Annotated in this window: 47 protein-coding genes, 3 pseudogenes and 1 riboswitch (2 of these 51 running past the window's edge); of the genes and pseudogenes, 23 read left to right on the plus strand and 27 right to left on the minus strand. The window is 68.8% G+C overall.

Annotated elements, in window-relative coordinates; all coding sequences use genetic code 11:
- The 4 genes from ACH4EW_RS20165 to ACH4EW_RS20180 all read right to left on the minus strand — a co-directional run.
- Positions 1-326 carry the beginning of an energy-coupling factor transporter transmembrane protein EcfT gene (locus tag ACH4EW_RS20165; RefSeq protein ID WP_398258661.1) on the minus strand. Its footprint begins 829 nt before the window's first position, so only the first 326 of its 1155 coding nucleotides appear in the window; the start codon lies at positions 324-326; its stop codon lies off the left edge, out of view.
- On the minus strand, positions 323-1009 hold the full coding sequence (locus ACH4EW_RS20170; RefSeq protein WP_398258663.1) for an SCO2322 family protein: 687 nt from the start codon (positions 1007-1009) through the stop codon (positions 323-325). The genes ACH4EW_RS20165 and ACH4EW_RS20170 overlap by 4 nt, the downstream gene beginning before the upstream one ends.
- Positions 1006-2283: a prenyltransferase/squalene oxidase repeat-containing protein gene (locus ACH4EW_RS20175; RefSeq protein WP_398258665.1), complete on the minus strand. Its 1278-nt coding sequence runs from the start codon at positions 2281-2283 to the stop codon at positions 1006-1008. The genes ACH4EW_RS20170 and ACH4EW_RS20175 overlap by 4 nt, the downstream gene beginning before the upstream one ends.
- A 107-nt stretch (positions 2284-2390) precedes the next feature.
- A riboswitch (cobalamin riboswitch) is annotated at positions 2391-2530 on the minus strand.
- A 121-nt stretch (positions 2531-2651) separates the two neighbouring features.
- Positions 2652-3692 carry an MBL fold metallo-hydrolase gene (locus ACH4EW_RS20180; protein ID WP_398258667.1) on the minus strand — a complete coding sequence of 347 codons (1041 nt, stop codon included), beginning with the start codon at positions 3690-3692 and terminating at the stop codon, positions 2652-2654.
- Between the two features lie 210 nt (positions 3693-3902).
- Here ACH4EW_RS20180 and ACH4EW_RS20185 point away from each other — a divergent pair, with 210 nt between their 5' ends.
- Positions 3903-5366 (plus strand): aldehyde dehydrogenase, encoded by a 1464-nt coding sequence (locus ACH4EW_RS20185; RefSeq protein ID WP_398258669.1) that lies wholly within the window; start codon positions 3903-3905, stop codon positions 5364-5366.
- Positions 5366-5599 (plus strand): ferredoxin, encoded by a 234-nt coding sequence (locus ACH4EW_RS20190; RefSeq protein ID WP_398258671.1) that lies wholly within the window; start codon positions 5366-5368, stop codon positions 5597-5599. Before ACH4EW_RS20185 ends, ACH4EW_RS20190 begins: the two co-directional genes overlap by 1 nt.
- 192 nt (positions 5600-5791) lie before the next feature.
- On the opposite strand, the gene ACH4EW_RS20195 is transcribed toward ACH4EW_RS20190, so the two are convergent.
- A complete protein-coding gene (locus tag ACH4EW_RS20195; RefSeq protein ID WP_398258673.1) occupies positions 5792-8908 on the minus strand; it encodes a DNRLRE domain-containing protein in 3117 nt (1038 codons plus the stop codon).
- A 345-nt stretch (positions 8909-9253) separates the two neighbouring features.
- On the opposite strand from ACH4EW_RS20195, the gene ACH4EW_RS20200 reads away from it, so the two are divergent.
- On the plus strand, positions 9254-15565 hold the full coding sequence (locus ACH4EW_RS20200; RefSeq protein ID WP_398258675.1) for an RHS repeat domain-containing protein: 6312 nt from the start codon (positions 9254-9256) through the stop codon (positions 15563-15565).
- Positions 15566-15776: 211 nt separating this feature from the next.
- Positions 15777-16061, plus strand: a complete 285-nt coding sequence (locus ACH4EW_RS20205; RefSeq protein WP_398258884.1) for a PH domain-containing protein — start codon at positions 15777-15779, stop codon at positions 16059-16061.
- Here the strand turns inward: ACH4EW_RS20205 and ACH4EW_RS20210 are convergent.
- A complete protein-coding gene (locus tag ACH4EW_RS20210; RefSeq protein ID WP_398258677.1) occupies positions 15982-16410 on the minus strand; it encodes an MFS transporter in 429 nt (142 codons plus the stop codon). The genes ACH4EW_RS20205 and ACH4EW_RS20210 overlap by 80 nt on opposite strands.
- Before the next feature lie 547 nt (positions 16411-16957).
- On the opposite strand from ACH4EW_RS20210, the gene ACH4EW_RS20215 reads away from it, so the two are divergent.
- Both ACH4EW_RS20215 and ACH4EW_RS20220 read left to right on the plus strand, forming a co-directional pair.
- Positions 16958-17812 (plus strand): 3-hydroxybutyrate dehydrogenase, encoded by an 855-nt coding sequence (locus tag ACH4EW_RS20215; protein WP_398258679.1) that lies wholly within the window; start codon positions 16958-16960, stop codon positions 17810-17812.
- A gap of 30 nt (positions 17813-17842) precedes the next feature.
- Entirely contained in the window at positions 17843-19819 is a 1977-nt protein-coding gene (locus ACH4EW_RS20220) for a helix-turn-helix domain-containing protein (RefSeq protein ID WP_398258681.1), read from the plus strand.
- 278 nt (positions 19820-20097) lie between these two features.
- Here ACH4EW_RS20220 and ACH4EW_RS20225 read toward each other — a convergent pair whose 3' ends face one another.
- The 7 genes from ACH4EW_RS20225 to ACH4EW_RS20255 form a co-directional block, all read right to left on the minus strand.
- Complete coding sequence (locus tag ACH4EW_RS20225; RefSeq protein ID WP_398258683.1) at positions 20098-21006, minus strand: alpha/beta fold hydrolase; 909 nt, start codon at positions 21004-21006, stop codon at positions 20098-20100.
- Positions 21003-22157, minus strand: a complete 1155-nt coding sequence (locus ACH4EW_RS20230; RefSeq protein ID WP_398258685.1) for a branched-chain amino acid ABC transporter permease — start codon at positions 22155-22157, stop codon at positions 21003-21005. Before ACH4EW_RS20230 ends, ACH4EW_RS20225 begins: the two co-directional genes overlap by 4 nt.
- Positions 22154-23041: a branched-chain amino acid ABC transporter permease gene (locus ACH4EW_RS20235; protein ID WP_398258687.1), complete on the minus strand. Its 888-nt coding sequence runs from the start codon at positions 23039-23041 to the stop codon at positions 22154-22156. Before ACH4EW_RS20235 ends, ACH4EW_RS20230 begins: the two co-directional genes overlap by 4 nt.
- Positions 23041-23817: an ABC transporter ATP-binding protein gene (locus tag ACH4EW_RS20240; RefSeq protein WP_398258689.1), complete on the minus strand. Its 777-nt coding sequence runs from the start codon at positions 23815-23817 to the stop codon at positions 23041-23043. The genes ACH4EW_RS20235 and ACH4EW_RS20240 overlap by 1 nt, the downstream gene beginning before the upstream one ends.
- A complete protein-coding gene (locus ACH4EW_RS20245; RefSeq protein WP_398258691.1) occupies positions 23814-24605 on the minus strand; it encodes an ABC transporter ATP-binding protein in 792 nt (263 codons plus the stop codon). Before ACH4EW_RS20245 ends, ACH4EW_RS20240 begins: the two co-directional genes overlap by 4 nt.
- Positions 24606-24608: 3 nt before the next feature.
- Positions 24609-25844 carry a substrate-binding domain-containing protein gene (locus ACH4EW_RS20250; protein ID WP_398258693.1) on the minus strand — a complete coding sequence of 412 codons (1236 nt, stop codon included), beginning with the start codon at positions 25842-25844 and terminating at the stop codon, positions 24609-24611.
- Positions 25845-26093: 249 nt separating this feature from the next.
- Positions 26094-26717: a TetR family transcriptional regulator gene (locus ACH4EW_RS20255; protein WP_398258695.1), complete on the minus strand. Its 624-nt coding sequence runs from the start codon at positions 26715-26717 to the stop codon at positions 26094-26096.
- Between the two features lie 220 nt (positions 26718-26937).
- Here ACH4EW_RS20255 and ACH4EW_RS20260 point away from each other — a divergent pair, with 220 nt between their 5' ends.
- From ACH4EW_RS20260 to ACH4EW_RS20290, 7 genes and pseudogenes are all read left to right on the plus strand, one after another.
- Positions 26938-28269 (plus strand): glycosyltransferase family 4 protein, encoded by a 1332-nt coding sequence (locus ACH4EW_RS20260; RefSeq protein ID WP_398258697.1) that lies wholly within the window; start codon positions 26938-26940, stop codon positions 28267-28269.
- A gap of 61 nt (positions 28270-28330) precedes the next feature.
- Positions 28331-29098, plus strand: a complete 768-nt coding sequence (locus tag ACH4EW_RS20265; protein ID WP_398258699.1) for a class I SAM-dependent methyltransferase — start codon at positions 28331-28333, stop codon at positions 29096-29098.
- Positions 29095-30168, plus strand: a complete 1074-nt coding sequence (locus ACH4EW_RS20270) for a prenyltransferase (RefSeq protein WP_398258701.1) — start codon at positions 29095-29097, stop codon at positions 30166-30168. Before ACH4EW_RS20265 ends, ACH4EW_RS20270 begins: the two co-directional genes overlap by 4 nt.
- Before the next feature lie 299 nt (positions 30169-30467).
- Positions 30468-31019 carry a hypothetical protein gene (locus ACH4EW_RS20275; RefSeq protein ID WP_398258886.1) on the plus strand — a complete coding sequence of 184 codons (552 nt, stop codon included), beginning with the start codon at positions 30468-30470 and terminating at the stop codon, positions 31017-31019.
- A gap of 40 nt (positions 31020-31059) precedes the next feature.
- The gene (locus ACH4EW_RS20280; RefSeq protein WP_398258703.1) at positions 31060-31839 is read left to right on the plus strand and encodes a maleylpyruvate isomerase family mycothiol-dependent enzyme; all 780 of its coding nucleotides are present in this window, start codon (positions 31060-31062) and stop codon (positions 31837-31839) included.
- Between the two features lie 161 nt (positions 31840-32000).
- Positions 32001-32168 (plus strand): annotated as a pseudogene (locus ACH4EW_RS20285) (histidinol phosphatase); the annotation flags it as partial.
- Between the two features lie 55 nt (positions 32169-32223).
- The gene (locus ACH4EW_RS20290) at positions 32224-32799 is read left to right on the plus strand and encodes a VOC family protein (protein ID WP_398258705.1); all 576 of its coding nucleotides are present in this window, start codon (positions 32224-32226) and stop codon (positions 32797-32799) included.
- Here ACH4EW_RS20290 and ACH4EW_RS20295 read toward each other — a convergent pair.
- Entirely contained in the window at positions 32796-34013 is a 1218-nt protein-coding gene (locus ACH4EW_RS20295; protein ID WP_398258707.1) for a sensor histidine kinase, read from the minus strand. The genes ACH4EW_RS20290 and ACH4EW_RS20295 overlap by 4 nt on opposite strands.
- 17 nt (positions 34014-34030) lie before the next feature.
- Positions 34031-34693 (minus strand): response regulator transcription factor, encoded by a 663-nt coding sequence (locus tag ACH4EW_RS20300; RefSeq protein ID WP_398258709.1) that lies wholly within the window; start codon positions 34691-34693, stop codon positions 34031-34033.
- A gap of 189 nt (positions 34694-34882) precedes the next feature.
- Between ACH4EW_RS20300 and ACH4EW_RS20305 the strand changes: the two genes are divergently transcribed.
- Entirely contained in the window at positions 34883-36322 is a 1440-nt protein-coding gene (locus tag ACH4EW_RS20305) for an ABC transporter permease (RefSeq protein WP_398258711.1), read from the plus strand.
- 1 nt (position 36323) lies between these two features.
- Entirely contained in the window at positions 36324-37040 is a 717-nt protein-coding gene (locus tag ACH4EW_RS20310; RefSeq protein WP_398258713.1) for an ABC transporter ATP-binding protein, read from the plus strand.
- A 113-nt stretch (positions 37041-37153) separates the two neighbouring features.
- Here ACH4EW_RS20310 and ACH4EW_RS20315 read toward each other — a convergent pair whose 3' ends face one another.
- The 7 genes from ACH4EW_RS20315 to ACH4EW_RS20345 all read right to left on the minus strand — a co-directional run bounded on the left by ACH4EW_RS20315 (position 37154) and on the right by ACH4EW_RS20345 (position 44769).
- Positions 37154-38161 carry an LLM class F420-dependent oxidoreductase gene (locus ACH4EW_RS20315; RefSeq protein WP_398258888.1) on the minus strand — a complete coding sequence of 336 codons (1008 nt, stop codon included), beginning with the start codon at positions 38159-38161 and terminating at the stop codon, positions 37154-37156.
- A 121-nt stretch (positions 38162-38282) separates the two neighbouring features.
- Positions 38283-39095 carry a hypothetical protein gene (locus ACH4EW_RS20320; RefSeq protein WP_398258715.1) on the minus strand — a complete coding sequence of 271 codons (813 nt, stop codon included), beginning with the start codon at positions 39093-39095 and terminating at the stop codon, positions 38283-38285.
- 191 nt (positions 39096-39286) lie between these two features.
- Entirely contained in the window at positions 39287-40276 is a 990-nt protein-coding gene (locus ACH4EW_RS20325; RefSeq protein ID WP_398258717.1) for an N-acetylmuramoyl-L-alanine amidase, read from the minus strand.
- A 27-nt stretch (positions 40277-40303) separates the two neighbouring features.
- The gene (locus tag ACH4EW_RS20330) at positions 40304-40891 is read right to left on the minus strand and encodes a class I SAM-dependent methyltransferase (protein ID WP_398258890.1); all 588 of its coding nucleotides are present in this window, start codon (positions 40889-40891) and stop codon (positions 40304-40306) included.
- 214 nt (positions 40892-41105) lie between these two features.
- Positions 41106-42434 carry a M20/M25/M40 family metallo-hydrolase gene (locus ACH4EW_RS20335; RefSeq protein WP_398258719.1) on the minus strand — a complete coding sequence of 443 codons (1329 nt, stop codon included), beginning with the start codon at positions 42432-42434 and terminating at the stop codon, positions 41106-41108.
- A complete protein-coding gene (locus ACH4EW_RS20340; protein ID WP_398258721.1) occupies positions 42431-43816 on the minus strand; it encodes a cytosine permease in 1386 nt (461 codons plus the stop codon). The genes ACH4EW_RS20335 and ACH4EW_RS20340 overlap by 4 nt, the downstream gene beginning before the upstream one ends.
- Positions 43816-44769: a DUF1177 domain-containing protein gene (locus ACH4EW_RS20345; RefSeq protein ID WP_398258723.1), complete on the minus strand. Its 954-nt coding sequence runs from the start codon at positions 44767-44769 to the stop codon at positions 43816-43818. Before ACH4EW_RS20345 ends, ACH4EW_RS20340 begins: the two co-directional genes overlap by 1 nt.
- Positions 44770-44918: 149 nt before the next feature.
- Between ACH4EW_RS20345 and ACH4EW_RS20350 the strand changes: the two genes are divergently transcribed.
- From ACH4EW_RS20350 to ACH4EW_RS20370, 5 genes are all read left to right on the plus strand, one after another.
- Positions 44919-45746 (plus strand): IclR family transcriptional regulator, encoded by an 828-nt coding sequence (locus ACH4EW_RS20350; RefSeq protein WP_398258725.1) that lies wholly within the window; start codon positions 44919-44921, stop codon positions 45744-45746.
- 79 nt (positions 45747-45825) lie between these two features.
- Entirely contained in the window at positions 45826-46554 is a 729-nt protein-coding gene (pepE, locus tag ACH4EW_RS20355) for a dipeptidase PepE (RefSeq protein WP_398258727.1), read from the plus strand.
- 177 nt (positions 46555-46731) lie between these two features.
- A complete protein-coding gene (locus ACH4EW_RS20360) occupies positions 46732-48912 on the plus strand; it encodes an acyl-CoA dehydrogenase (protein ID WP_398258729.1) in 2181 nt (726 codons plus the stop codon).
- Between the two features lie 12 nt (positions 48913-48924).
- Positions 48925-50121, plus strand: coding sequence for a lipid-transfer protein (locus ACH4EW_RS20365; protein ID WP_398258731.1), 1197 nt, complete (start codon positions 48925-48927; stop codon positions 50119-50121).
- 142 nt (positions 50122-50263) lie between these two features.
- Positions 50264-51685 carry an MFS transporter gene (locus ACH4EW_RS20370; protein WP_398258733.1) on the plus strand — a complete coding sequence of 474 codons (1422 nt, stop codon included), beginning with the start codon at positions 50264-50266 and terminating at the stop codon, positions 51683-51685.
- Between the two features lie 305 nt (positions 51686-51990).
- Here the strand turns inward: ACH4EW_RS20370 and ACH4EW_RS20375 are convergent, their stop codons facing one another.
- Entirely contained in the window at positions 51991-52608 is a 618-nt protein-coding gene (locus ACH4EW_RS20375) for a GNAT family N-acetyltransferase (RefSeq protein ID WP_398258892.1), read from the minus strand.
- Between the two features lie 137 nt (positions 52609-52745).
- Between ACH4EW_RS20375 and ACH4EW_RS20380 the strand changes: the two are divergent.
- Positions 52746-53129, plus strand: a pseudogene (locus tag ACH4EW_RS20380) (DinB family protein); the annotation flags it as partial.
- Positions 53130-53276: 147 nt separating this feature from the next.
- On the opposite strand, the gene ACH4EW_RS20385 reads toward ACH4EW_RS20380, so the two are convergent.
- The 4 genes and pseudogenes from ACH4EW_RS20385 to tnpA form a co-directional block, all read right to left on the minus strand.
- Positions 53277-53915: a hypothetical protein gene (locus ACH4EW_RS20385; protein WP_398258735.1), complete on the minus strand. Its 639-nt coding sequence runs from the start codon at positions 53913-53915 to the stop codon at positions 53277-53279.
- A 5-nt stretch (positions 53916-53920) separates the two neighbouring features.
- Entirely contained in the window at positions 53921-54361 is a 441-nt protein-coding gene (locus ACH4EW_RS20390; RefSeq protein ID WP_398258737.1) for a hypothetical protein, read from the minus strand.
- Positions 54362-54703: 342 nt separating this feature from the next.
- Positions 54704-55528 (minus strand): dienelactone hydrolase family protein, encoded by an 825-nt coding sequence (locus tag ACH4EW_RS20395; protein WP_398258739.1) that lies wholly within the window; start codon positions 55526-55528, stop codon positions 54704-54706.
- Positions 55529-55737: 209 nt separating this feature from the next.
- Positions 55738-56087, minus strand: a pseudogene (tnpA, locus tag ACH4EW_RS20400) (IS200/IS605 family transposase); the annotation flags it as partial.
- 77 nt (positions 56088-56164) lie between these two features.
- On the opposite strand from tnpA, the gene ACH4EW_RS20405 reads away from it, so the two are divergent.
- Positions 56165-57412, plus strand: a complete 1248-nt coding sequence (locus ACH4EW_RS20405; RefSeq protein ID WP_398258894.1) for an RNA-guided endonuclease InsQ/TnpB family protein — start codon at positions 56165-56167, stop codon at positions 57410-57412.
- Between the two features lie 38 nt (positions 57413-57450).
- On the plus strand, positions 57451-57671 hold the start of the coding sequence (locus ACH4EW_RS20410; protein WP_398258741.1) for a GlxA family transcriptional regulator. Its footprint extends 736 nt past the window's final position; the window shows 221 of its 957 coding nt (coding positions 1-221); the start codon lies at positions 57451-57453; its stop codon lies beyond the right edge, outside the window.

The following is a 57671-nucleotide window of genomic DNA, read 5'->3' on the forward strand; positions in this document are numbered from 1 at the left end:
AGCGTGAACACCGGATGCGTACCGGGGATCGGCGAACCGAGAAATACGGAGAAGACCAGCCGCACGGCGATGACGAACAGCCCGATCCTGATGAATGTCCCGTACGAGCGGGCCCACGGCGCATCCGTGCGGCGCGCCGCGACCACATAGCCCGCCACCCCCACGAGCAGCCCGAGCAGCAGCGGATTGGTGGTCCGGGACGCGGCGGTGGCGAGGCCGAGCGCCCACAGCCACCAGGCCCCGGCCGGCAGGGCGTTGCTCCGGGTCGCCTCGGGGGCGCGCAGCGGGCGGCGCAGCCGGACCGGGCTGCTGGTCGAGGCGGTCATCCGCGGCGGCGGCGGGCCTGCGCGACTGCGGCTATGCCGAGGAGGAGAACGGCGCCCACACCGACGAGCAGCCCGGCGGACGGACCGCCGCCGGAGTCGCCCGAACCGTCGGAGGCGTCCGAGGCGTCGGCGGCGGACCCGGCCGCGGACGCGGCAGGTGTCTCGTCTCCGTTGCCCGAGACCTGTTCGCCGCAGCCCGAATCCGGATAGCCGGATATGGCACAGAGCATCGCGTCGCTGCTGTAGCGCAGCGGCTTGGCCACCGCGGCGAGCGCCTCCGCGGCGCTCGCGTCCGGGGCGACGCGCGCGCACGCGGTGCGCAGCGCGGGCGGCGTCTCCCCGGCCGGGGCGTCCGCCGCCGTGCCCGGGTCGATGACCAGCGCGACCCGCTTGGTGCCGTCCTTGGCCGGGGTCTCCGCGCAGATCTTCGCGAAGTCGGGGGAGCGGCGCGGCTTCGCGGAGTCCTGGGAGTCCTCGCTCACCGAGAACCGGAAGCCCTGCACCGCGCCGTCGTCCGGCCGGATCAGGGACGGGCCCTGGGTGGCGTACGTCCAGCCGGTGCCGGAGCCCTCCCAGAACGACCAGTACCGGTACCCGGCCGCCTGGGCCGGTCCCGCGCACAGCACGGTCAGGACGGCGCCCAGGACCACCGGGAGAGCGGCGGCCCTTCCCGCCCGCCTCACGGCTGCTGGTTCTTCCGGCGGCCGCTGATCAGGAAGCCGGCGCCGGCACCGACGACGAGGCCGATGCCGACGTACCACCACACGCCGCCGATCACGTCGTCCCCGCTGTGGACCTCGTCCTTCTCCGTGGGCAGGTATCCGGTGTCGGCGGACGGGTCGGGCGTCGTGATGGCCGCGGGGGTGGGACCGGTCGCGTTCAGCTTGTCGATCAGGTTGACGCCGCCGAAGTCGCGGGCGTCGGCGCCGGTCGCATGCGCGGCCAGGACCAGCTGCGCGTAGGCGGCGGGACCGTTCTGCTCGGCCCAGGCTTTGGAGTTCTTCTTCAGCCAGGTCACGGCCTTGTCCGCCTTGTCCTGGTGGCCCGCGGCGGACAGCGCGACGACCGCGTCCGCGGTGTTGCCGACGTCGGGCTGCGGGGTGGAGTCGGTGGCGCCGGGCATCGGCGCCAGGTCGAGATGACCGCTGGTCGAGAGGGCGTCCGCGAGGAAGTGGGCGCCGTTCTGCGCGGCCTGCTCGGGCGTGAGGTCGGACCCCGGGTGGCAGCTGGGCGCATTGCCCGCTGCGGCGTTGTTCCCCACGGCCATGGCCTTGCCCATCGTGCCGAGCACGGCGGCCGCGGTGGCGTCCGCGTTGGCGGCGAGCTTCCCGGACTTGTCGGGCTGGTAGGCGAAGGCGCCGCCGTCCTTGCCGCCGCACGGGATCGCGAGCGCGAGCAGCGGGTCGTAGGGCGTCTTGCCTTCGGGGGTCGTGATGTCCGCGAGCCGCTGCCCCTGCCGGGCAAGGGCGCCGATCACCAGCGAGGTGGAGTTGGCGTCGCTGGGCGCGCCCGGGGTGTAGCCCCAGCCGCCGTCCTCGTTCTGCACGGACTTCAGCCAGCGGACCGAGTTGTTCACGGTGTCCCGGTGCCCGCCCACCTCGACGAACGCCTGGACGGCGGCGGCGGTGGCGTTGGTGTCCAGCACCGTCTTCTTGTCGCACGGCTTGGAGACGTCGGCCCGGTACGCGGCGTAGGCGCCGTTGGCGCACTGCTGGGCGATCAGCCAGTCCACCGACTCCTTGGCGGGCGTGACGCCCTCGACCCGCTGGGCGAGGAAGGCCAGCGACTGCCGCCAGACCCCGTCGTAGGTGGGGTCCTTCGTGCCGTACAGCCCGGACGGCAGCGCGGCGGACGGCGAGGGGGACGGGGACGGGGCCGCGACCGCGACCGGCGCAGCGGCCGCACAGAACACGGCGACGGTGGCGGCGAGCGTTGCTGCGCTGCGGCGTACGGTCATGGCGGGCGGGGCCTCTCCTGCGGGGGAGCCGGGCACAGGCACGCTTACGCACCAGGCTCCGGCTCCGTATACCTCGACGGTGCCGACCACCGGGGTTCCGGTGGTGCGAGCCGGTCACGACCGCGGACAGGGCATTCCGACTCACCGCCTTCGACGACGGTTCACGGCTGCGTGGTCAGTGCCGGATTCGCACCGGCTTCCCCCTGAACGGGCATGATGACGACTCGCCCACTCTACCGGGCCATATCCTGCCTCCCTTGGGCGGAGGACCGCCCGGGGCAGCGATATACGTCACTGGCCGGGCCGGGCGGGATCGGACGGCCTCCGGGCCGGGCGGGGCGCCGACGCCTGTCCTTGGGAGCCTCCCGTCAAACTGCGACGTACGTCACAGGCTTGCTCCCCGGCACGGCCTCCGCACGCCCGAGCTTCACCAGCCGCCGCAGATGCGCCTCGGCCTCGGAGACCGCGATGTTCCGTGAGCCGTGCGGGATCTGCTCCCACGGCCGGTTCCACTCCATCCGCTCGGCCAGTTCCCACGGCGTGAGCGGTGTGGCCAGCAGTCCGAGCAGTCCGGTCAGCCGCTCCTCGTGGTGGTCCAGGAGTTCCCGAACGCGCCCCGCGGCATCCGTGAACGCGTACTGATGGGCGGGCAGCACCTCCGCGACCCCGAGCCGGCCGATGCGCTCCAGCGAGTCGAGGTAGTCGCCCAGGGGGTCGGTGACCGCCGCGTCGTCCGGGTTCTCGTACAGCCCGATGTGCGGACTGATCCCCGGCAGCAGATGATCCCCGGAGAAGAGCCGGCCCCGACCGGGCAGATTCCCCGGATGTTTCTCCTCCAGATGCAGGCAGACATGGCCGGGCGTGTGCCCCGGCGTCCAGATGGCCCGCAGCTTGCGCCCTGCCAGATCGAGGAGTTCACCGGGAACGATCTCCCGGTCCGGAAGCGCCGACCGCAGTCCGGGCAGGGTACGCATCCGGCCTCCATCGGCCGCGGCGGCCCGCAACGGCGCGAGATGCTCCTCGGGCGCACCGACCGCCGTGAGCTTCGCCGCGAGGTACGTCAGCCAGGTGCCGGGTTCCGACTGCCGGGTGCGGCGCACGATCGCGGTGTCCGCCGCATGCATGGCGATCCAGGCCCCGGACGCCTCGCGTACCTGGCCGGAGAGGCCGTGGTGGTCCGGGTGGTGGTGGGTGATGACCACGCCATGGATGTCGGCGATGTCCGTTCCGACAGCGGTGAGCCCGGCGGTGAGCGTGTCCCACGCCTCCGGATCGTCCCAGCCGGTGTCGATCAGGACAGGACCGCGATCGGTGTCGAGGACGTGCACCAGGGTGTGGCCGAGCGGATTGTCCGGGATGGGGACCTTGATGCTGTGCACGCCCCCGCCGTGGTCGGTCATCTGCGTCATGGGCTCCCCATCTCTCTCCGCGGCCTGCGGCGGTGCTGCGCCACGCCCACTGTAACGAGAACTCGTTCCAGTAGTAGCCCAAGTCGACTATCGGCTTCGGTCGATGGGGTAGTGAGGGGTGATGTCCGATGCGTGGACTCCTAGAACTGGAACTGGTATCAATTTTGACGGGCAATCAGATAACGCGCCGGTTCGCGGGAGGCAGCAGCCATGACCGAGCTTGTCGAACACGGAAAACTGTTCATCGGCGGGGAGCTGGTCGATCCGCTGGGCCAGGACTTCATCGAAGTCGTCTCGCCCCACACCGAACAGGTCATCGGCCGGGTGCCGCACGCCTGCGAGGCGGACGTGGACCGGGCCGTCGCCGCCGCGCGGCGGGCGTTCGACGAAGGGCCCTGGCCGCGGATGACCGTGGACGAGCGGATCGCGGTAGTGACCAGGATCAAGGACGCGTTCGCCGTCCGGTACGAGGAGATCGCCCGGGTCATCAGCTCGGAGAACGGCACTCCGTACACGTCCAGCGTGATGGTGCAGGCGCTCGCCGCGATGATGGTGTGGGACGCGGCGATCACCGTCGCCCGCACCTTCCCGTACGAGGAACGGCGGGACGGGGCGCTCGGGCCCCTGCTGGTGCGCCGGGAACCGGCGGGAGTGGTCGCGGCCGTGGTGCCGTGGAACGTTCCGCAGTTCACCGCCGCCGCCAAGCTCGCGCCCGCACTGCTGGCCGGCTGCTCCGCGGTCCTCAAGGTGTCGCCCGAATCCCCGCTGGACGCCTACCTCCTGGCCGAGATCGCCGCCGAGGCCGGGTTGCCGGAAGGGGTGTTGTCGATCCTTCCGGCCGACCGCGAGGTCAGCGAGTACCTGGTCGGGCATCCCGGCGTCGACAAGGTGTCGTTCACCGGCTCGGTCGCCGCCGGGCGCCGCGTGATGGAGGTCGCCTCCCGCAACCTCACCCGCGTCACACTGGAACTCGGCGGGAAGTCCGCCGCCGTGATCCTCCCGGACGCCGACCTGGACACGGCCGTCGCGGGCATCGTGCCCTTCGCCTGGATGATCAACGGCCAGGCGTGCGTCGCCCAGACCCGCATCCTCGTCCCGCGCTCCCGCTACGACGAGACGGCCGAGGCGTTCGCCGCGGCAGCGGGCGCGCTGAAGGTCGGCGACCCGCTCGACCCCGCCACCGAACTCGGCCCCCTCGTCGCGCGGCGCCAGCAGCAGCGCTCGCTCGACTACATCCGGATCGGCCAGGACGAGGGCGCCAAGATCCTCACCGGCGGCGGCCGTCCGGCGTCCCAGGAACGCGGCTGGTACGTGGAGCCGACCCTCTTCGGTGACGTCGACAACTCCATGCGGATCGCCCGCGAGGAGATCTTCGGCCCCGTCATCTGCCTCCTTCCGTACGGCGACGAGGACGAGGCGGTACGCATCGCCAACGACTCCGACTACGGCCTCAGCGGCAGCGTCTGGACCGCCGACACCGAGCGCGGCATCGACATCGCCCGCCGCGTCAGGACGGGCACGTACAGCGTGAACACCTTCAGCCTCGACATGCTCGGGCCGTTCGGCGGCTACAAGAACTCCGGCCTGGGACGGGAGTTCGGGCCCGAGGGATACGGCGAGTACTTCGAGCACAAGATGATCCACCTGCCGGCCGGCTACCAGGGCGGTGCGTGATGGGGGACCGCTGGGCCGTGGAGGTCGACCGCGGGATCTGTATCGGTTCCGGGATGTGCGTCAACCACGCCCCGGACGGCTTCGCACTGGACTCCGCCCGCCAGTCCCGCCCGTCGGCCCCGGAGACCGACGCCAACGAGCAGGTCCTCGCCGCGGCCGAGGGGTGCCCGGTCGAGGCGATCACGATCACACTGGCCGGCTCGGGGGAGGCGGTGTTCCCGCCGGAGGAGTAGAGGTCCTGCGCTCCGGCCCATCATGAGATGGGCGGCCAACCCGGCGCAGGACCCGGGCCCCTCGGGCGATGCGGAGTGAACGGGACAGGGTCCCGCGCGGTCCGGTCCGGGCGCGCCGCATCCGCCTCCCACGTGAGTGGCCCGTACCGGAAGGAAACCGGTACGGGCCACCTCGTCCACGTACTCCTGGGATCAGCTCAGTGCCTGGAAGTTCTGCCATCCCGAAGTGCCCACGGCGACTCCGCTGCCCGAGATGTTCGGATAGAAGTAGAGCTGGGCGTCGCCTCCGGTGGCCCAGATGTCAGCCTTGGTGTCGCCGTCGGCATCGGGGACAGCCGTGATCAGCGGACGGTTGGCGCGGGTCCAGCTGGACCCGATGATGACAGACGCCGGGCCGAAGCCGAGCCCTTCGCCGGAGTTCCCCGTACCTTCATAGAGGCGCAGTTCGCCGTTGGTCTTGTGGCGTGCGATCAGGTCGACGCGGCCGTTTCCGGTGCGGTCTCCTGGTGCGACAAGGTCGTAGTCGGACCACGATCCGTCGCCGATCAGGACGGGTGCCCGGCTCTGGTCGAGGTAGAAGGACTCGGAGCCGAAGTAGAGCCAGAGCCGGTTGCCTTCCTTGACCAGCAGGTCCGGGTAGCCGGGTACGTCGATGGTTCCATCGCCGTCGGTGTCCAGAGGTCCGTCGACGTCTCCGATAGCGAGGATCTGATCGGCTGCCGCAAAGTGGTTGTTGGTGTCGTCGGCGACGGGGAGTTCCTGTGCGTCGATCTGGCAGGATTGGGACTGCCCGTCCGCTTGCTCGTCACGGCTTGTGCAGGCGAAGCCCAGCCCGTTGTTGGGAAACACGTGCAGCGTTTTGCCCCCATCACCCGGCATCGCAGCGATCAGGTCTTCATAGCCATCGCCCGTCCAGTCGCCGCGATGGGTGATGCCGGCCCCGCTGAAGTCGGTGTTTCCTGCCATAGCGCCTGTTCCCACGCGGCCGTTCCCCTGCCCTGGGTAGAGCCACAGTTCGCCGTTGGTGCGCTCACCGTAGAGGTCGGCGTTGCCGTCGCCGTTGAGGTCTCCGGGCTTGTCCGGCATAGCAGGGCTGTTGGCGTAGAAGAGATACTGCGTTCTGTCGGACCGGTTCTTGGCCGCGTCGAGACTGTTGACGTACACCCTTTGCGAGCCGGCCGAAGGAGGAGTCAGGGTGATCTTGCCGTCCTTCTTCCCGTCCCCGTCCAGGTCTGCCGTGGGTATGACGGTGCGGACGGTGGGGTCCCAGTCGGTCCAGTACTCGTATGACGTCACGTCGTTGACGCCGCCGTTGCCGATGATGAACGAGCCGGGCTTTCGTGCTTCTCCTGTCTGCTCCGGCCAGCCGTCCGAGCCATCGGGGAAGTCGGTCGACTTGATGGTCGGGGGAGTGCTCGGGCGGTTGGGGTCGAAGACGAACCGGCAACCGGGCTGACCGGCGGCCGGTGTCCATGAGGACTGAGAGGTGCTGTCCTCTACCCGGGCCTTCCAGGAGAAGTTGCCGTTGGCGGTGGCGAGGTACTTCTGCAGTGTCGCTTTCGGTACCTTGAGCGGCGCGACCTTGCCGGAGGTCATCGAGACCTGGGTGCTCACGATCAGGACGCCGTTGGGGTCATCGTTGGGGTGATGGCCCGTTGCCCAGAGGTCGAACCGGGCCTTCACCGTGCCGCCGTCGGGGTCGCTGACCTTGGCGTTGAGTGTCACGTCCGTGTTACCGATGGAGACGAACGGGGCCGAGGTCAGGCAGCCGCCCGAACTGGGACTTGTGTCCAGACTGGTCGGGGCGTTGGGCACGGTGTTGTATTCGGTGGACAGCACAGCCGATTTGGCGTCGAACTTCTTCCAGCTGTACACGTCCGCTTCGTCGGTCGCCTGGAGACCGAGTGTGATGTTGGGCCACTTCTTGCTTGCGGCCTCGGTCACTCCGGAGGTCACATCGAAGGCAAGATTTCCACCCGGGCAGGACGAGCTGTAACCCTTGGCGTCGGTCACATCGTCAAGCTTTCGCTTCCAGAACGAAGTGCTGTTCTGGCTGTTCCAGTCGGTGGATGCTGAAATGGAACCGGTCAGCCATATTTCCACCTTCTTCTTGGTGCACGACCACGACCAGGAGTTCTTGGCCCTGAACGTGGACTTGATGACCTGCTTCTTCGTGTTCCAAAGGTTGTTGGTGTCCATACGGAACATGGAGCGGGCCAGCCCGTTGGTCATGTTCTCGTATCCCACACGTGCGGTGGGCGTCGTGGTCCCGTCCCAGCCCGCTCCATTGAAGTATCCGGTGGTCGGTGTCTTCTTGTAGGCGATCGTCCAGGCCTCGCGCGCCCCGGTGACGGCCGGGTCGATGTACACGGGGTACTTCGTCTCTTCGCCCGTGAGTAGAGACTGGTCCGGCGAAAGCGTCATCTGATCGCCGGCGACTCGGATGGGTATGACCGATTCGCGGGCGCCGTGACCGGGCTCGAACTCGCCGTTCGACGCCGGCCCCCCGTCGGATGGTGCGGCTGAACGGGCTGTGGCCGGAGGCGTGGCCGTACTGCTGTCCCACATGCGTGGCGCGGGGGCGACGAACACTTTCTGGTCGGCGGGATTGACGGCGGTCAGGTTGCCGTCACCGTCGGTCGTGACGTTCAGCCCGTCGGCGGAGAATCTCAGGCCGATCGACCTGAGTTCCGGATTGGCGGCCGCTTCGGCGGACTTGACGACCAAGAGCTGACTGAAACCGGAATTGTTGGCCTTGAGCTTAAGGTCCACCCCGGGCAGCACGTCGGGATAATTCGCTGTGTCTTCGGAAACCGTGGGCTTCGGTAGCTCTGTGGGCCAGTCCAAGGAAAGGCTCCGGCCGTCGCGTACCACCTTCACCAATGGACCATTGCCGCCGCCCGAGAAACTCACACCGACGTCGGTGGCCTTCGTTGCAATTCGCCCATCCGGTTCGGACAAAAGGCCGGTGTCGATATCGACCAGCTTATGGCCCTGCCGGGTCCACTGGGGCGTGGCATAACTGTCCCGAGTGAAGGTTCCGGAGGGGTTCGCGAAGACCTGCGAGGTCTCGGTCCGCTGCGAGAGGACCTCTACGGGCTCCCCGGTATCGGCCGCTCGCGCGAGCGCCTTCTCTTCCGAGTCAACAGACTTCAGAGGTCGGTCGCTGCCGAGTGGACCTCTGCCCGGTGCTGCTGCGGCCGCCTCCGCATGTTGCGGAAGGGAAAGAGCAATCGCCAACGCAAGCACCATCGAAGCAGTTACGTTTTTTGTCTTTATTTGTCCAGATTTTTCCATGACATTTCTCATTACGAGAAGCCCCCTCCTGGTCTGATCGAGATGCACCTTAGGCCGTGTTGGAAGCGTGAGGAATGTGATTCAGGCGCTACGTCGCCAACACTCATCCGACCTGAGGGAAGATGGCCCAAATTGATTTATGCAAACCGTGAAATTTCACCCAAAATGGCAGCAAGGTTGCTCCATTTTGGATTTTGATTTCGGCTTGTAATTGAGAATGAACTGCCAGTTTTAAATGTGGAGAGTGTGAAGCCCCTGCTACCTTCCGTTCCTGACTGTGATCTTTCTGTCCACCGGTGGGGAGCTTGGGGCATGGTGTGGGGCGGGCGCGTCTGCGCTGGACGTACAGCACGGCGGGTGCAGTTGATCGCTGTGGCCCTGACTGCGTTTCTGTTCGCAGGTTTGCTCGCCGGCCCCGTCGTGGCCGCGGCGGAGCTGAATCTGCTGAAGCTCAAGAAACCGGATCCCGTCCCGACCTCGCTGGCAGAGAAGCGTTCATTCGCCAAGCCGGATCAGACGATCAAGCACTCCTGGAAACAGCCACAGGTGAGTTGGCCTCAGCCGGGCTCCGTCATATCCGCCGTCCCCGACCTGGGCTCCCGCAAAGCAGGCGCACTGCCCGTCCACATAGGCCGACCAGCAGACACTGACGGCGTGGGCCCAGTCGGTCGCGCCATGAACGGCAAGGGCCCCAAGTCCGCCCTTCGCGCGTCCGGCCCGGACCGAGTGCAAGTCCAGGTGCTCGACCGCACGACGACCGAGAAGCTCGGCGTCGAAGGGGTCCTGCTCGCTGTCCGCCCGACAGAAGGCGCTTCGGGCTCCGTGAACGTGAAGCTCGACTACTCCGGCTTCCGCCGTGCCTACGGCGGCGACTGGGCCTCTCGCCTGACCCTGCGCACGGTTCCGGCCTGTGCGCTCACGACTCCGGCCGCCAAGAGCTGCAAGGTTGGCGGCGGCGCACTGCCAACGACCAATGACGTCAAGGCGGGTTCCCTCACCACCGAAGTCCCTCTCCCCGCACCGGCTCCGTCGCTCGGGTCCGCTGACCAGAGCGACGCGCCGGTCCGCCAGACCTCGCGCCAAGCGTCGACCGTTGCCGAGGGAACCGTGCTGTTGGCTGCCACCGCCGCGGAATCGGGCCCTTCCGGGAACTTCAAGGCGACTTCCCTCGCCCCGTCCGCCTCATGGGCCGCCGGTGGCTCGAACGGCGCCTTCTCGTGGAACTATCCGATCGATGTGCCGGAGGTCCCGGGCGGGGCGGCTCCTGACCTGAAGCTCGGATACTCCTCGCAGTCGATCGACGGACGCACCGCCGCCACGAACAACCAGGCGAACGGCATCGGTGACGGCTGGTCGATGGAGCCGGGATACATCGAGCGCCAGTACATTTCGTGCGCCGATGACACCGCCAACAGCAACACCACCGCCAAAGTAGGTGACCTGTGCTGGAAGACGGACAACGCGGTCATCAACCTCGGCGGACAGACCAACACCCTGGTCAAGGACTCGACTTCGGGTGAGTGGCACCTGGAGAGCGACGACGGCACGAAGATTGTCAAGCTCAAGAACACCGCCCTCGCCAACGGCGACGACGACGGTGAGTACTGGCAGGTGACCACCCCGGACGGCACTCGCTACTACTTCGGCCAGAACAGGCCCGACGGCTGGGCCGCAGGCAAGGACGAGACCAACTCAACCTGGACCGTGCCCGTCTTCGGCAACCAGGCCAACGAGCCCTGTCATGCCGAGGCTTTCAAGGACTCCTGGTGTCAGCAGGCGTGGCGCTGGAACCTCGATGTGGTCATCGACACGCACGACGACGCGATGGTCTACTACTGGGACAAGGAGTCCAACTACTACGGCCGGAACGTGAACCCCACGACGGGCGCTTCCACCGCCACCCCGTACGACCGCGGCGGATACCTCAACCGCATCGAGTACGGGCTGCGTTCCAACACCATGTACTCGGCCAAGGCGGCGGCCAAGGTCGACTTCACCTACTCCGAGCGCTGCCTCAGCGACTGCGGCACGTTCGACAAGACGCATGCGAAGAACTGGCCGGACGTGCCGTTCGACCGTTATTGCGCTTCGGGTACGGAGTGCAAGGACCGCTACTCGCCGTCCTTCTGGAGCCGGAAGCGCCTGATGGCGATCGCCACATCGGCCCTGACCGGCGGCACGCACAAGCCGGTCGACACCTGGAAGCTGGACCACTCCTTCCCCGCCACCGGCGACGGCAGCGACCCGGCCCTGTGGCTGACCTCCATCACTCGCACCGGGCACACCGGAACCGGTGACGTCACCCTGCCGGCCGTGAACTTCAAGGGCCTCACCCTCCCCAACCGGGTCGAGGGCGCCACCACCGGTGGCAAGCCCGACCCCGTACCCCCGCTGTGGCGCTACCGCATCTACGGCATCGACACCGAGAGCGGCGGAACCCTCGGCATCACCTACTCACCGACGGACTGCAAAGCGGGCAGCGTGCCCACTCCGGAATCCAACACCCGGCGCTGCTACCCGGTGAAGTGGTCGCCGCCGGATGCTCCGGGTGCGGAGTACGAGCCGTACCTCGACTGGTTCCACTCCTATGTGGTCACACAGATCCTGGAGAACCCGAACACCAACGGCGCCGTCGCCAAGCAGACGGATTACTCGTACCTGGACGGCATGGCCTGGACCAAGTCCAAGGATGACGAGTTCACCAACGCCAAGCACCTCACCTACAGCGACCGCAAGGGTTACGGCCGCGTGCAGGTACGCACCGGAGCCGCACCCGACAAGCGCACCCTGCAGGAGTACCGCTACTTCCGCGGGATCGATGGCGCCTCGGTCAAGGACAATGAAGGCATCGCGGTCACCGACAAGGAGCCCTTCGCCGGCATGACCCGCGAACTGGCGGTGTACAACGGTGATGGCGGCAAGCTGGAGTCCACCACCAGTTACGAACCCTGGCTGTCCGCCGCCACCGCTATCGAGAAGCGGCCGGAGAACCTTCCTGACCGCAAGGCGTATGCCACCGGCGGCAAGAGCGAGCAGCACAGGACAGCCGTAGGAGCAGGCTGGCGGACTACCAGGACCGAGCGGACCTTCGACCCCATCGGCCAGGTCCTGACCGAGTCCGCTCTCGGCGACACCGCCAAGAGCGGCGACGAGGAATGCACCACCACCACCTACGCCCGCAACACAACCAAGAACATTCTCAACCTGGTCGCCGAGTCCAAGACCGTGGCCAAGGCGTGCGGCACAACCCCGGCCCTGCCCGCCGACCTGATATCGACGGAGCGTCATTACTACGACAACGCGACCAGCCTGACCGCCGAACCGGTCAAGGGAGACGTAACGCGGCTGGACGAGCAGGACGACAAGGGCACCGGCTACCTCACCACCGCCACCCACACCTACGACCAGCACGGTCGTGAGAAGACCTCGACCGACGCACTCCAGAAGACGACGAAGACCGACTACGTCCCGACCGCCGTCGAAGCTCCGACATCGGTCACGGTGACCAACCCGCTCGGCCACGGCACCACCACGACCTATGAGCCCGCACGCGGTGTGGCCATCGCCGAGGTCGACCCCAACAACAAGCGCACCGACGCCGTGTACGACGGCCTCGGACGAATGCTGAAGGTGTGGCAGCCCGGCTGGGCGAAGGCGGACCACCCGGACAAGCCGTCGGCCGAGTACGGCTACACCATCTCCAAGACAGCGGACAACGCCGTCACCAGCAAGACGCTGAAGCAGAACGGCGACTACCGCACCACCTATAGCCTGTACGACAGACTCCTGCGTGAACGGCAGACCCAGGCCCCGGCCACGGGCACCCAGAACCGCATCATGACCGAGACCATGTACGACACCCGTGGCTGGGCCTGGCAGAAGTACGCCCCCTACTACGCCGACGGTCTGCCCGAGGCCAAGCTGGCGACCGCCGCCGTCAATACCGTCCCCACTGCCACCCAGAACCTCTACGACGGAACCGGCCGGATCACCGACGCACTGTCCGTCAAGTTCGGCGACGAACAGTGGCGCACCAGCACGGTGTACGAAGGCGACCGCACCACGGTCATCCCGCCGAAGGGCGGCACGGCCACGACCACCGTGACCGACGCCCGCGGTCGTACCACCGAACTGCTCCAGTACACCGACGCCGCACGCACCGCCTCGCAGACCACCACCTACGGCTACGGCAAGTACGACGAGCCCACCACCGTCACCGACCCGGACGGCAACACCTGGCGCAATACCTTCGACAGCCGCGGCCAGAAGACGGTCGTCGACGACCCCGATGCCGGTGTCACGCACACCGATTACGACAAGCTCGGCAGGGCGACCGCGGTCACCGATGCCCTCAACACCACACTGACCACGGAGTACGACGAGCTCGGACGCAAGACGAAGGTCAAACAGGGCGACTCCGCGCTGGCCTCCTGGACCTACGACACCCTCGCCAAGGGCCGGCTGACCAGCAGCACCCGCTATGTCGACGGCGCCGCCCACACCGAGGCCACCGACGCATTCGACGACCGCTACCAGCCCACCTCCACCACCGTCACCATCCCGTCACAGGCCGGTGGTCTCGCGGGCACCTATACCTGGAACTACGGCTACAAGGCCGAGACCGGCGCCCTGCTCTGGACACTCAACCCGGCAGTCGGCAACGTTCCTTCGGAGCGGGTCATCACCAACTACAACAGTGACGACCAGGCGTTCCGGACCAGCGGGCAGATCGGCGCCCTGGTCGGCAACACCCTGTACGACGTGTTCAGCCGCCCAACCCGTCTGGAATACGGTGCAGCCCTGGGCAAGAAGGTCTACAAGTCCCTCGTCTACGACGAGCACACCGGCCGCCTGGTGCAACAGACCACCGACCGCGACCTGGCACCGCAACGCGTGGACGACAGCACCTACGCGTACGACCCGGCCGGGAACGTCACGGGAGTCACGACCGCCAGCGGCCAGGACACCCAGAAATCGGTGGACACCCAGTGCTTCACCACCGACCCTCTGGGCCGGCTCACCGAGGCGTGGACCGCGAAGGCCGGCTGTGATCACACAACCGGGCCGACCACCGACACCGTAGGCGGTCCCGACGCGTACTGGCAGAGCTACGGCTACGACAAGCTCGGGAACCGCACGAGCCAGACCGACCACGCCACCACCACTACCGGTACGGACGTCACCACCGACTACACCCACCCCGCTCCCGGCTCCAAGCGCCCCCACGCGGTCCAGCAGACCAAGGTCACCGGTGGCCCCGACAACGGCCGGACCACCAGCTTCGAGTACGACGACAACGGCAACACCACCAAGCGCACCACCGGCTCAAACGTCCAGGACCTGATCTGGGACACCGAAGGCCACCTCGCCACCTTCACCGAGGCCGGAAAGACCAGCAGCTACGTCTACGACGCCGACGGCAACCGACTCATCGCCAAGAACGCCGACGGCTCCAGCACCCTCACCCTGCCCCAAGGCAACGAACTCACCATCGCCGCCAACGGCGCCAAGACCGGCACGCGTTACTACACGCACAACGGCGAAACCGTAGCCGTCCGCACGGGTGCGACCACCTCGTACCTCATCAGTGACCATCAGGGCACGGCGATGACCGCCATCACGGTCGGAACTCTCGCCCTCACCCGCCGCAAGCAACTTCCCTTCGGTCAACTCCGCAGCACGCAGTCGACAGCCTTTGGCACCCGAGGCTTTGTCGGCGGCATCAACGACCCCACCGGTCTCACGCACCTCGGCGCCCGCGAATACGACCCCGTCCTCGGCCGTTTCCTCTCCGTCGACCCGGTCATCGACATCAACGACCCGGCGCAGATGAACGCCTACAGCTACGCCCACAACAACCCCCTCACCAAGTCCGACCCCGACGGCCTCCGCCCCGACGGCCCGGCCGGCGGCGCCTCATACAACGACGACGCCTGGGCGCGCGACCGCGGCATGAACGCCGGCTACACCTTGAAGGGCGGCAAATGGGTCTGGCACCAGACACCGAAGAAGGACCCGGAGTCTCAGTTCCTTTATGCTGCGTACCGCCAGAACACCAGCGGCTACCTGATCAATGACTACTACGCGAAGCAACGGGCGGACAAGGCGGCGCAGTATCGGGCGCAGGCCAAGCTTGCCGAGCAGCGACGTAAAGCTGAACAGCAGCGCAAACAGAACGGCATCTGGGGCAGCATCAAGAGCGGCCTCGGCAAGGCCTGGGATGCCAGCGGCGGCAAGGTGGTTAGTGCGGCCCACAACTTCATACAGGATCACAGCACGGCGTTGGGCTGGATCGGGGTTGGGCTAGGCGTAGTTGCAATGTTCAGCCCGGTGGGCTGGATAACCACAGGGGCGATGCTGGCCGGGTTTGCCGTGGCTGGGGCAACTACAGCAGATGCGTGCGCGTCGAAACAATGGGGTAGCTGTGCCGTTGGCGTGCTCAGCCTCGTCGGAGCAGGCGCCGCTGTTAGGTTGGGAAAGGCAGCTAAGGAGGCGGCGGAGCTGGCAAATTCTCCAGGGGTGCCCTTCAAGCAGCAAATTATACATGCAGCGATATCAGGTGCAGCTCGAGGTGCAGCTCGAATGAGTGATGGGGCCTCCATAAGCTTGACTGGGATTGCCACTATTGCCGGAGGCAGCTTGAATGAGCGTAGCCATCCCAGCCGATGACCTCGATTAAAATGCGCAGCTGGGTTTGGGTTAGGAGTCAGTCGTGACTGAAGTTTGGATTGCTCTGGATACTGCAGAGCGGCGCAAGAATTGGAGGGTATCTGGGTGTTTCACCGTCATTTGCACCGGGATGGTTGTTGCAGTGACGCTCTCCGAGGGGCCCGGCTCACTCTGGTGGGGAGTCGCGATTTCCTGTACGTGGCTTGTCTCGATGACCTACATAATCGGCCGGGGGTATGGCCGAGCGCTGCTCACTCCTGATGGAATCTTCTTCAAGGGCCCATTCCGGAGGAAGTCGATTCCGTGGGCGGAAATTACTGAAATTGAGAAGCGGCATCATACTGCACGAAGTAGTGAGTGGTGGGATCTGCGTCTCGTGCGTGCGAATGGACGAGACTTGGCAGTTCCGGGCGCATTCACGAGCAATCGATATGACCATAAATTCGAAGCGAAATTAGCCTTGCTGCGTGAGTACTGGCAGCGGGCCGCGAGGTGACGGGTTTCGTTCTGGCCTGAGCCTGGATCAAGACCAGATCAAGACCTGCGACTGTCGTTTTGCATCCAGCTATCAGCACCTGGCCGATCACGATGCTGGCACGCCTGCCGATTCGGTCAGCGATGACTCCCGCCGGTAACTCCGCAAGTCCGCTGACCAGGTAGAGCAGTGTCTGAAGGAGGGTCACTTGCCCGGCGGAGAAGCCTCGCTGCTGAAGGAAGAGGACGAATACGCCACGCTGGAACAGCGAGTTGGCGAGCACGGCGTATACGTAGAACGGGCGTGTGACGCTTCGTGCTGCATCGTCGACTGCAGCCGACCCGCCAAGGGCCTCTGTGGTGCCGGTCATGCTGCGGGCTCCCCCTGGTGACTCCGGTGATCATTGGTGTTGGGCCTCCGCCGTCGACCGGAACCTCCAGTCCGTACTTCGCGCAGGGCATTGGGCCGACCCTCCGGGAACCGTTGCCAGCGCCGCGGCCATCCTCGGTGGAGGTGCCAAGTGCTGGAACCGGTAGCGTGCATCTCCTGGAAACGGTTGCGCACATTTTGGAGCCAGCGTGGGCGTGAGGTCAGGGAAATTCCGGATCTCGTCACTTGGTTCCCGGGAGGACGGCCGTGGGCGGCGACTGCGTCCTGTGAGGGTACCGGCGCCTGGTCGGCTCGCACGCGAGTTCTGTGACCGCCTGGAATCAGGATTTCCGCCGTCCTGAAGCGGACGAAACGCTCAGCTTGGCGTTTAACCTCGCAGGTCGAGCTCGGCGTTGAGAAGCTGGACCCGGGCACACTGACGGCCCGGGACCGGCCCCGCACCATGTACGTCGCCACCATGCCGACGTACTACGGTGTGTGCACCGGCCCCGTGTGACGTGGGCTTCGGTCTCCTTACGGTGACGACCATGGAGACTCCTCAGAGCCCGGACCACGGGCCCGCCGCGCATTCTGCCCCGCCCACCGTCCCGCCCAACACTCCGCCGTCCGCCGCCGCGGACACGCCGCCGCCCGCAGACCGGCTCCTCGCCGGGCGCACCGCCCTGGTGACCGGTGCCGCGAGCGGTATCGGGCGGGCCTGTGCGCAGGCCCTGGCCGCCGCGGGCGCCCATGTTCATGTGGTGGACAAGGCCGCCGACGCCGCCAAGAGCCTGGCGGAGGAGATCGGCGGGACGGCGTGGGTGGTCGACCTCTCCGTCCCCGACGAGGTGGACACGCTGCCCGCCGACGTGGACGTCGTGGTCAACAACGCCGGGCTCCAGCATGTCGCCCCCGTGCACGAATTCCCGCCGGACCGATTCGCGCTGATCCAGCGCGTCATGGTGGAAGCGCCGTTCCGCATCTTGCGCCGGACCCTGCCGGGCATGTACGAACGCGGCTGGGGGCGCGTGGTCAACATCTCGTCCGTGCACGGCCTGCGGGCCAGCCCCTACAAGTCGGCCTATGTGATGGCGAAGCACGCACTGGAGGGACTCAGCAAGGTGGTCGCGCTCGAAGCGGCGGAGCACGGGGTGACGAGCAACTGTGTCAGCCCCGGGTACGTGCGCACCCCCCTGGTCGAGAACCAGATCGCGGCCCAGGCCCGTGCGCACGGCATCTCCGAGGAGGAGGTGGTGGGGCGGGTCATGCTGGAACGCAGCGCGATCAAGCGCCTGATCGAACCCGACGATGTCGCCGAGGCCGTGCTGTGGCTCTGTGGGCCGCGTACGGTGCACGTCACCGGCATCTCGCTCTCCATGGACGGCGGCTGGACCGCCAACTGACCCCCCGTCCCCTACGAACGATGGCCGCCCATGTCTGAACCGTCCGCCTCCGCCGCGCCCCATCTGCGGCGCCTGTTCGACCTGCTGGCCGACGACGCCCCCGCCGAGGCGCTGGGTGCCGTCTCCTCGCAGGCGCGGGCCGCCGGTGTGCCCACGGGCGATCTGGCGGAGGTGGAGCGGGCCACCGCCACCGCTCTGCGGATCAGGGGCGCCCTGCGGCAGCACCGGCGCCGCGAGCTCCAGCTCACCGCGCTCTTCGACACCGCGGGCGATCTGGCCGCGTCCCGCGACCTGGACGACGTGCTGAAGGCGATCGTGCGCAGGGCCAGGATGCTGCTCGGCACGGACACGGCGTATCTCACGCTTCCCGACGAGGAGGCGGGGGACACCTATATGCGGGTCACCGACGGGTCGGTGTCGGTGCTCTTCCAGCGACTGCGGCTGGAGCTCGGCCACGGGCTCGGCGGTCTGGTGGCGCAGACCGCGAGCCCGTACGCGACCCCCGACTACCGCACCGACGACCGCTTCCATCACACCCGCAACATCAACGCCGGGGTGCTGGACGAGGGGCTCGTCGCCATCCTGGGCGTGCCCCTGCTTCTCGGCTCCAGCCGCGGCGGTACGGGAAAGGTCATCGGCGTGCTCTTCGCAGCCGACCGTGCGCCCCGCGTCTTCAGCCCCGACGAGGTCGCCCTGCTGTGCTCGCTCGCCGCACACGCCGCCATCGCCATCGACACCGCCCGCGCGCTCGCCGACACCCGGTCCGCACTGGATGAACTGGCTGAGACGAACGCCGAGTTGGCCGAGGCCAATGCGGCCGTACGGGCCCACTCGGCGGCCATGCGGCGGGCCGAGGACTCCCATGACCGGCTGACCGATCTGGTCCTGCGCGGCCGTGACGTCCAGGATGTCGCCGCGGCGGTCGCGGGGCTGCTGGACTCCCCGCTCACCATTCATGACCCCGGCGGACGGCCCCTGGCGGCGGTCCGGCCCGACGGTGCGGGCTTCGCCGCCGACAGCATGGACGCCGGCTGGCTGGCCGAAACCGCCGAGGAGTCCCGTACCGGTGCCCGCGCCGTGCACCGCGACGGCCGGTGGATCTGCGCCGTCCTCGCCGGACAGGAAATCCTGGCCCATCTGGTTCTGCACCGGCGCCAACAGCTCGACGACTCCGACCGACGGCTGTTCGAGCGGGCCTCGGTGGTCACCGGACTGCTTCTGCTGCTGCGGCGCACGGTCGCCGAGACCGAGAACCGGATCCGCGGAGAGCTGATCACCGATCTGCTGACCGAAGCGGACCGCGACCCGGCCGGACTCGCCGAACGCGGCCGGCGCCTCGGTATCGACCTCGACCGCCCGCATCTGCTGCTGGTGGCCGAGGGCGGAGCCCGGGAGAGGCTGGCCCCTGCCGTGATGCGCTATCTGTTCGGCGGGGACATCCATGGGGTGAGCGCCGAACACGCGGGGAACGTGGTGCTGTTGATAGAAGCCGACGACCCCGCACAGGCCGCCGGTGACGCGGCACGCGCGGCGGCGGCCCAGCTCGGACAGCTGACCCAGGCCCCCGTCACCGTCGCCGCCACCGGGCCGGCACGCGGCGCCCGGGAGCTGGCCTCCGCATACGGGGAGGCCGCCCGCTGCCTGCGTGCCATGCGGGTCCTGGGGCGTACGGGGGAAGGCGCGTGCGTCGAGGAACTCGGTTTCCTCGGCGTGGTGTTGGGCAATGCCCAGGACGTCGACGGCTTCGTCACGGCGACGCTGGGACCGCTGCTGGAGTACGACGCACAGCGCGGCACGCATCTTGTGCGCACGCTCGGTGCCTATTTCGGGTCCGGGGGAAGTCTCATCCGCGCCAAGGACGAACTCCACGTGCACGTCAACACGGTGGTGCAGCGGCTGGACCGGGTTCAGGTGCTGCTGGGGCGGGACTGGAACGAGCCCGGGCGGGCGTTGGAGCTGCAACTTGCCTTGCGGCTGCATTTGTTGGCGGGCGGCCGGGAGCGGTAGGGGCCGTCCGGCCGCCCGGAGTGTGTTCTGGTGGCTCCGTCCTCAAGCGCCGGACGGGCTGATCAATGACCTCAAGCGCCGGACGGGCTGATCAATGACCTCAAGCGCCGGACGGCGTAGGGGCGCCTGAGAGCCTGTCGGGCGACCTCTGATCGGGCGCCCACGGCATGGCACGCACGCTTCCGGCGTTGCCGAAATGGCCTAGTAGCTCCGCTACAAGGCCATCCCGGCGCCTTGGAATCGCACGCACCATGCCGCGTTCGCTCTCCGATCGAAGGTCACCCGACAGGCTCTGATGCGCTCGGGGCTCCGGACATGGTCAGCAAGTGGTGTGCGATCTCCCTGCCGCCCGCGTCTCCCGTCAGCAGCGTGTAGTGGTTGACGTCCCGTACAGGCACCGGTGTCACCCCTGTGCCCTCGAGGCCGGCCGTTGCCAGACGGGTCTCGTCGTACAGGCCCTGCTCCTCGTTCATCAGGCCCCGCTGCGCCCACAGCAGCGTCGCCGGAGCCGGCAGCTTCCGTACCGCCGTCAGCACCTCCTCGTCGAAGAGGCCGATGCCGTCGGCGCGTACCGCCTCGATCCGGCAGGTGGAGTGCATGGCGGGTTCGTCCCCGGTCAGGTCGCGCTGGATGTACGCATCCACCTCGGCCGACCACGCACCCGCGAACGCCGGGTGTGCCTGCCAGAAGGAGCGGTAGGCGGCCCGGTCGGGGAAGGTCATCGACAGCCGGTCCATGGCCGGGCCGATCACGGCGGTCATCAGCTCGTCCGGGGCGAGATGGGTCGGGGCGGGGAAGCCGATGCCGCCGTCGACCAGCAGCAGCGGCCCGAACCGTTCCGGGTGGCGTACGGCGGCCAGCGCCGTCACGAACGCGCCCATCGAATGGCCGGCCAGCACTACCCGGTCCAGGCCCAGGGCCTCGGTCAGGGCGGCGATGTCATCAGCGTGTGCGGCGATCCCGTACGGCCCCGGCAGGGCCGAACTCCCGGCCCGGCCACGCAGATCCGGGGCGATCAGGGTGATGCGGCCGTCCAGCAGCCTCGCCACCGGGCCCCAGGACAGCGCGTTGGCCGTGATGCCGTGCAGGGCGACGACGACCGGTGCGTCCGGCTCGCGGGCCGGCCACCTCAGTACCGCCAACTCGCCCCCGGTCACGGGGACCTGAATCTCTTCGTACGGAATCACGGGCGTCCGTTCTCCTTCCGGGCCTTCTCGGCCGGGAGTGTTTCGGTGGTGGCGGGTCCGCGGCGCACCGCGGCCAGCCGGGACGGCAGCCGGGCCAGGCCGCCCGGCAGCAGGTGTACCACGGCCACGAACAGCACACCGAGCAGGAACAGCGGCTGGGAGAGCGGCACCCGCAGCACCGCGGGCAGATCGGCGACCGCGCCCGACCCGGCCAGATCGCCGAGCCGGTGATCGGCCCAGGTGTAGAGGATGCCGCCGACCATCGGACCCCAGCGGGTGCCCGATCCGCCGAGCACCACCATCACCAGCAGGGAGAGGGTGAAGTCGGAGGTGGTCGTCTGGGGGGTCGAGCCGCCGGTGAGCAGCAGGTGGACCAGGCCGCCCAGGGCGGCCAGCGCTCCCGCCAGGACGAAGGCCGTCAGCTTGAAGCCGTACGGCTTCAACCCCAGTACCTCCACCCGGCGTTCGTTCTCCTTGATGCCCTCCCAGACCCGTCCGGTGGGGGAGCGGACCGCCCAGTGGACGACGGCGAGGGTGAGGACCAGATAGGCCAGCGCCAGCCAGTAGAGGTTCGCTGTGTTCTCGATGCCCACGAGCGCGGACGGCAGCAGATCGGCGGGGGCGGCCCGGCCCTCCTCGCCGCCGGTGAAACCACCGGGGTTGCGGGAGACCAGGATCGAGCCCGCCTGGGCGAAGGCCAGCGTCACCATGGAGAAGCCGACGCCGGTGACCCGCAGGCTCACCGACCCCAGGACCAGCGCGAGCGCGATCCCGGAGCAGAGGCCGAGCAGCGCGGAAACGGAGAACGGGAGGCCCGCCTCCAGCAGGAACATGTTGGTGGCGTAGCTGCCCGCGGCGAAGTAGAGCGCATGCCCGAAGGAGAGCAGCCCGGTGCGGCCGAGCAGCAGGTCGTAACCGGTCGCCAGAGCGCCGAACAGCAGGCAGGTGGCGAGCAGTTGGAGACTTCCCGGGCTGCCGAGCGGGCCGTCCAGGAGTCCGGGCAGCGGCAGTGCGCTGTACGGGGCGACGAAGAGCAGCAGCAGTGCGGCGGCGGGCCACCAGCGGCGCAGCAGCCGGGCGGTGTTCCCGGGGGCCGGTGCGACCGTGTGTCTTTCGCCGGTGCGGTCGTGTGTCTCGGTGACGGTGCTCACGCGAGCCTCCCGGTCAGTCCGCGCGGCCGTACGAGCAGCAGCGCGGCGAGCAGGACGACGACGGCCAGGTCGCCGAGGCCTGCTGCGGTGTAGTAGTTGGCGAACTGCTGGACCAGGCCGATGACGACGGACGCCACGGCGGCTCCGGTCACCGAGCCCATGCCTCCGGTGACCACCACGACGAACGCGAAGATCAGCAGCGAGGTGCCCTGGCGGGGATCGACCGAGCCGAAGTACAGGCCGCCGAGCGCCCCGCCGAGAGCGGCGGCGCAGCCGCCGATCGCGAAGACGAGCGTGAATGCCTTCCGCACATCGATACCCAGGGCGGTGACCATCGCCCGGTCCTCGACCCCGGCCCGTACGACCAGACCGTGCCGGGTGCGGCCGAGGAAGAGCCGCAGTGCGACGAGGACCACGACCGCCGCCGCGACCAGTACCAGTCGGTTGACCGGTACCTGGGCGCCGAGCAGCCCGAAGGTGCCGGACAGCGCCTTCGGCCCCGGGAAGGTCAGGGCGTCCGAGCCCCAGATGCCTGACAGCAGCGCCGGGACGGCGAGCCCCACCCCGACGGTGGCGAGCACCTGCTCGCGCGGCCGGGTGTAGAGCGGGCGGACGATGGCGAGTTCCAGCAGTACGGCGGCCGCGGTGCCCACCGCCGTACCGAACAGGACCGCGAGGACGAAGCCCGCTCCCTCCGGGCCGGCGCCGGGCAGATTGCCGGACGCCGCCCACCAGGTGCCGTACGCGCCGATGGAGAGCAGCGCCCCGTGCGCGAAGTTGAGCACATCCATCAGGCCGAAGATCAGTGAGAGTCCTGATGCGATCAGGAAGTAGAGCGCTCCCAGACCGAGTCCGGTCATGGTGAGCAGAACGACGGTGGACATCAGGAATCCGCCTCCACGGCCGAAGAAGGTGCTGCCGAAGAAGAGTGCGGCGTGGCCGCCGTTGCCGGGCCGTGTCCCACGCCCAGCAGACGTCGTGCTGCCTCCGCATCGCCCAGCAGCTCGGCGGCCGGTCCCTGATGGGCGGTCCGGCCGTCGGCGAGCACCGCACAGTGCTCGGCCAGACGCCGCACGACGGCGAGGTTCTGCTCCACGAGCAGCACCGGCACCGCCTCGGCGGCCCGCTCCAGCACCTGGGCGACCTCGGTGACCACCTTGGGCGCCAGGCCCTTGGTGGGTTCGTCGGCGATGATCAGACGGTTGCCGTTGAGCAGGGTGCGTCCGATGGCCACCATCTGCTGCTGCCCACCGGACAGCGTCCCGGCCAACTGCTTCTCCCGGCGCTTCAGTTCGGGGAAGAGTTCATGGACGAGCGGGTACGCGGGCTCACCCGCGCCGCGCCGCTCGGCCAGACGCAGATTCTCCGCCACGGTCAGTCCGGCGAAGATGCCCCGGTCCTCGGGGGCGTAACCGATGCCCAGCCGCACCACGGTGTGGGTGGGCATCGACACGGTCTCCTCGCCGTCCAGCCGCACGCTGCCGGTGCGCGGGACGAGGCCGAGGACGCCGCGAACGGTCGTGGTCTTCCCGGCGCCGTTGCGGCCGAGGAGCGCGGTCACCCCGTGCCGGGCGACGTCCAGGTCGACGCCGTGCAGGATGTGCCGGCCGCCGATCAGGACCCGCAGATCCCGTACGGCGAGCAGGGTCTCTGTCGTCACAGTCCCTCCCCGAGGTAGGCCTGCTGAACGGTCGGGTCGGCGGTCACGGCCTCGGGGGTGTCCAGCGCCAGCAGCCTTCCGTGGTGCATCACGGCGAGCCGGTCGGCCAGGCCCAGCAGGACGTCCATGTGGTGCTCGACCATCAGGACGGTGCGGCCCTCGTCCCGGTGCAGGGTGCGGATCAGTTCGGTCAGCGCGGGGACCTCCTCCGCGCTCACCCCGGCCATCGGCTCGTCGAGCAGCATCAGCCGCGGCTCGCCCACCAGCAGCACCGCCAGCTCCAGCTTCCGCTTCTCGCCGTGCGACAGCTCGGACGCCATCGCCTGTGCCCGGTGGCCGAGGCCGGTGCGTTCCAGTACGCCGTTCACCTCGGCGGTGTACGGACGGGCGCGCCGCCACAGCCGGTGCGAGCCGCCGCCAGCCGCCTGAGCGGCCAGCCTGACGTGGTCGGCCACGCTCATCCCGGGCCAGAGGCTGGACGTCTGGAACGTGCGGCCGATGCCGCGCCTCGCCCGTGCGTGCGCCGGGCTGTCCGTCATGTCCGTACCGTCCAGCGCGATCGTGCCCGACGTGGCCATGGTCAGCCCGCTGATCAGGTTGAACAGTGAGGTCTTGCCGGCTCCGTTGGGGCCGATGAAGGCGAGGAACTCGCCCTCGTGGACGCTCAGCGTGACGTCTTCGACGATCGTCGCCCCGCCGACGCCCCAGCCGAGCCCGTCCAGTTGAAGCACCGGGGCGGCGGGCGGTGCCCCGCCCGGGCGCTCAGCGGTGGTGTCCGGTACAGCCATCGGTCAGCCCGCCGAGGGCTTGGCGGGCGGCGCCACCTTGTCCATCGGCGCGGTGCTCACCAGCTCCGGCCGGGCAGCGGCGCCCTTCCCCTTGAGCTTCGCGACGAACATCGGCTGCACCAGTGCGTGGTCCTCGGCACGGATCTGCTCCTTGCCCTTCACCCCGTCGAAGCTCCAGCCCTCCAGGGCCTTGACCATGGCGGCGGAATCGGTGGCGCCGCCCTCCTCGACGGCGCGCACGACCATCTGTGCCGCGGTGAAGCCGTCGGGGGTGAACAGGTCCGGGGTGCCGCCGGCCTTGGTGACCGAGTCGAGCATGGACTTCTCCACGGCGTTGCCGCCGCCCGCGCCGGGGAAGTAGTGCGCCAGGAACGACACCTTGGAGCCGGCGTCCCCGAAGATCGGGTACGAGGTCGTTCCGGCGAGGCCCGTGACGACCTTGCCCGCCCCCAGCACGCCCTGCTGGTCCAGTGCGGTCCACAGCGCCGGCGCGGTGGAGCCGGCCCAGGCGACGAAGACCAGATCGGGTCCGCCCGCCTTCACCTGCTGGGCGAACGGGGTCAGGTCAGTGGCGCTGGGCGGTGCCAGTACGGAGCCGACCTGCGCGCCCTTGGAGCCGAGGACTGCCTTCACGGCGGCGACATTGGCCTGGCCGAAGGTGGAGTCCTGGGCCAGCACCGTGACCTTCTTGCCCTTGGCCTCGCCGAGCATCGTCCCGGCCGTGAGGATGTCCTGGTAGGACTGGCGGCCTGAGCGGAAGGTGTACTCGTTGACGCCGGTCACGGCGTCGGTGGCGGCCGGGCCGCTGATGTACAGCACCTTGTTCTGGGCGGCGAGCGGCGCCATCTGGAGGGCCACCCCGGAATCGGTCGTGCCGGCCAGCACCTTGTAGCCCTTGCCGATCAGGTTCTTGGCCGCGGAGACCGCCTTGCCCGGGTCGCCCGCGTCGTCCTGCTCGGTGACCTCGATACGGTGCCCGGCGACCTTGCCGGTGCCCTTCGTCGCGTAGTCCAGGCCCGCCATGAACCCGTCGCGGTACTGCTTCCCGTAGTCCGCGAGCAGCCCCGTACGGGAGTAGACCAGGCCCACCTTCACGGTCTGGTCCTTCGCGTCCTCGCCGGCCTCGCCCGCCTTCCCGGCGGCGGTGCACCCGACCAGCAGGAGGCCGGCCGAGGCCAGCGTGACGACGGTGGAGAGGGATCTGTGGTGACGGGCGGTGCCTGTGGTTCTGCGACGCATGGTGAGCGGCTCCTCGGCGGATTCATGTGATGTCGCCGAACCGTATGAACACCGTGCCGCCGTCGACATGGTGCAGGGCGCCCCACCTGACGCGGTGCGCATGTGGGGGCCGCACATGTGCCGTGGCCGGGGGCCGGTCGTACTGCTCCCGGGGCGCGGCACGGCACCCACGGGTCAGCGCCGCAGGTGGTGAGGGGCGGGGCCGAAGATCCTCCGGACGGACCCGTCAGGACGCGTCCGGGGATGCCCTCACATCGACGGCTTGGACGCCTCTTGGGGGGCCGTCACGTCGATCAGCCGGCACACCGTTTCGATGTCGATCTTCACCTGGGCGATCGACGCCCGCCCCGACAGCCAGGTGATCAGCGCCGAGTGCCAGGTGTGCTCGATGACCCGGACCGCGGACAGCTGCTCCGGCGTCGGATGCTCCAGGCCCATCGCGTCCAGGATGATCGCGGTCGTGATCCGCGAGACGGTGTCCACCTCCGGGCTGACGCTGCGGTCCGCGAAGGTCAGCGCCCGCACCATCGCATCCGCCAGATGCGGTTCGCGCTGCAGTGCGCGGAACGCCCGCATCAGGGTGCCGGCGACCCGCTGCGCCGCGTCTTCGCCGGCCGGGGGGCGCTTGTGCAGCGTCTGGTGCATCTGCTGGAGCTGGTCCTGCATGGTGGCGACCAGCAGATGGATCTTGGACGGGAAGTAGCGGTACAGCGTGCCCAGGGCGACCTCGGCGGCCTCCGCGACCTCACGCATTTGCACCGCCTCGAATCCGCCCCTGCAGGCGAGCTGGGCGCTGGCGTGCAGGATGCGGCGGCGGCGGGCCTCCTGCCGCTCCGTCAGGGGCGGCGATCCCGGCTTCGCTTCCGCTGTCATGTGTCCCCATCCATGGCTTCTGTCCGGAGGCGCTCGGTCTCCCGGCGGCGCACAGCATGCCAGGGCGGCCGGTCGTGGCGCGAATCACCTGATCCGGCCGTTGCGCCGACGCTACCTGCCGGTAGATTCGTAGCTCATTGAACGATCCAGTCTGAAACTTGTTCTAGATTAGCGTGAGCGGTTACGCTCCGGCGAACACGCAGTGAGAAGGGGGCCGAATGTGACCGCTGAGGCCATAGAGACGGGCCCCCGCACGGGCAGCGACACGTCGGGCACCGCCGACGACCGTCCGTTGCGCATCGCACTCCTCACCTACAAGGGCAACCCGTTCTGCGGCGGCCAGGGCGTCTACGTACGCCACCTCGGCCGCGAGCTCGCCCGCCTCGGCCACAGCGTCGAAGTGATCGGCGCCCAGCCCTATCCGGTGCTCGACGACGGCGTCCCGCTCACCGAGCTGCCGAGCCTGGACCTCTACCGCCAGCCCGACCCGTTCCGCACGCCGAAGCGCGGCGAGTACCGGGACTGGATCGACGCCGCCGAGGTCGCCACCATGTGGACCGGCGGCTTCCCGGAACCGCTCACCTTCAGCCTGCGCGCCCGCCGCCATCTCGCCGCGCGCCGCGGCGAGTTCGATGTCATCCACGACAACCAGACCCTCGGGTACGGGCTGTTGGCAGACCTCGGCGCCCCGCTCGTCACCACGATCCATCACCCCATAACGGTCGACCGGCAGTTGGACCTGGATGCCGCCGAGACCCGTCGCCGGCGTGCCTCCGTCCGCCGCTGGTACGCCTTCACCCGCATGCAGAAGCGGGTCGCGCGCCGACTGCCCTCGGTGCTCACCGTCTCCGGCTCCTCCAAGCAGGAGATCGTCGACCATCTCGGGGTGCGCGGGGACCGTATCCACGTCGTGCACATCGGCGCCGACACCGAGCTGTGGTCGCCCGACCCGTCCATCGCCGAGGTCCCCGGCCGGATCGTCACCACCTCCAGCGCCGACGTCCCGCTGAAGGGCCTCGTCCACCTCGTCGAGGCGCTCGCCAAGCTCCGCACCGAGAACCCGCAGGCGCACCTCGTGGTCGTCGGCAAGCGGGCCGAGGACGGACCGGTCGCGCAGGCCATCGAGCGCCACGGACTCCAGGACGCCGTCGGATTCGTCAAGGGCATCAGCGACGCCGAACTCGTCGACCTGGTGCGCGGCGCCCAGGTCGCCTGCGTCCCCTCGCTGTACGAAGGCTTCTCGCTGCCCGCCGCCGAGGCCATGGCCACCGGCACGCCCCTCGTCGCCACCACCGGCGGCGCGATCCCCGAGGTCGCGGGCGCGGACGGCGAGACTTGCCTGGCCGTGCCGCCCGCCGACGCAGGGGCGCTGGCCGACGCGCTCGCCCGGCTGCTCGGCGACCCGGAACTGCGGGCCCGGATCGGCGCCGCGGGCCGCGCCCGGGTGCTCTCCCGCTTCACCTGGAAGCAGGCCGCCATCGGCACCGCCGCCCTCTACCGCGAAGCGATCGCCGCCCGCGCCGGCACCATGCGCCCCGGCGGCCGTCGTTGACACCGCCGCCCGTCCTCGTCGTCCTTGCCCACTGCCCCCTCGACCGCGAAAGCAGGCATTCGTGCTGACCGTGGACTTCACCCGCTTCCCGCTCGCCGCAGGTGACCGAGTGCTCGACCTGGGCTGCGGCGCCGGACGCCACGCCTTCGAGTGCTACCGGCGCGGCGCCCAGGTCGTGGCGCTCGACCGGAACGGCGAGGAGATCCGCGAGGTCGCGAAGTGGTTCGCCGCGATGAAGGAGGCCAAAGAGGCCCCCGAGGGTGCCACCGCCACCGCGATGGAGGGCGACGCGCTCAACCTGCCGTTCCCCGACGAGTCCTTCGACGTCGTGATCATCTCCGAGGTGATGGAGCACATCCCCGACGACAAGGGCGTGCTCGCCGAGATGGTCCGGGTCCTCAAGCCCGGTGGCCGGATCGCGATCACCGTGCCGCGCTACGGCCCGGAGAAGGTCTGCTGGACGCTCTCCGACGAGTACCACGAGGTCGAGGGCGGCCACATACGCATCTACAAGGCCGACGAACTGCTCGGCAAGATCCGCGACGCCGGCCTCAAGCCGTACGGCACCCATCACGCCCACGCCCTGCACTCGCCGTACTGGTGGCTGAAGTGCGCGTTCGGGGTGGGCCGCGACGGCAAGGACGCGGCGCTGCCGGTCCGCGCGTACCACAAGCTGCTGGTCTGGGACATCATGAAGAAGCCGGCCGTCACCCGGGTCGCCGAGCAACTGCTCAACCCGGTCGTGGGCAAGAGCTTCGTGGCGTACGCGACCAAGCCGCAGCTGCCCGTGGCCGCCGCTGCCGAGGACCTCTCCAAGGCCGAGGCGTGACCACTCCCGAGCAGACCGAACACCTCGTACTGCCCGGAGTCCTCACCGCCGAGCAGGCCGCCGAGACCGTAGCCGCCCTCCTCGCCGCGCAGTGCGAGGACGGCGCGCTGCCCTGGTTCCGCGGCCACCACCTCGACCCCTGGGACCACACCGAGGCCGCCATGGCCCTCGACGCGGCGGGCGAGCACGCCGCCGCGGAACGCGCGTACGACTGGCTGGCCAGGCATCAGAACGAGGACGGCTCCTGGTACGCCGCCTACCACGACGGAGACCCGGACCGGCCGACCGACCGCGGCCGGGAGACCAACTTCTGCGCGTACGTGGCCGTCGGCGTCTGGCACCATTACCTCGCCACCGGCGACGACGCGTTCGTCGACCGGATGTGGCCGACCGTCTACGCCGCCGTCGAATTCGTGCTCCGGCTCCAGCAGCCCGGCGGTCAGATCGGCTGGAAGCGCGAAGCCGACGGAACCCCCGTCGACGACGCGCTGCTGACCGGCTGCTCCTCCATCCACCAGGCGCTGCGCTGCGCACTCGCCATCGCCGAACGGCGCGAAGAGCCGCAGCCGGACTGGGAGTTGGCGACCGGCGCGCTGGCCCACGCGATCCGCAACCACCCGGAACGCTTCCTGGACAAGAGCCGCTACTCGATGGACTGGTACTACCCGGTCCTCGGCGGCGCGCTCACCGGAACGGCCGCCAAGGAGCGGATCGAGAAGGACTGGGACCGTTTCGTGGTCCCCGGCCTCGGGGTGCGCTGTGTGCTGCCCAATCCGTGGGTGACCGGTGGCGAGAGCTGTGAACTCGCCCTGACGCTCTGGGTGATGGGCGAGTCGGACCGGGCGCTGGAGATCCTCCAGTCCATCCAGCATCTGCGCGCCGACGGCGGCATGTACTGGACGGGGTACGTCTTCGAGGGCGACCGGGCGTTCTGGCCCCAGGAGCTCACCAACTGGACCGCCGGTTCGCTGCTGCTCGCAGTGGCCGCGCTCGGCGGCCACGAGGCGACCACTGCGGTCTTCAGCGGCGAACGGCTGCCGCACGGGCTGGAACCGGACTGCTGCGGCTGAGACCGACCGGCACATGGGGGGCGTCCAATTTCCCCGTGTGCCGGTCGGTCTCAGTCGGCCGTGCGCGCCGTCAGTCCCGGCCGCGCCGCCGGTCGATTCCTCGACGGTCGGCAGGGTGGAGCGGGCGGGGCAACTGCGCGGGTCGCCGTACGCCTGCGCCGTCGGGACCCGGATGGCGGCCCCGAGTGGCATACCGGCCGGGGTCGGATGAACCTTGCGGTGAGTGTCGGAAGCGTCGCTCATCGTAAAAATGGTCACGATGTGCCCGGCCAAGGAGGCCCGCTGTGCCCAGTTCCGCCGTGAACCGCCCCATACCGCCGCGCCGCCTGTTCGTCTCGCTGCTGCTGTCCTGTGCCGTGCTCGTGGGCGCCACCGCGTGCGGCGGCAATGACAGCGGGACCGCGAGCAGCTCCGCGTCCCCGAGTGCCACGTCCTCGGCCGAGGCGCAGAAGTTCGCCAAGACGCGGTTCGTCGCCAATGCGGGACTCGCGGCCGGTGCGACGTACCAGTGGATCGTGAAGCCGTACCGTGCGGGCAAGTTCAAGAAGGGCGCGGACGGGCGGACGTTCGCTCTGGTCAAGGCCGGACTCGCGGGCGGCTTCACCTACAACCGGCTGAAGGCCGCGGTGGCCAATGCCAAGGGCGACCCGCTGCTGTCGAAGGCGGTCGCGCCGCTGACGGCGGGCATCGAATCGCTCAAGGGGCTCGGCAGCAAGCTCCGCAAGGGTGAGGCGGGCGCGGGTGACGTCGGCGCCTTCGAGGGCGTGATCAACGGCATCAAGGACGCGGGCAGGAGCGCGGGCGCCGAGGTGAAGGACAAGGTGCCCACCACCGCGCAGCTCGGCGGATAATCATATGCAAGAGGGGGTGTGGCGCACTACGGTGCGCCGCATGAGCTCTTTACTCCCGCACGACCTCTACTGTGACGAAATCATCGGCCGTACCGACGCGTTGAGGGCGGCGATCAAGGGTGCCGACCTCGGCGTGACCGTCCCGACCTGCCCCGACTGGACTCTGCGCGACCTCGCCGTCCATGTGGGCCGCGCCCATCGCTGGGCGGGCGAGATCGTACGTACCCGGGCCACCGAAGCCGTCCCGCACGAACGGGTACCGGAGAACACGCCCGAGGGCGACGACCCCGCCGTGCTCGACGCCTGGCTGGCGGACGGCGCGGCGAAGACCGTCGAGACGCTGCGGGCGGCCGGCCCCGACCAGGAGGTGTGGTCCTGGGGGTGGGCGCGGAACACGGGCTTCTGGGCGCGTCGCATGGCGCACGAAACGATCGTCCACCAGGCCGACGCGGCGATCACCGCGAACACCGGCTACGAGGTGGCTCCGGAGCTGGCCGCCGACACCATCGAGGAGTGGCTGGAGATCGTCGCCTTCGTGCAGGCCGGGGGTGACAAGGAGGCCGCCGGGCTGCGTGGCGGCGGGCGCTCGATCCATCTGCACGCCACGGACGCGCCGGGTGCCGAGTGGCTGATCGAGTTCGGTGAGGACGGCTTCACCTGGCGGCGTGCCCACGAGAAGGCGACCGTGGCGCTGCGAGGCTCGCTCACCGACGTCATGCTGGTCTTCAACCGGCGTCTCACTCCGGACAGCGACCGGGTCGAGGTGCTGGGGGACGCGGAACTGCTGGACTTCTGGCTGGAGCGCTCGGCGTTCGGCTGAGCCTCCAACGGCCGCCCCCGGGCATTGCCCGCTGTGCGGTCCCCGTCCGCTGTGCGGGCGCGGAGGTGCTGAGCCAAGCTGGAGTGGACAGCCCGTTGTGTCCGGAGGCCCCTGTGGAGGTGCCGATGGAGTTCATCCGCGCCCTGAAACGGATCGCCTGCCTGCAGCGGCTGGAGAAGGAGGCTGCTGCCGCCCCGCTCGCCGAGGGCGGCGAGAGCCTCCTCGCCCTGCTGCGCGGCGACTGTCATCGGCACTCGGACTGGTCGGACGGGGGCAGCCCGATCGAGGAGACGGGCCGCACGGCGGCGGAGCTGTCCCCGGAGCGGGCCCGCCCCGGGGCGGACGGGGCGGTCTGCGCAGCCCCGGGACAGGAGCGGTGAACCCATGACGGCCACAAGTGTGCGAGGCATCGACCACATCGGGGTCACGGTCCCCGACCTGGAGACCGCCACTCTCTTTCTCGTCCGGGCGCTGGGAGCCGAGGTGCTGTACGACGCCCTGCGCCGCCAGGACCACCCGCAGGGCGGGCCGGACGTCGAGCGACGGCTCGGAGTCCCGGCGGGCACACAGCAGTTGGCGATCAGGATGCTGGCCCTTCCCGGTGACGGCCCGGGCATCAAACTGTTCGAGTTCCAGGGGCCCCGCCGGGAACCCCCGGTGCTGCCCTGCGACTTCGGCTGGCAGCATGTGGCGCTCTACGTCGACGACCTGGACGCGGCCGTACGGGACTGTGTGGCCGCGGGAGCCTCGCTGCTCGCGGACGCGCAGCCACTGCGGGGCCCCGAAGCGGGGGAGCGCAACCGGTTCGCGTATCTGCGCACTCCGTGGGGCAGCACCCTGGAACTCCTGACGTACCCCGACCCCCAGCCCTGGGAGCGCACCGCGCCCCGACGGCGGGTGCGGCCTGCGCCGGTGGGCACCGGTGCCTGGCCCAGGGACCCGGCCCGGCCAAGCCCTTAGACCGACCGGCAGGTGGGGGCGGCGTCGCTGTGACACTCTGCCGGCAACTCGACCCGCACGAGGAGGCCGCCGGCCGCCCGAGCCCGCACCGTCACGGTGCCGTGGTGGCCGCGCGCGATGGACCGGACGATCGCCAGACCCAGACCCAGACCGTGGCCGCTGCGGTCGCTGGCCACGCGGGGGCGGGCCCGGTAGAAGGGCTCGAAAAGGCGGTTCACCACCTTGGGGTCGACCGTCGGGCCAGTGTTGACGATCTCCAGGACGATCGCGTCGTTCACGCGATCGACGCGTACATCGACCGTCCCGCCCGGCACGTTGTGCCTACAGCCGTTGTTCAGGAGGTTCACGACCAGCTGCCGCAAGAGCGTCTCGCTGCCCATGACATCGCAGGGTCCGAGGGTGTCAATCGTGACGGTGATCGTTACGTCGTCGGCCCCGGCCCGCTGCTCGGCGACGGCCTGTTCCGTCAGTTCGGCCATGTCCACCGGCTCGGTGTCGTGGGTCTCTTGCTCCGCCGCGAGCCGCAGCAACCCCTGAACGACCTGGATGTTGCGCTCGTTGGTCTCGCGCAGCATCGGGAGCAGCTCGGCGAACTCCTCCTTCGACGTGCCGCCTTCGGCCATCTGCAGAATCGCGCGGGTCGTCGCGAGCGGTGTCAGGAGCTCATGCGAGGCGTTCGCGGCGAACCGCTGATGTGCCGCGAACGATTCCTCCAGGCGCCCCAGCGTCGTGTCGAAGGTGTCGGCGAGCTGCTTCAGTTCGTCCTTGGGTCCTTGGGCGTTGATCCGGTATGTCAGGTCGCCCTCGCCGGCCTTGGCCGCCGCCTGATTGATGGTGTGCAGCGGTGCGAGCAGCCGTCGGGACAGGAGCCAGCCTGCGCTCAGGCCGATGCCGAGGACCACGATCACGCCGCCGATGGACACGACGAGGACCGTCGCCCACACATCCTCCTTGTCGCGGATCAGGCCGGAGACAGCGATCGTGTCGCCCCGCTTCAGGGGCGGATCCTGGAGGTGCGGCTCGTGTTTCGGTGCGACGCGGGCCGGGCCGGCCTCCGTCTGCGGCGCGACGATCGGCGTTGTGAAGTCGTATGTCGGCAGATAGCGGATCCCGATGTAGATGATGGCCACCATCATCGCCGAGCAGGCCGCGAGCGCGGCGCCGAAGCCGAGGAAGAGCCGGGTGTGGATGCTCAGCGTGCGCGGCCTGTACACGCGGCCCCGATGCCGCCTCACTTCGCGCCCAGGTAGTAGCCCGCGCTGATCGCGGTGTGCACGAGCTGCGGTTCGCCGAGCTTCTTGCGTAGCGTGTGCACCACGAGCCGGACGGCGTTCGTGAGCGGATCGGCGTGCGCGTCCCATGCCTTGTCGAGCAGGTACTCCGCGCTCAGGACCCCGCCGTCGGCGCGCATCAGCAGTTCCAGGACGGCCCTTTCCTTCGGCGTGAGTTTGATTTCCGTACCGCTGCGTGCCACCCGGCGTCGATGCGTGTCGAAGGTCAGGTCGGCGAACGTCAGGATCGGGGGATGCGCCATGGGACTGCGCCGGTACAAGGCGCGCAGTCGTGCGACCAGTTCGGGGAAGTCGAAGGGCTTGGCGAGATAGTCGTCCGCGCCGAGGCCGAGGCCCTCCACTTTGTCACCGAGCCGGCCGGCAGCCGTGAGCATCAGCACGCGGCAGCCCATGCCCATCTCGACGATGCGCCGGCACACCTCGTCGCCATGCACACCCGGCAGGTCACGATCCAGGACCACGGCGTCGTAGTCGTACACCGTGACCCGCTCCAGGGCCGTCGTCCCGTCGTGGACGACGTCGACGGCGATGGCCTCGCGGCGCAGCCCGAGCTCCAGTACGCGCGCCATGTACTGCTCGTCCTCGACCACCAAAACCCGCACGTGCGTCGCCCCTTTCGCCGTTCGTGAGAATTGTTTGAGAATGCGGGGCGCGGGCGAAGAGGTTCCGCCCATTTCCCGGCGTTTCCGCCACGTCTACCAGATGCTGTCTTTGATTCGTGTATGAGGGTGAGCGCGGGACGCCCTTTTCGCAAACGTCGCTCAAAACGCCGGCTGCATAGCGTGCGGTCCATGAACCTCTGCAAACGTGCGTGGTGGCGGCTCATCGGCGCCCCGGGCAAAACGCTGATGCTGGTCGGCTTGTTCTTCGTCATCTGCACCCTGGTGCTGTCCGGCTTCCTGATCCAGTCGGCGGCGGCGCGCGCGGCCGACAGCGCCAAGAAGCGTGTGGGCGCGGTGGCCACGATGCAGCTCGACGTGAACGGTTTGCTGGCGTCGGGCAAGAACAACGGCAGCGAGGGCAGCGGTCAGAACCCCGGCACCATCGGATCCGCCGGCGACCTGAAGCGCGACCTGGTCGACAAGATCTGCAAGTCGTCCGTGGTCGCCGACTGCAACTACACGGCGGACGGGGCCGCCTTCCCCACCAAGACCACCGGGCTCTACCAGCCGGTCCCGACGCCTGCGGGCCAGGACACCACCGGCACCGACCTGTTCAAGGTGGACGGTGTGCGCAAGCTCGGCGAGGTGAGCGCCTTCCGCAACGGCGACTCCGAGATGATCGCCGGGAAGGGCATCGGGCCGGACACCAGAAGGAACGAGATCGTCGTCGAGGAGCGTGTGGCCAAGGAGAACAAGCTCGAGACCGGCGACACGGTCAAGCTCAAGATCGGCGAGCTGATGCCGGGCGTGGACACCTCGGAGCACGAGTTCGAGGTCATCGGCATCTACAAGAACGGCACGGCCGACACGGGCCAGTACGTGCCCGCCATGATGGATCCGGCCAACCAGCTCTACACGAGCATCGAGGGCGCCAGCCTGCTCGGCGGCAGGACCACCGACGGCGGCGGCACCCTCAAGTCCGCTACCTTCAAGCTGACCGACCCCCGAGACCTGGACCAGCTCAAGGACGACGCAAAGAAGGCCGGCGCCGATCTCCAGATCTTCCCGATCTCGGTCAACGACAAGCAGTACAGGACGCTTGTCGGCCCCATCACCAAGACCGCGAACTTCGCGACGGTCACCGTCTGGCTCGTCGCCGTCGCCGGCACCGTCATCCTCGCCCTCGTCGTCGCCTCCAACCTGCGCGAGCGCCGCGGCGAGCTGGGCATCCTGCTCTCCCTCGGCGAGAAGAAGTCCAAGCTGCTCGGCCAGCACCTCGTCGAGGTCGTCGCCTGTGCCGTCATCGCGATCGCACTTGCCGGAGTGGGCAGCCAGTTCATCTCCGAGGCGATCGGCAACAAGCTGCTCGCCGGAGAGGTCGAATCGGCCAACAAGGAAGCCGAGAACGAGAGCCTCCCATCCGACTACAGTGACACCAGCGGCATGAGTAAGCAGGGCGACGACCAGCCCAGGACCGATCCCATCGACTCACTCGACGTGCACCTCGGTCCGTCCGACATCGCCAAGGTCGGCGCCACCGGCCTCGCCATCGCCGCCCTGGCCACTCTCGTCCCCGGCACCCGCATCCTGCGCCTCAACCCGCGCGACATCCTCACGAAGGGAAACTGACGTGACGAGCACACCCACCGACACGCACGCACCCGGCGGTACGACCGCGCCGATACTCGAACTCGCCGACGTGAGCCGCACGTACAGCACCGGCAGCCGTCGCCGCGTCGTCCTCAAGTCCGTCTCGTACACCTTCGAGGCCGGCCACATGTACGCCATTGTCGGCCCGTCCGGCTCCGGCAAAACGACACTGCTGTCCCTGGCCAGCGGGCTCGACGCACCCACCTCGGGCAGCGTCCGCTTCAAGGGCCGCGATGTGGCCGAAGTGGGCCTCGGCACGTACCGCAACCGGCACGTGGCCACCGTGTTCCAGTCGCTGAACCTGCTCACCTACATGAACGCCGTCCAGAATGTCACCTCCGCCATGGAGATCACCGGTGTCAGGGGCGGCGGCAGGAAGCAGCGCGCCAACGAACTGCTCGGGCTCCTCGGCATCGAGCCCGAGGACCGTACCCGCCGCACCCTCCAACTCTCCGGCGGCCAACAGCAGCGCGTGGCCATCGCCCGGGCACTGGCCTGCGAGGTCGACATCCTCTTCGCCGACGAGCCGACTGGTGCCCTTGACCACGAGACCGCCGCAGGCATCATCGAGGTCTTCCAGAAACTGGCCCACGATGACGGCAAGTGCGTGATCGTCGTCACGCACTCCGGGGATGTCGCCGCCGCCTGCGACAAGACACTCGTACTCAAGCGGGGAAAGCTGATTCCACAGGGCTGATCCCGGCGGGACGCGAGCCGGCCGCGGTACGCGACCTGAGCCGGCTGGAGCTGATCACCGAGACGGTCCGAGCCGCGCCGGAGGAACTCGCCGGCACCCCCTGGGTGAGGTCGTCAGTTGAGCTCCGCGAGCACCCGGAGGGTGTGCGGGTCCGGTGCCGTCACCAGCAGATCGGTCACCGGCCCCTTGCGCCACAACTCCAGGCGCTCCGCGATGCGTTGACGCGGACCGACGAGCGAGATCTCATCGGCGAACGCGTCCGGCACTGCCAGCACCGCCTCCTCCTTGCGCCCTTCGAGGAACAGCTGCTGGATCCGCCGCGCCTCCTCCTCGAAACCCATCCGCGCCATCAGATCGGCGTGGAAATTACGGGCCGCGTGCCCCATCCCCCCGATGTAGAAGCCGAGCATCGCCTTCACCGGCAACAGCCCCTCGGCGACATCGTCACAGACCTGCGCACGGGCCATGGGTGCGATCACGAATCCGTCGGGCAGGTCCGTGAGCGACGCCTCGTACACATCGGTGCGCAGCGGCGACCAGTACAGCGGCAGCCAGCCGTCGGCGATCCTCGTCGTCTGTGCGATGTTTTTCGGTCCCTCCGCCCCGAGCAGTACAGGCAGCCGGGACCGCAGCGGATGGGTGATCGGCTTCAGCGGCTTGCCCAGACCGGTGGCGTCCGGACCGTTGTACGGGTGGGAGTGGAAGCGCCCGTCCAGCTCAACGGGGGCCTCGCGGCTGAGTACCTGGCGGATGACGTCGACGTACTCGCGGGTCGCGGTCAGCGGGCTCTTCGGGAACGGCCGCCCGTACCAGCCCTCCACCACCTGCGGCCCGGACAGGCCCAGGCCGAGCATCATCCGGCCGCCGGAGAGATGGTCGAGGGTCAGGGCGTGCATGGCGGTCGCGGTCGGGGTGCGCGCCGCCATCTGCGCGATACCGGTGCCCAGTCGGATGCGGGAGGTGTGCGCGGCGATCCAGGTCAGCGGGGTGAACGCGTCGGAGCCCCAGGCCTCCGCCGTCCACACCGATCCATAACCCAGCTCCTCCGCCTCCCGGGCGAGCTCCAGATGGGCGGGGTTCGGGCCGCGGCCCCAGTAACCGAGCGCGAGTCCGAGCCGCATTCCGCTGCCTCCCAGCAGTTCTGACGTCACGTCAGATCGTGACGCACGAACGGAGGGTACGACAGCGGCCCCCCGCCCGGAAGGGGCGAGAGGCCGCTGTTCGTGCTGCGGAAGCGTGGACTCAGCCGCGCTGGATGCCCGTGGTGTCCTGGAGCACACCACGACGGCCGTCCTGCGTCTGGGCGATGAGGCCCGGACCGCGCTGCTCCACCGCGAGGTACCAGGTGCCGGGCGCCAGCTCGGCGATCGGCGTCGGCGAACCGTCCTCCCCGTACAGCGGGCGGGCCACCGGCACCGCGAACCAGAACGGTGCGAAGTCACCGGACGGTGCACCGGCCGCCGGAGCCTGCTGCGGCTGCGGCTGACCGGCCTGCGGCTGCGCACCGTAAGGCTGCGCCTGACCCGGCTGCGCACCGTAAGGCTGCTGCTGGGTGCCGGGGTACCCGTATCCCTGGCCGGGCTGCGGCTGGCCGCCGTACGGCGACTGCACGGCCTGCGGACGCGGGGCGCTGACCAGGGGGGCCTTGAGCGCGGGGACGAGCGGGGTGGCGATCGCGCCGCCCGCGAGCACGATGGTCGCGAGCAGGCCGAGGATCAGGCTGGGGCCCGCGTCGTTGGCGTCGATGGTCACCCAGAAGGCCGTCCAGAGCGCGAAGACACTGAAGGCGGCCCCGAACTGGCCGAGGTCGAGGCCTACGACCTTGCGGTTCGGCATGGCGCGGCCCACAACGACCAGCGCCGCACCGATGATTCCGGCCACGAAGACGCTCATGAGGACCCCGAGGCTGTCCCAGGCGTTCGGGGCATTGAAGTCGGAGCAGTTGAGGCCGGTGGGGCAATCGAAGCCGGAGAGGTCGAGGAAGGAGGCGATGAACAGCACCACCGCTGCTCCGATCACCACGCCGTCGCCTCGAGTGAGGGAGCGGATATTCACGTGAAGGTCCTTAGTCGGTCGTCTCGTCGGGCGGTCGTCGCTACGGCCTGTACGGGTACGGCAGACACGGCGCGAAGCTGGGGGGCGGCTCCCCATGGTACGGATGAATCTATCGTCTGCCCGGACGGGTTGTGCCCCTGCCCGGACCTCGGACCCACTTCCCCCCAATATCACCTCAGAACTACCCCTTGCTACCCCTTCAGATAGCTGCTGATGCCATCGGCAATGCCTTGTGCCGCCTTCTGGCGCCAGCTCGCACTGGTGAGCAGGGCGGCGTCCTTCGGATCACGCATATTGCCGCATTCGATGAACACTTTGGGCACGGTCGACAAATTCAGTCCGCCCAGGTCCTTGCGGATGTCCAACCCGGTATTGCCGCCCACATAATTGGAAGGCGCACTTCCAGTTTCGCGTACGAAGAGACCGGCGATCCGGGTGCCGAGATCGCGCGACGGTTCGACGATCTTCGAGGTGTCCGCCGCTCCTCCCCTCACCAGTGCGGGGAGGATCACATGGAAGCCGCGATTGCCGACCGCGGAACCGTCCGCGTGCACCGAGACCACCGCATCGGCCTTGGCGTCGTTGCCGATCCGGGCCCGTTCGTCGATGCACGGTCCGTACGGGCGGTCGTTGTCGTACGTCAGCACGACCTTCGCCCCCTGCGCCTCCAGGAGTGTGCGCAGCCGGTGCGACACGTCAAGGGTGAACTGGGCTTCCGCGTAGCCTGAGCCGGTCGAGGTGCCGGTGGTGTCGCACTCCTTGTGCGTGGTGCCGATGTCCACCTGGCGATTGATCTCGCGGGTGTGCAGACGGTTGTTGGGGTTGTGCCCGGGGTCGATGACGACGGTCTTCCCGGACAGCGGCCCCGACGCCCGGCCGCCCGCGGACTTCGAGGGCTTCGCGGACGGGGCGGCGGACGCGGATGTCTTCTCCGGCACCGGAGCGCTCTTCGACGGCGAGGCCGACGTCGGCGCGGTGGAGGTACCGCTGCCGCCCTGCCGGGGCAGGTCCTGCTCCCCGCCACTGCCACCGCCCGCGCCGCAGCCTGAGGCACTCAGGCACACGACTGCGAGCGCGGCGAACGTGCGTGCCGGACGCCCCCGGCCGGACCGGACTTTCGAAACACGCCCTGGCAGGGACAGGCGGCGCGGTGTGGGGAGAACGCTCTCGTCGTACGGCACCCCGCGATGCTATCGGGGGCGTAGCCCTCAGATCCCTGGTCCCGTGCGGCGCAGCACCCGCAGCGAATCCGTCACCGACACCTCGGTGAACGCGCCGGAGGCCAGCGCCCGCCGGTAGACACGGTACGGGGCCTGGCCGCCGTGCGCGGGGTCCGGGAACACATCGTGGATCACGAGCAGACCACCCTCGGCGACATGCGGCGCCCAGCCCTCGTAGTCACCGTTCGCATGCTCGTCGGTGTGCCCGCCGTCGATGAAGACGAAGCCGAGCTTCCCGCCCCAGACGGCCGCGACCTGCGGGGACCGTCCGACCAGTGCCACGACATGGTCTTCGAGCCCGGCCGCGTGCAGGGTCCGGCGGAACGTCGGCAGCGTGTCCATCCGGCCGACCTCCGGGTCCACGACGGTCGGGTCGTGATACTCCCAGCCCGGCTGCTGCTCCTCGCTGCCGCGGTGGTGGTCGACGGTGAGAGCCGTCACACCGGCCGACCGGGCGACATCGGCGAGCAGGATGGTGGAGCGCCCGCAGTACGTCCCGACCTCGAGGATCGGCAGCCCCAGCGCGGCGGCCTCGGAGGCGGCCTCGTACAGCGCGACTCCCTCGACCACCGGCATGAAGCCCTTGGCGGCCTGGAAGGCGGCGAGAATCTCGGGCTTGGGCTCGACGACGGACTCGGCGGGCACGGTTCCTCCTGGCGGGGACGGTTCAGCGGGGGTACGCGTTCGACGGCGCCCCATCGTGCCGTACGCCCCCGCCGAAGGCATCGGCGGGGGCGTACGTGGGGTGAGCCCGGGTCGGGGCGCCCCCGGCAGGGCTGCGATATGGAGGTCAGCAGCTCTGCCAGAGCCTGGTCATGACACGGACGCCGAAGCGCAGGCCCTCCAGCGGGACGCGTTCGTCCACACCGTGGAAGAGCCGGCCGTAGTCCAGGTCGTGCGGGAGCTTGAGGCCCTTGAAGCCGAAGCAGCGGATGCCGAGGTGTGTGAAGGCCTTGGCGTCGGTGCCGCCGGGGTTGCAGTACGGGACGGGGTGGCCGTCCGGGTCCTCGGCGCGTACGGCTTCGCACATGGCGTCGACCAGCGGGCCGTCGAACGTCGTCTCCATCGCGATGTCGTGGTTGACCCACTCGCGGGTGACCGAGGGGAGGAGAAGCTTGTCGATGGTGTCGATCAGCTCCTGCTCGTGGCCGGGGAGGAAGCGGCCGTCCACCCGGGCGGTCGCCTTTCCGGGGATGACGTTGGTCTGGTAGCCCGCGCTGAACATGGTGGGGTTCGCGGAGTTGCGGAGCACCACCTGCATGAAGTCGGAGACCGGGCCCAGCCTGGCGAGGCTGCCCTCGATGTCGTTCTCGTCGAACTCGACACCGTAGAGGCGGGCGGCCTCTTCGAGCAGGGCGCGGACCGGCTCGATCAGGCGGATCGGGAAGGTCTCGCGGCCGATGCGGGCCAGCGACTCGGCGAGATCGGTGACGGCGTTCTCGTTGTTGGGGGACGAGCCGTGGCCGGCCCGGCCGGTGGCGGTGAGCTCCATCCAGGCCATGCCGCGCTGGGCGTTCTCGATCGGGTAGAGGCGACGGGTGTCGTCGATGGCGAAGGAGAAGCCGCCGCCCTCGCCGATCGCCTCGGTGACCCCGGCGAAGAGCTCCGGCCGGTGCTCGACCAGCCAGTGGGCGCCGAACTTCCCACCCGCCTCCTCGTCGGCGAGGAAGGCGAGGACCAGGTCGCGCGACGGCTTGGTGCCGGTACGGGCGAAGTGGCGGGCGGTGGCCAGCATGACGGCCACCGTGTCCTTCATGTCGATCGCGCCGCGGCCCCACAGATAGCCGTCACGGATCTCGCCGGAGAACGGCGGGACCTGCCACTCGGAGGCGTCGGCGGGTACGACGTCCAGATGACCGTGGACCAGGAGGGCGCCGCGCCCGGGGTCGCTGCCCGCGATACGGGCGATGACATTGGCGCGGCCCGGGGCGGACTCGACCAGTTCGGAGTCGATGCCCACCTCGGCGAGGCGGCCCACCACCCAGTCGGCGCTCGCACGCTCGTTGCTGGTGGGGTTGGAGGTGTCGAACCTGATCAGTTCGGCGCAGAGTTCGATGACCTCGTCCTGGGCCTCGTCGGAGGCCGGGACAAGAGCGGCGGTGGGGTCGGGGGTGGTCATGCTGCTCCCACAGAGGTTGTCGCGCGGGCGGCGGGGGCGGCGTCCTCGTCGTCCAGGGTAGAGGTGCCGTACGGCTTCACCCAGCCCAGCAGGCCGAGGACGCAGTACAGGATGAAGGCGGTGGCCAGCGAGTTCAGGGCCGGGATGCCGCCGTCGTAGAACTTGCCGACGCAGAACGCCACGACCCAGATCACCAGGGACATCGGCACCCAGGTCGGCGAGGTCTTCGGCAGGGTCTCGGACTCCCGGGTGTCGTCCAGCGGCTTGCGCATGCGCTTCACGACCCAGTACTCGGCCACGATGATGCCGCCGATCGGCGGGATCGCGACTCCGAGGACGGAGAGGAAATCGGTGAAGTGGGTCATGATCCCGACCGCGGACAGGACCGTGCCCGCGATGCCCAGGACGATCGTGACCGCGCCGCGGTGCATCCGCTTGCCGAAGACGACCTGGAAGAAGTTGACGACGCCGAGCGAGGAGCCGTACAGGTTCCAGTCGTTGATCTTCGCGGTGGACATCAGGACCACCATGACGCCGAAGACACCGGAGGTGGAGAGCACGATGTGCGAGACCTCGCTGCTCTTGACCAGGTGGCCGAGGAGCACACCGGTCATGCCGACGATGTACTCGGAGAGGATCATCGACGAGGCGCTCTGCAGGAAGACGTGCGAGCCCTTCTTGTTGTACCGGGTCATCTCCGGGGCCACGATCGCACCGGTCATGAAGCCGCCCGCGATGGCGGTGGCGGCGACGGCGAGCGGGGTCGGATCGCCGGGGGGCGGCGAGTGGATCAGATCGCTGATGGAGTGGTCCTTCAGCGTCGAGACGATCGACCACGCGACCATCCCGAAGAAGAGCGGCGTCACGATCTTGGCGAAGACGGCCATGTAGCGGAAGCCGAAGATCACCAGTGCGGTGATGGCGATGCCCGCCAGCACGCACCACAGCCAGGACGGGCCGCCGACCAGCGCCGAGACGCTGTCGCCGAAGATCGTGTTCTGGACGCCGAACCAGCCGACCAGGCTGACCGCGATGACAAAGCTGACCAGCGCCGATCCGTTGCGGCCGAAGCCGGCCCAGCGGGTCAGCAACGGGGTCGCCAGACCCTCGCGCATACCGGCCATACCGATCGCGAAGATCACGACCTCCAGGATCACCGCGCCGAGCGTGAAGGCGAGGAAGGCGTCCCCGAAGGTCATGCCGACACCGATGGTGGCGCCGAGGGTGAACTGCGAGATCGAGCCGGACTGGGCCAGCCACTGCAGCAGCATGGACCAGAAGCCGAACCGCTTGTCACGCGGGACACGGGAGAGCGCGTAGTCGTCGCTGCCGATGTTCTTGGCCTCGGGGGCCACGGCCTCGGCCTGCGGGGTGGCTGCCATCAGGACTCCTGGGGTGTACGGCCGAAGGTCTGCAGGTGAGCCAGCGACCCGTAGCGGTTGACGAGGTTGTCGAACTCCACCGCGTCGTGGAAGTCCAGATGGCCACTGCCGTAGGCCTTGGCGACCTCCACGGCGTAGCGGGCGGCGGACGCGATGTCCGTCTCGTGGCTCGCGCCCGTGCCGCAGCCCGGTACCGCGGCGGCCGAGGTGATGGCCAGGCCGACGACCGGGGCGGCCGTCGCGGTGGAGGGCTGCAGGATCGAATTGATGTGGTGTGCACCGTTACCGTATGGGGTGATGTCCTGCGTGGTCACCGGGAACGTGACCAACGGCTCACCGGTCACCACGGCGAGCAGCTCGCCGAGCTGCTCGCCGACCCGGAGCACCCAGCCCTCCTTGACGGTGGGCGACAGGGCGAGGCCCTTGTGGTTGATGATCCGGTTGCCCTTGGTGGTGTCGATGGAGAGCACGGCCTCCATCTCGACGGCCACCTCGTGGCGGTTCATGGTGGCGATGTCCACGGGCGAGCCCATGAACGGCACCGGGTCGTGCGGCTCGGTCGGCGCGTTCGGACAGATGTGGGTGGCGACGATCACGTCGCCGGGCAGCACATCGCCACGACGGCGCATGTCGAGCAGCTTGGCGGCGGCGGCGATCGCGGCGACCGCACCGTCGGCGTCGGAGACCATGCCGGTCACCTCGGGCCGGGCACCGATGCCGCCCAGCCGGCCCACCACGCCCAGCGTGCGGGCGTTGCCCCCGGACGTACGTCCTTGTGCGCCCGGGATGCGGACCATCACGAAGTCCGTCGAGCCCTGCTCGCCCGCGACCGTGGTGACCTGCGCCGACGAACCCTCGGCCCCGCTCACGGAATCGAGGTACTCGGCGACCGTCTTGCCATTGACCTGGGGATCGTCCAACAGATCGACGATGTCCAGCACGTACTTCAACATGGGGGCCTTTCTTGATCATCCGGGCACCCGGGCCGGCGCTCGACGGGGGAAGCGCGGGGCGGAGTGCTGAGGAAACATTCGGGATCGGATAGCGTTGAACGCAACTGTTTCCCGTTATTTGCAATCCAGGTCTGAATGGTGAGATGACGATGGCGGACTTCAATCTGGACCGGCGCACGCCCGCCGGGGCGCTGCAAACTGTCGACCGGGCGCTCCTCGTGCTGCTCGCCTTCGAACGGACCCGGCCCGACTGGGGCGTCACCGAAGTCGCCGAGGAGTTCGGCTGGGACACCTCGGTGGCCCAGCGGCTGCTCGCCACCCTTGCCGGGCGCGGCTTCCTCGTCTCGGACCCGGTCACCCGCCGCTATCGCATCGGCCCCGCCGTGCTGCGCCTGGGCAGGCTCTGGGAGCGTTCCGGATCACTGGAGCTGCTGGCCGGGCCGGTCCTGGAGGAGCTGCGCCGGGTCACCGGCGACACGGTCCTGTTCTGCCTGCCGGACAGCTTCCACATGCGGTGCGTAGCCGCGGAGGAAGGAGAGGCCGGACCGCTGCGCTACCACCCGCTGGTCGGCGAGCTCTACCCGGCGCACGCCGGGGCGACCAGCAAGTCGTACTACGCGTATCTGCCCGACGAGCAGCGCCACCGGCTCTTCCGGGGCCGCCCGATGGCCCGCTTCACCGACCGGACGGTCACCGACCTGGACCGGCTGGAGGAGGAGTTCCTCAAGATCCGCGCACAGGGGTACGCCTGGACGGTCGGCGAGTACGACACCGGTATCGCGACCGTCGCCGTGCCGGTCTTCCTCGGGCGCGAACCGTACGGGAGCCTCAGCCTCGGCGGCGCCGAGGAACTCTTCCGCGGGGCGCCGGACGACCGGCTCGACGCCCTGCGCCACGCGGCCCAGCTGCTGGAGAGGCGGCTCACCCAGCCTCCGCAACGCCCGAAGCCCCGCGCCCGTCGCGCGCGCACCACCTGACCCGAAGAGAAAGCCTCGCCCGAAGGCGGCCCTTCGCCCGAACGCGGCCCTTCGCCCCAAGAGAAACCAAGAGGAACCCGTGAATCTGCTGCTGCTCTCCAACTCCACCCAGTACGGCCGCGGTTATCTGGAACACGCCATGGACACCGTCTCCGCATTCCTGCCATCCGGCGCCCGACTGGCCTTCGTCCCCTATGCGCTCGCCGACCACACCGCGTACACCGCACGCGTCCGCGACGCACTCACGCCGTCCGGCATAAGTGTCCGCGGGGTCCACGAGAACGCCGATCCGGTCGCCGAACTCGCCGCGTCCGACGCCGTGTTCATCGGCGGCGGAAACTCCTTCCGGCTGCTGAGCGCCCTGTACCGGACCGGTCTGCGGGACGCCGTGATCGAAGCGGTGCGCGGCGGGCTGCCGTACATGGGAGCCAGCGCGGGTACGAACATGGCGGCGCCCACCCTCCGCACCACCAACGACATGCCCATCGTGCAGCCGCCGTCCTTCGAGACGCTCGGCCTCGTCCCGTTCCAGATCAACCCGCACTATCTGGACCCGGACCCGGAGAGCACCCACAAGGGCGAGACCCGCGAGGAGCGGCTCACCGAGTTCCTCGAGGAGAACGACGTGCCGGTGCTCGGCCTGCGCGAGGGGGCATGGCTACGGGTCAACGGGCACCAGGCCCAGGTGCAGGGCGCCCGTCCCGCCCGGCTGTTCACCCGCGGCGCACAGCCGCAGGAGCTTCCGGCCGGATCGGACGTCTCTCATCTGCTCACGACGACACCGAGGTTCGACGCTCCGGTGCGCTGACGCTCAGCACCGGATCGGCGCCGACCGGCAGCCCGTTGCCCGGGCGGGATGCGGAGAGTGCGGGGGCCGCACCTGGTTCGACGCATCCCGCGATCCAACTGTCACCTGACCTTCCGTCAGATTGGAACGTGTTCTACTCTTGCGCCGTTCCAGTGGCTGCGACCGGCGAGGATCCGCATGGGCATCGGAATCACCGAAGAACACAGAGAGCTGGCGCAGGCCGTACGGGGCTGGCTGGCGCGCGCCGTACCACCGGAGGAGATGCGGCGGCTCCTCGACGCGGACGCCCCCGGTACGCCCGGCGTGCGCCCCGGGCACTGGGACGGGCTCGCGGAACAGGGCCTCCTCTCCATCCATCTGCCCGAGAAGTACGGGGGCGGGGGCGGTCAACTCCTCGATCTGGCCGTGGTCCTGGAAGAGGCGGGCCGGGCCGCACTCCCCGGCCCGTATCTCGCGAGCGCCCTCGCCTCCGCCGTACTGCACGCGTCGGGCGCGGACGCGCCGGTACGCGACCTCGCGGACGGCACGCGCATCGGAGCCGTCGCCCTCGGCCCCGGCACCCTCACCGCCGTGGAGCACGAGGACGGCCATCTGCTCGACGGCACGGCCCCGCCCGTCCTCTCCGGCGCCGACGCCGACCTCCTCCTGCTGCCCGCCGAATCGGCCACCGGCACCCTCTGGTTCGCCGTCGACGCCGCCACCGAAGGGCTGACCGCGCGCCCGCACCGCAGCGCCGACCCGACCCGCCCCACGGCCGAGATCCGCGCCGAAGGCGTACTCGTCCCCGTGGAACGCGTCATACGGACCGACAGTGCCTACGTCCGCGACCTCGCAGCCGTCCTCTTCTCCGCCGAGGCGTGCGGAACCGCGGCCAGAGCGCTGCACACCGCGGTCGAATACGCCAAGGTCCGCGAACAGTTCGGCCGCCCCATCGGACAGTTCCAGGGCATCAAGCACCTCTGCGCCGACATGCTCGTACGGGTCGAACGAGCCCGCGCTCTGGTGTGGGACGCGGCCCGCGCCGCCGACGAGGAGGAGGACCCGGACGTACGGTCCATGGTCGCCGCCCTCGCCGCCTCGGACGCACTCGACGCCGCGTACGGCTGCGCCAAGGACTGCATCCAGATCCTCGGCGGCATCGGCTTCACCTGGGAACACGACGCCCATCTGTATCTGCGCCGGGCCCTGGTGGCCCGGCAACTGCTGGGGGCCGGCGACGCCCACCGGCTGCGGGCCGTACGGCTGGCCGAGAGCGGAGCGCGCCGCGAACTCACCCTCGAACTCCCCGCCGAGGCCGCCGCCCACCGGACCGGGGCGCGCGAAGCGGTCGCCGCCGCCCGCGGCCTCGACCCCAAGGCCGCCCGCCGCGCCCTCGCACCGACCGGCTACGCCGCCCCGCACCTCCCCGCCCCCTACGGGCTGGGCGCCGGGCCGGTCCAACAGCTGGCCGTGCAGCAGGAGTTGAAGAAGCAGGGGGTGAAGCTGAGCGACCTCGGGATCGCCACCTGGGTCGTCCCTTCGCTCATCGCCCACGGGACGGCACAGCAGCAGGACCGCTACCTTCTGCCCACCCTGCGCGGCGAACTCCTCTGGTGCCAGCTGTTCTCCGAACCCGGCGCGGGCTCCGACCTCGCCTCGCTCCGTACGAAGGCCGAGCGGACGGCCGAGGGCTGGCGGATCAACGGGCAGAAGGTGTGGACGAGCGCCGCCCAATGGGCGGACCACGGAATCCTGCTGGCCAGGACCGACCCGGACGCCCCCAAGCACCAGGGGCTCAGCTACTTCCTCGTCGACATGAAGAACACCGAGGGAATCGACATCCGCCCGCTGAAGGAGATCACCGGCGACTCCCTCTTCAACGAGGTGTACTTCGACAACGCACTGCTGCCCGCCGACGCCGTCGTCGGCGAGATCGGCGACGGCTGGCGGGTCGCCCGCAACACCCTCGGCAACGAACGCGTCCACATGGCCGACCAGATGACCTTCGACACCGGCCTCGAGGCGCTGATCGCCCGCTCCGGCGAACTCGACGGTACGTACAGGGCCCGCATCGGAGCACTCGCTGCCGAGGCCCACGCACTCGCCTGCATCGGACTGCGGACCACCCTGCGGCAGGTGTCCGGACTCGAACCGGGCGCGGGAGCCTCCGTCCGCAAACTCGTCCAGACCACCCACCAGCAGAAGGTCGCCGAGCTGGCCCTCGAACTGCTCGGGCCGGCCGGCGCGGTCGGCGAAGGGGCGGGGGAGCGGGCCCTGCACGGCTTCTTGATGTCCCGCTGTCTGACCATCGCGGGCGGCACCACCCAGGTTCAGCTCAATGTCGTCGCCGAGCGCATTCTCGGCCTCCCGCGCGATTGAAGGGACTTGCTCATGAAGGCGTACATCGTCGGTGTCGGAATGACGAAGTTCGAGAAGCCCGAGACACGGGAATGGCAGTACTGGGACATGGCGAAGGAGGCCGGGGCCGCGGCGCTCACCGATGCCTCCCTCGCGTACGAGCAGGTCCAGCAGGTCGCCGTCGGCTACTGCTTCCAGGCCTCCACCGCCGGTCAGCGCGCCGTCTACGAACTCGGCCTGACCGGGATCCCCGTCTACAACGTCAACAACAACTGTGCCACCGGATCCACGGCGCTGATGATGGCCCGTCAGTTCGTCGAGGGCGGCAGCAGCGACTGCGTCCTCGCGCTCGGCTTCGAGAAGATGACGCGCGGCGCGCTCGGTGGCGGAGGCGCCGACGGCGGTGCCGCGGACTTCAAGACATCACCCGTGGCCCGGCACTACGGGATCATGGCCGCCGCCCACGGCTTCGAGATGAGCCCGCCCACCGCCCAGATATTCGGCAACGCGGCCCGCGAGCACATGGAGCGGTACGGGACGACAGAGGCACAACTCGCCGCGGTCGGCGCCAAGAACCACCGGCACTCGGTGAACAACCCGTACGCCCAGTTCCAGGACCCGTACACGGTCGAGGAGATACTCGCCGCGAAGACCATCCACCGCCCGCTGACCAAACTCCAGTGCTCACCCACCTCCGACGGCTCGGCCGCCGCCGTCGTCGTATCGGAACGCTTCGTCGAGCGCCACGATCTGGGCGACCGGGCGGTCGAGATCGTCGCCCAGGCCATGACCACCGACACCGGCGACTCCTTCGCCTCCGGGACCTGCATCGACGCCGTGGGGCAGCCGATGTCGCGGGCCGCCGCCCAGCAGGTGTACGAGGCCTCCGGGCTCTCGGCCGCCGACCTCGACGTCATCGAGCTGCACGACTGCTTCTCCATCAACGAACTCCTCACCTACGAGGCGCTCGGGCTGTGCGGCGAGGGCGAGTCCGGGAAACTCGTCGAGTCCGGGGCCACCACCTACGGCGGCCGGTGGGTGGTCAACCCGTCCGGCGGACTGATCTCCAAGGGGCACCCGCTCGGCGCCACCGGAATCGCCCAGGCCGCCGAACTCACCTGGCAGCTCAGGGGGGAGGCGCAGGGCAGGCAGGTGAAGGACGCCCGGATCGGCCTGGCACACAACATCGGGCTCGGCGGGGCGGCGGTGGTGACGCTGCTGCGGCGGTAGGCGCGGGTTCGGCGGAGACCGGCGGGGCGATCGGCGCGCGTCCCGCTGCCAACCGCGGGTGAGGTCGTACATCGCCGGACCGAGCCGGAGGCGGCCCGAATACCGATGTACGGGGTGCGTGACGGCTGCGAGTATGACCGCCATGGTGGACATCACGACGCCCGTACCCGCGCGCAACCGACCCGACACCCGCACCTGGGCTGCGATGCTCGCCGCCTGTGTCGGACAGTTCCTCGTCGTGCTCGACGTGTCCGTCGTCAACGTCGCCCTGCCGTCCATGCGCTCCGATCTCGATATGAGCGCCGCCGGACTGCAATGGGTGCTCAACGCCTACTCCATCGCGTTCGCGGGATTCATGCTGCTCGGCGGGCGCGCTGCCGACATATACGGCCGCAAGCGGATGTTCCTCATAGGACTCGGTCTGTTCACCGCGGCCTCCCTGGCCGGCGGGCTCGCCCAGGAGGGCTGGCAGTTGCTGGCCGCCCGCGCGGCGCAGGGGCTCGGCGCGGCCGTACTCTCCCCAGCGACCCTCACCCTGCTCACCACCGCGTTCCCCGAGGGACCGGCCAGGACAAAAGCGATCGGCACCTGGATGGCCGTCGGCGCGGGCGGCGGCGCGGCGGGCGGGCTGATCGGCGGAGTGCTCACCGATCTGCTCTCCTGGCGCTGGGTCCTGCTGATCAACGTGCCGATCGGTGTGCTCGTCCTGGCCGGCGCCGCGATCTGGCTGGCCGAGGGCCGGACGGGCGACCGGCGGCGGATCGACTTCCTGGGCGCGGTCCTCGTCACGGCGGGCCTTGCCTCCGTCGCGTACGGCATCGTGCAGATCGAGGCGGAGGGCTGGACGGCCGCGGCGACCCTGCTGCCGCTGCTCGGCGGAATGGCGCTGCTCATCGCATTCGTAGCGGTCGAGGCCCGGACCGCGGAACCGCTGATGCCGCTCAGGGTGCTCGGAACGCGGGCGGTGACATCGGCGAACGCGGCCATGCTCGTGATCGGCTCCGCGACGTTCTCGATGTGGTTCTTCATGACCGTGTACGCGCAGTCGGTGCTGGGCTACACCCCGATGCAGGCCGGAATCGCCCTGTTGCCCACGTCGTTGGCCGTCATCCTCGGCTCGAAGTGTGCGCCCCGCGTCATGGCGAGGGTCGGCGCGAAGAATCTGGCGCTCATCGGCACGGCCATCGGCGCCGCGGGCTTCGGCTGGCAGTCCACGATGAGCGCCGACGGCTCCTACCTCACCTCGGTCTGCCTGCCCGGCGTCCTGATGATGGCCGGTACGGGCCTTGCGTCCACCCCGCTCGCCTCCCTTGCCATCTCGGGCGCGGCCCCCGGCGAATCCGGCCTGGTCTCCGGCCTCGTCAACACCTCACGCACGATGGGTGCTGCGCTCGGTCTCGCCGTACTCTCCACGGTCGCGGCGGCACGCACCGGAGGCGGCACCGGGCCGGAGGAACTCACGGCCGGATTCGCGCTGGCATTCCGCACGGCCGGAACGGTGCTGCTGGGCGGACTGCTGCTGATGGCGCTATGGCTGCCGCGTCACCGGCCCGCCCGGCCCTGAGCCGGGCCCGGCGGTCCCTCTGCAGTGGGCCCCTACAACCACCCCTGCTGCCGCCGAACGCTTCGAAAGTGGCTCCGCCGCCACTCGGGTCAGCCGCCTGCCGCCACCCCGAACCACCGTCATCGGGACATGGAGCTGATGCCGCATACCCGACCGGACGCTGGCTCTCGCATGGCGAGAGTTGGGCCTCACCAGCGATCGGATCGAAGCCTCGTCGGTCAGCGAAGGCGTGGCCCACGGACGCAGGACCATGAGCGAGTCTTCCAAGGAGCGGAACAACGAGCGACCTGACACCAGCGGCACGGTCAGCCCGACGCGTGGCCGGCTGCCTCCGGACGTCCGCCGTGCTGGAACCACTCCGGCGCCAGGATCGACATCACCGTCGCGTCCACCCGCTCGCCCTCCCAGAGCAGTGCGTCACGCAGCACACCCTCGGCGACGAACCCCACCTTTTCGTAGGCGCGGCGGGCTCGCGGATTGAACGTGTAGACCTCCAGCGAGATACGGTGCAGCCCCAGCCCCTCGAAGCCGTACCCGACAATCAGACGGGTCGCCTCCGTCCCCAAACCGCATCCATAAGTGCCGGGCACCAGGCAGATGCGGAAGTTGCAACTTTCGTTAACCGGGTCCCACTCGTTCAGGACCGCCTCGCCAATGACGTTGCCCGTCACCTGCTCGACCACTGCAAGGTCCAACCGGTCATCCTGCTCCGCGCGGCTGCCGTACCAGGCACGCATTCGCCCCTCATCGGGCACGCCGTCGTGATGACTGCCGGTCAACCGTGATGCCTCTGCGTCCAGGAGCATCGGCATCAGCGCAGCCACGTCATCCACCGTGACGGGCCGGAGCAGCACCTGTTCACCCCTCAGCGACGGCTTGTTGAGGAAGTCCGGGCGTGGAGCACTTCGAACGTGATCAACCATTGCCGCATTGTGTCCGACTGATCCGCCCAACGTCCTCCTGATATCCGACGCAGGACCTGGTCACTCAACCTCCGTGATCGGGGAGACAGGGCCTCGTCGATGCACGACCTCGCCGTCGAGGTTGCCCGGACACCGCCGGAAACTGGCTGCCGGACTGGGCCGATACCGAGCCCGACCCCATTCCCGTTCCCACCATCGGCTGGGTGAGCTGGCACATCGGCTGGTGGTGGAGCACTGCCATCGATCACGCACAAGGACGTACGCCCCGGGAGCGTACCGACATCACCTGGCCCGGCAACGGACCGGCAGCCGTCGCCTGGCTCCAGGATCTGCGTACTCAGTGGCTGGCGTTCCTGGGCAAACTCGCCGACGCCGATCTGGATGCCGCCTCCACACTGCCGTGGCAGACCCCGCCGGACAACACCATCGGACACATGGTCGCCTGGCTGAACGCCGAGTTGATGAAGAACGTCGCTGAGATCGGGCAGCTGCGGCTGATCCGGGCGGCCTCGAAGCCGTGACCTGGGAAGCAATAGGGCAAAGGAAAAGCGTCGCCCAGCACGGCCGTCGCGACGCCGAGCCCAATTGCTCCCCAGGTCGTAAGTCTTGATCCACCGGGCAGCCGTGCGGAATGAACGTTTTCGGCAGCCACCCATTCCGAGCTTCCCTCACCAGTACGTGAGGTCCACCGCGCAGGAGCAGTGCGGGTCATTGCTGTCCACCACCATCCGTTCCTCCTCCGTGATCAAGGACGGCAGAGCCGCGAGCAGTGCGGTGACGGCACCGGACGGTCGTACGTCTGCGGCGATCACACCGGGGACGTCCTCGGTGTCGAGGTACAGACGCAGCCGGTCCTGGCCCAAGAAGAGGAATCCGCGCAGGCGCGGGTCTGGCTGCTCCTCGGTGTAGGGGGAGACGATGGTCCGCAGGATCGTCAGGGCATTGTCGTCCGGTGTGGGCTCAGCCGGCTCCACGGCAGCCGAGTCCGCCCGGACGAGGGTCATGCCCATCAGGGTGCTGACGTGGTCGCTGGGGTAGAGGTGCGTGCCGGTGAGCAGGGTGCGCAGGATTCCGATCACGTCGTATGCGGTGACGAGGTCGTCGCCCTGACGCATGGGGATCTCGTAGGCGAGCAACTGGTCTGGAGCGCGGTCCTCCTTGGCGCCGATGGCAACGCGGATCGCCTCATCAGGTGGTGGGACGGGGAGGACGCCACGAAGGTAAGCGGTGTCGGTGAGGGGTGCGTGGATGTGGTGAAGCAGCAGACGGGTGATGTCTGCCTGCTGCTCTGCGATCTCTTCGTACATGTAGGTCACTCGTTCAGCCAGTTCGGGCACTTATTCATGCCCTTGCAGTAGGCGGTGATGACGCCCATCTTCTGCCCCGCCCCGGCGTCGTACTTGCCGTCGGACGTCTTGCGTGCGTACTGGACGACTACGACGATCTTCAACACACTGCGGCCATGGAGGGCGTTTCCCCAGTATTCGAGGCGACCCCCTGCCTTCTTGTCGACCTTGCCCGCGATGGCAGCGTCGACGACCTTGCACTTCCTGATGTTGTGCTTGCCGGAGAAGTGGCTCCAGCCGAGCATATGGTTGCCGATGCGCGTGGGGATGACCCTGCCGTCCGGATCGGTCTGCTTGCACTTGATGTTCTTGTTCCAGTGGGGCGCCGCCTGTGCAGGCGCGGCGGGCAAGCTGAGGAGGACGGCTGTCGCAGCAATGGCTGCCGCTAACCGATTGAGTGCGATCACGCGCATACGGTGACATGTCGCGAGGTGGCGAGGTCCGGCTTCCCGGGGAGGGGCACCCGAACGGACCGCGCCGGGAGCCACCCGCCGAGGTGAGGCGCTGTGTCAGGCACCCCATGAGCCGAGAGGTTCTGAGAGTGCTGTTTTCCATGCAGCAGAGGAGTAAGCCCGGCCTGATGGAATTGGCAAAGAAAGCAGGGCTTGCAGATTGATCAGCAGTGACCGGCCCCTTCTTGAGTTTTGGCGGTTGGTGTCCGTCGGGGCCGGGACGCCAGGCCGACGGTCAGATCACGTCGGGAAGGGGCGGCGCTCCGCCGCATCGCCAGGTGTTGGAGCGCCAGGGACTCATTCCGGCCGCGTCCCGAGCCGCTCGGCCAGGAAGGCGATGATCTCGTTCCGGGCCTGCACAGTGGGGTGGCCGTCCTGGTCGACGAGGTGTGCTGTGACGACGCTGTGGGCGCAACCGACGACGTCACGGAAGAAGGGCGGAGGGTTCGTGTTCGCCGTCTCGGCTTTGAGTACGCGGCCGTCGAATGCCTCCCCGAGCAGTGCTCGGTAGGCCGCGAACCGCTGGCCAGTACACCACCTGTCGTTGTCGAAGCGGTAGGCGAGAACCTTCAATTCGTCTCGCGCTACCCGTTCAGCCACGGCAGCAGCGTCTTCGTCGCTGATCTCCAGGCCGCCGGGGTCGTCGAGCGGAAGCGACGGATGATTGACCACGGGTGCGATGACAGCGGGTTCGAGGGCCGTGGTCAGGGCGAAGTTTCCGGTAAAACACAGACCGACGGCGCCGACACCTGGCCCGCCACGCTCGGCGTGCGTCAGGCGAGCGAGGCCGCGCAGCCAGCTGACGACGGGACTGGTGCCGCCACCGGCAAACGCCCGGAACTCGGCGCTGACGCAAGCGCGTCGAACGATGGTCTCGCCCGCCTCGGGGAGCGGATAGGCGCCGTCGACGCCGAAAAGAGAGGGCAGGTACACGGAGAAGCCGGCATCGCGCACCCAACGCGCGAACCGCGCGACGTCGGGGCTGATACCCGGCATCTCCGGCATGAGGATGACTGCCGGTCCCGACCCGGCAACGTACACGGTTTTGTCGACGTCATCGACGCTGACGACTCTTCGCGAGAAGTCGTCCAAGGGGTCTTTCTGTCCTCGCACGGTGGTCATGATCGAGATGATGACGAGTGACCGCCCTCCTGGGAAGCGGCGGCATCGCCATGTATCCCGGTAATATCGCCATCCGTTCAAGGGTGCTGGAGGGGCCGCATGAGTCCGCTGCGGGTGGGTGTGCTGGCTTACCGGGACTCTTGCAGAAGGTCCTGGTGTTCACGCCGGGGATGATGCGTCTCAGGGCTGCTCTGACCTGCACTTTGGAGCGGGCGTTTCTGCTGCTCGATGTACTCATGGACGATCGGCAGTGGTGCTCCGCCGCAGGATGCCGAGAAGTGCGAGGGCGACCAAGGTGTCCGTGCGTGATGGCGTGGTTGGTGTGGCCGGTGAATTCCTGGCGTATCCGGCGGGCGGAGACGCCCTTGAGGCTGTTTGACCAGTTTGGAGACGGCGACCTTGGGCGGTAGTTGATCAGGAGGTGGACGTGATCGCGTTCGCCGTTGAACTCCTTCGGTTCCGCCTCGAAGTCCTCGCACACCTTGCGCGTGATCTCTTCGCAGCGTGTCAGCATCTCGTCGTTGAAGACTCCGCGCCGGTACCTTGTCACGAAGACCAAGTGGACAAAACCACGTGTCTTCGGCGCCTTTAGTCGTTCTCCTGATTCATGAGACCAATCACACTAGGGTCTTGGTTGTGCAGCTTCGCTACAACTACCGGGCTTATCCGGATGCCTCCCAGCGCCGTGCGCTGGACCGGGCGTTCGGGTGCGCCCGGGTGGTGTGGAACGACTGCCTGCGCGACCGGAAGGAAGCGCACGCGGCGGGGCTGCCGTATGTGACGTCGGCCCAGTTGTCCCGGCTTCGTATCACCGAGGCCAAGCGCACCGGGGAACGGGCTTGGCTTGCCGATGTGTCGGCGGTCGTTCTGCAGCAGTCCCTTCGGGATCTCGACACCGCCTACAGGAACTTTTTCGACAGTTTGAAGGGAAAGCGGCAGGGCCGGAAGGTCGGGGCGCCCCGGTACAAGTCGAAGAAGGACACCCGGCAGTCGATCCGCCTCAACACCAATGCCTTCTCTCTGAAGGAGAACGGCACGGTGTATGTGGCCAAGGTCGGCGATCTCAAGGTGAAATGGTCTCGTCGGCTTCCGGCCGCGCCTACGTCCCTGACCGTTACCAAGGACAGTTCGGGGCGGTACTTCCTCAGCTTCGTGGTGGACACCGAGCCGGACATCCTTCCCGGGGTGGAGGCGGAGTCGGGTATCGACCTGGGTCTGTCCGTGTTCGCGGTCCTGTCCAATGGCGAGAAGATCGACAGCCCTCGCTTCCTGCGCAGGGCGGAGAAGAAACTCAGGCGTCTTCAGCGGGAGCTGTCCCGCAAGGCCAAGGGGTCGAAGAACCGGGCCAAGGCCCGTATCAAGGTCGCACGCCAGCACGCCAAGGTCGCGGACCGGCGCCGGGACTGGCACCACAAGGTGTCCACGCAGATCATTCGCGACAACCAAGCGGTGTATGTGGAAGATCTCGCGGTGTCCGGTCTCGGCCGTACCCGGCTCGCCAAGTCCGTGTATGACGCGGGGTGGTCCGCGTTCGTGGGCATGCTGGAGTACAAGGCGGTCAAGCACGGCCGCATGTTCGTCAAGGTGGGCCGTGCTTTCCCGTCCTCCCAGGTCTGTTCGGCCTGCGGATTTCGGGACGGTCCCAAGCCGCTGCATGTGAGGGAGTGGACGTGTGGCGCGTGTGGCACCGTGCACGACCGTGACCACAACGCAGCCCGCAACGTCCTGTTCGAAGGACGTCGTATCGTCGCCGCCGGACGGGCGGAGACGCTAAACGCCTCGCAGAGCGCCGGTAAGACCAGGGCGAAAGTCCCGGCACAGCGCGTTGAAGCAGGAAGCCCCCGGAAGGGTCAGCTGACCCAGGCCGGAATCCCTGGACTTTAGGCCAGGGAGCACGTCAATCCGGCTGCTTCGCGTCGGAAGTGTTCGCAGTCCCCGACCTCCTGACGATGGCAACTCACGTCGCCACGGCGCACGGGTCGGTTCAGCCGGGTTACGAGGTGTCGGTCATCTCGCCCCGGAGGTGTGTGATCGCGTCCGGCGGCTCGGTCATCGACGTCCCGGCGGTACGCCCCGTAGACGTCCTGATCGTGCCGGGCTTCGAACTCTCGCCCACGCTCGATCTCGACGCGACACTCGCAGA

It is taken from the genome of Streptomyces sp. NPDC018000 (genome assembly GCF_044328025.1).
GTDB lineage: Bacteria > Actinomycetota > Actinomycetes > Streptomycetales > Streptomycetaceae > Streptomyces.

Coding starts and splice junctions, on each gene's coding strand:
- ACH4EW_RS20185 (WP_398258669.1), top strand. CDS start 3,903: ATGACCGAGCTTGTCGAACACGGAAAACTGTTCATCGGCGGGGAGCTG.
- ACH4EW_RS20395 (WP_398258739.1), bottom strand. CDS start 55,528: ATGACCACCGTGCGAGGACAGAAAGACCCCTTGGACGACTTCTCGCGA.
- ACH4EW_RS20385 (WP_398258735.1), bottom strand. CDS start 53,915: ATGTACGAAGAGATCGCAGAGCAGCAGGCAGACATCACCCGTCTGCTG.
- ACH4EW_RS20210 (WP_398258677.1), bottom strand. CDS start 16,410: ATGACCGGCACCACAGAGGCCCTTGGCGGGTCGGCTGCAGTCGACGAT.
- ACH4EW_RS20365 (WP_398258731.1), top strand. CDS start 48,925: ATGAAGGCGTACATCGTCGGTGTCGGAATGACGAAGTTCGAGAAGCCC.
- ACH4EW_RS20180 (WP_398258667.1), bottom strand. CDS start 3,692: ATGACGCAGATGACCGACCACGGCGGGGGCGTGCACAGCATCAAGGTC.
- ACH4EW_RS20245 (WP_398258691.1), bottom strand. CDS start 24,605: ATGGCTGTACCGGACACCACCGCTGAGCGCCCGGGCGGGGCACCGCCC.
- ACH4EW_RS20375 (WP_398258892.1), bottom strand. CDS start 52,608: ATGGTTGATCACGTTCGAAGTGCTCCACGCCCGGACTTCCTCAACAAG.
- ACH4EW_RS20330 (WP_398258890.1), bottom strand. CDS start 40,891: ATGCCGGTGGTCGAGGGAGTCGCGCTGTACGAGGCCGCCTCCGAGGCC.
- ACH4EW_RS20360 (WP_398258729.1), top strand. CDS start 46,732: ATGGGCATCGGAATCACCGAAGAACACAGAGAGCTGGCGCAGGCCGTA.
- ACH4EW_RS20290 (WP_398258705.1), top strand. CDS start 32,224: ATGACGGCCACAAGTGTGCGAGGCATCGACCACATCGGGGTCACGGTC.
- ACH4EW_RS20205 (WP_398258884.1), top strand. CDS start 15,777: ATGACCTACATAATCGGCCGGGGGTATGGCCGAGCGCTGCTCACTCCT.
- ACH4EW_RS20340 (WP_398258721.1), bottom strand. CDS start 43,816: ATGGCAGCCACCCCGCAGGCCGAGGCCGTGGCCCCCGAGGCCAAGAAC.
- ACH4EW_RS20350 (WP_398258725.1), top strand. CDS start 44,919: ATGGCGGACTTCAATCTGGACCGGCGCACGCCCGCCGGGGCGCTGCAA.
- ACH4EW_RS20175 (WP_398258665.1), bottom strand. CDS start 2,283: ATGACCGTACGCCGCAGCGCAGCAACGCTCGCCGCCACCGTCGCCGTG.
- ACH4EW_RS20305 (WP_398258711.1), top strand. CDS start 34,883: ATGAACCTCTGCAAACGTGCGTGGTGGCGGCTCATCGGCGCCCCGGGC.
- ACH4EW_RS20315 (WP_398258888.1), bottom strand. CDS start 38,161: ATGCGGCTCGGACTCGCGCTCGGTTACTGGGGCCGCGGCCCGAACCCC.
- ACH4EW_RS20220 (WP_398258681.1), top strand. CDS start 17,843: ATGTCTGAACCGTCCGCCTCCGCCGCGCCCCATCTGCGGCGCCTGTTC.
- ACH4EW_RS20345 (WP_398258723.1), bottom strand. CDS start 44,769: ATGTTGAAGTACGTGCTGGACATCGTCGATCTGTTGGACGATCCCCAG.
- ACH4EW_RS20255 (WP_398258695.1), bottom strand. CDS start 26,717: ATGACAGCGGAAGCGAAGCCGGGATCGCCGCCCCTGACGGAGCGGCAG.
- ACH4EW_RS20280 (WP_398258703.1), top strand. CDS start 31,060: ATGAGCTCTTTACTCCCGCACGACCTCTACTGTGACGAAATCATCGGC.
- ACH4EW_RS20250 (WP_398258693.1), bottom strand. CDS start 25,844: ATGCGTCGCAGAACCACAGGCACCGCCCGTCACCACAGATCCCTCTCC.
- ACH4EW_RS20335 (WP_398258719.1), bottom strand. CDS start 42,434: ATGACCACCCCCGACCCCACCGCCGCTCTTGTCCCGGCCTCCGACGAG.
- ACH4EW_RS20370 (WP_398258733.1), top strand. CDS start 50,264: ATGGTGGACATCACGACGCCCGTACCCGCGCGCAACCGACCCGACACC.
- ACH4EW_RS20215 (WP_398258679.1), top strand. CDS start 16,958: ATGGAGACTCCTCAGAGCCCGGACCACGGGCCCGCCGCGCATTCTGCC.
- ACH4EW_RS20195 (WP_398258673.1), bottom strand. CDS start 8,908: ATGAGAAATGTCATGGAAAAATCTGGACAAATAAAGACAAAAAACGTA.
- ACH4EW_RS20235 (WP_398258687.1), bottom strand. CDS start 23,041: ATGTCCACCGTCGTTCTGCTCACCATGACCGGACTCGGTCTGGGAGCG.
- ACH4EW_RS20190 (WP_398258671.1), top strand. CDS start 5,366: ATGGGGGACCGCTGGGCCGTGGAGGTCGACCGCGGGATCTGTATCGGT.